26 protein-coding genes and 1 pseudogene are annotated in these 42,989 nt (G+C 58.8%); 9 read left to right on the top strand and 18 right to left on the bottom strand.

The features are described from left to right. Positions 1 to 615: 615 nt before the first annotated feature. The 8 genes from ASE26_RS30720 to ASE26_RS17825 all read right to left on the bottom strand — a co-directional run bounded on the left by ASE26_RS30720 (position 616) and on the right by ASE26_RS17825 (position 23,778). Positions 616 to 1,248 (bottom strand): hypothetical protein, encoded by a 633-nt coding sequence (locus ASE26_RS30720; RefSeq protein ID WP_156397958.1) that lies wholly within the window; start codon positions 1,246 to 1,248, stop codon positions 616 to 618. A gap of 8 nt (positions 1,249 to 1,256) precedes the next feature. Continuing rightward, a complete protein-coding gene (locus tag ASE26_RS17855) occupies positions 1,257 to 16,139 on the bottom strand; it encodes a hemagglutinin repeat-containing protein (protein ID WP_057246657.1) in 14,883 nt (4,960 codons plus the stop codon). 5 nt (positions 16,140 to 16,144) lie between these two features. Next, positions 16,145 to 16,672 (bottom strand): toxin-activating lysine-acyltransferase, encoded by a 528-nt coding sequence (locus ASE26_RS17850; RefSeq protein WP_055928896.1) that lies wholly within the window; start codon positions 16,670 to 16,672, stop codon positions 16,145 to 16,147. 5 nt (positions 16,673 to 16,677) lie between these two features. Further along, positions 16,678 to 18,369: a ShlB/FhaC/HecB family hemolysin secretion/activation protein gene (locus tag ASE26_RS17845; protein ID WP_057246656.1), complete on the bottom strand. Its 1,692-nt coding sequence runs from the start codon at positions 18,367 to 18,369 to the stop codon at positions 16,678 to 16,680. Positions 18,370 to 18,701: 332 nt separating this feature from the next. Beyond that, positions 18,702 to 19,523, bottom strand: a complete 822-nt coding sequence (locus ASE26_RS17840; RefSeq protein WP_057246655.1) for a M48 family metallopeptidase — start codon at positions 19,521 to 19,523, stop codon at positions 18,702 to 18,704. A gap of 68 nt (positions 19,524 to 19,591) precedes the next feature. Beyond that, on the bottom strand, positions 19,592 to 21,727 hold the full coding sequence (locus ASE26_RS30715) for a DNRLRE domain-containing protein (protein WP_156397957.1): 2,136 nt from the start codon (positions 21,725 to 21,727) through the stop codon (positions 19,592 to 19,594). A 32-nt stretch (positions 21,728 to 21,759) separates the two neighbouring features. Continuing rightward, positions 21,760 to 22,620, bottom strand: a complete 861-nt coding sequence (locus ASE26_RS17830) for a c-type cytochrome (protein WP_162259184.1) — start codon at positions 22,618 to 22,620, stop codon at positions 21,760 to 21,762. Positions 22,621 to 22,779: 159 nt separating this feature from the next. Beyond that, on the bottom strand, positions 22,780 to 23,778 hold the full coding sequence (locus ASE26_RS17825; RefSeq protein ID WP_057246653.1) for an alpha/beta fold hydrolase: 999 nt from the start codon (positions 23,776 to 23,778) through the stop codon (positions 22,780 to 22,782). A 388-nt stretch (positions 23,779 to 24,166) separates the two neighbouring features. Between ASE26_RS17825 and ASE26_RS30710 the strand changes: the two genes are divergently transcribed. Then, positions 24,167 to 24,790 (top strand): hypothetical protein, encoded by a 624-nt coding sequence (locus ASE26_RS30710; RefSeq protein WP_156397956.1) that lies wholly within the window; start codon positions 24,167 to 24,169, stop codon positions 24,788 to 24,790. Between the two features lie 1,586 nt (positions 24,791 to 26,376). Here ASE26_RS30710 and ASE26_RS17820 read toward each other — a convergent pair. Both ASE26_RS17820 and ASE26_RS17815 read right to left on the bottom strand, forming a co-directional pair. Beyond that, positions 26,377 to 26,793: a hypothetical protein gene (locus ASE26_RS17820; RefSeq protein ID WP_055928882.1), complete on the bottom strand. Its 417-nt coding sequence runs from the start codon at positions 26,791 to 26,793 to the stop codon at positions 26,377 to 26,379. Then, the gene (locus ASE26_RS17815) at positions 26,790 to 27,104 is read right to left on the bottom strand and encodes an autorepressor SdpR family transcription factor (RefSeq protein ID WP_057246652.1); all 315 of its coding nucleotides are present in this window, start codon (positions 27,102 to 27,104) and stop codon (positions 26,790 to 26,792) included. The genes ASE26_RS17820 and ASE26_RS17815 overlap by 4 nt, the downstream gene beginning before the upstream one ends. A gap of 1,154 nt (positions 27,105 to 28,258) precedes the next feature. On the opposite strand from ASE26_RS17815, the pseudogene ASE26_RS17810 reads away from it, so the two are divergent. From ASE26_RS17810 to ASE26_RS17800, 3 genes and pseudogenes are all read left to right on the top strand, one after another. Beyond that, positions 28,259 to 28,827: pseudogene (locus tag ASE26_RS17810) on the top strand (transposase); the annotation flags it as partial. Between the two features lie 207 nt (positions 28,828 to 29,034). Continuing rightward, positions 29,035 to 29,274: a hypothetical protein gene (locus tag ASE26_RS17805; protein WP_055928876.1), complete on the top strand. Its 240-nt coding sequence runs from the start codon at positions 29,035 to 29,037 to the stop codon at positions 29,272 to 29,274. An 858-nt stretch (positions 29,275 to 30,132) separates the two neighbouring features. Continuing rightward, positions 30,133 to 30,450: a response regulator gene (locus ASE26_RS17800; RefSeq protein WP_055928873.1), complete on the top strand. Its 318-nt coding sequence runs from the start codon at positions 30,133 to 30,135 to the stop codon at positions 30,448 to 30,450. A 241-nt stretch (positions 30,451 to 30,691) separates the two neighbouring features. On the opposite strand, the gene ASE26_RS17795 is transcribed toward ASE26_RS17800, so the two are convergent. The 6 genes from ASE26_RS17795 to ASE26_RS17770 form a co-directional block, all read right to left on the bottom strand. Further along, a complete protein-coding gene (locus tag ASE26_RS17795; protein ID WP_156397955.1) occupies positions 30,692 to 30,922 on the bottom strand; it encodes a hypothetical protein in 231 nt (76 codons plus the stop codon). A 562-nt stretch (positions 30,923 to 31,484) separates the two neighbouring features. Then, positions 31,485 to 32,669 (bottom strand): fatty acid desaturase, encoded by a 1,185-nt coding sequence (locus ASE26_RS17790; RefSeq protein ID WP_057246651.1) that lies wholly within the window; start codon positions 32,667 to 32,669, stop codon positions 31,485 to 31,487. A 26-nt stretch (positions 32,670 to 32,695) separates the two neighbouring features. Further along, positions 32,696 to 33,334: a hypothetical protein gene (locus ASE26_RS17785; protein ID WP_055928861.1), complete on the bottom strand. Its 639-nt coding sequence runs from the start codon at positions 33,332 to 33,334 to the stop codon at positions 32,696 to 32,698. Positions 33,335 to 33,683: 349 nt separating this feature from the next. Beyond that, positions 33,684 to 34,001: a hypothetical protein gene (locus tag ASE26_RS17780; RefSeq protein ID WP_055928857.1), complete on the bottom strand. Its 318-nt coding sequence runs from the start codon at positions 33,999 to 34,001 to the stop codon at positions 33,684 to 33,686. Between the two features lie 22 nt (positions 34,002 to 34,023). After that, complete coding sequence (locus tag ASE26_RS17775) at positions 34,024 to 34,290, bottom strand: hypothetical protein (protein ID WP_055928854.1); 267 nt, start codon at positions 34,288 to 34,290, stop codon at positions 34,024 to 34,026. 941 nt (positions 34,291 to 35,231) lie between these two features. Further along, positions 35,232 to 36,743: a sodium:proton antiporter gene (locus ASE26_RS17770; protein ID WP_082591399.1), complete on the bottom strand. Its 1,512-nt coding sequence runs from the start codon at positions 36,741 to 36,743 to the stop codon at positions 35,232 to 35,234. Between the two features lie 683 nt (positions 36,744 to 37,426). Here ASE26_RS17770 and ASE26_RS17765 point away from each other — a divergent pair. The 3 genes from ASE26_RS17765 to ASE26_RS17755 all read left to right on the top strand — a co-directional run bounded on the left by ASE26_RS17765 (position 37,427) and on the right by ASE26_RS17755 (position 38,786). Continuing rightward, positions 37,427 to 37,696: a hypothetical protein gene (locus ASE26_RS17765; RefSeq protein ID WP_055928848.1), complete on the top strand. Its 270-nt coding sequence runs from the start codon at positions 37,427 to 37,429 to the stop codon at positions 37,694 to 37,696. A gap of 409 nt (positions 37,697 to 38,105) precedes the next feature. Further along, entirely contained in the window at positions 38,106 to 38,414 is a 309-nt protein-coding gene (locus tag ASE26_RS17760) for a hypothetical protein (protein ID WP_055928845.1), read from the top strand. A 159-nt stretch (positions 38,415 to 38,573) separates the two neighbouring features. Beyond that, positions 38,574 to 38,786 carry a hypothetical protein gene (locus tag ASE26_RS17755; protein ID WP_055928843.1) on the top strand — a complete coding sequence of 71 codons (213 nt, stop codon included), beginning with the start codon at positions 38,574 to 38,576 and terminating at the stop codon, positions 38,784 to 38,786. Positions 38,787 to 38,861: 75 nt separating this feature from the next. Here ASE26_RS17755 and ASE26_RS17750 read toward each other — a convergent pair whose 3' ends face one another. Next, on the bottom strand, positions 38,862 to 40,001 hold the full coding sequence (locus ASE26_RS17750) for a GGDEF domain-containing protein (RefSeq protein WP_055928840.1): 1,140 nt from the start codon (positions 39,999 to 40,001) through the stop codon (positions 38,862 to 38,864). Positions 40,002 to 40,470: 469 nt separating this feature from the next. Between ASE26_RS17750 and ASE26_RS17745 the strand changes: the two genes are divergently transcribed. Further along, positions 40,471 to 40,680, top strand: a complete 210-nt coding sequence (locus ASE26_RS17745) for a cold-shock protein (RefSeq protein WP_055928837.1) — start codon at positions 40,471 to 40,473, stop codon at positions 40,678 to 40,680. Positions 40,681 to 41,422: 742 nt separating this feature from the next. Continuing rightward, positions 41,423 to 41,611: a hypothetical protein gene (locus ASE26_RS32085; RefSeq protein ID WP_156397952.1), complete on the top strand. Its 189-nt coding sequence runs from the start codon at positions 41,423 to 41,425 to the stop codon at positions 41,609 to 41,611. 220 nt (positions 41,612 to 41,831) lie between these two features. Here the strand turns inward: ASE26_RS32085 and ASE26_RS17735 are convergent, their stop codons facing one another. Continuing rightward, positions 41,832 to 42,875 (bottom strand): RNB domain-containing ribonuclease, encoded by a 1,044-nt coding sequence (locus tag ASE26_RS17735; protein ID WP_057246650.1) that lies wholly within the window; start codon positions 42,873 to 42,875, stop codon positions 41,832 to 41,834. Positions 42,876 to 42,989 lie beyond the last annotated feature (114 nt).

Below are 42,989 nucleotides of genomic sequence, written 5' to 3'. Positions count from 1 at the left end.
CTAACGGGTGGAGCGGATTCACCAGCTCGTCCAAACGCTGGCGAAACATGTCGTTGCTCTGCGGTCCAGCTGGTTTTGGTCCCATCTAACCCTCGAAAATTTGCAAGGAATTGCGCCCATTTTAGCGAAACCTTGCAAATCTCAGCGGCGTTATTTGCGCATTTCACCTTTAGATTCAGGCGCCGTTTAATTGTTCAGGGCCGACCAAATAGCTCGTACTCCTCCTCTATCGCCAGGTAAATTATTTCGAAAATACTCTTACTAATTTCACCATCTTCAGTAATCATGGCTTCTTAACCTTTACGGCCCCAGTCCTATCCCTTTACGTGAAGGCGTCGTCACACTTTAGCTAGAAGCCCACATTCTTGCAGGCACTCTGGCGTTGGCGACTGTAGACCAGTACACCAGTGATTTCATTTAGCAGCATAGCCAATTGCCGAGGTACCGGGTTATCGACGTATACCTGAGCGACTTCAAATGAGTCGAGTATCAAAGCCCTTCAAGGCCTACTATGGCGATATATTTGAGTGCACTGTCCCCGTACGGAGCGAAATGAACGACATTTTTTGGGGGGCAGCAGCCCATCAAGTTACACGTTCGAGAACCATTATTCCATCACTTATCTGGATAATCTGACAGTGTTTTTCCATGCTTAGCCAACGCTTTTTGCACAAAGTCCGGATCGAATCTCATAAGCAGATGTGCGCAATCTGCAATTTTCCAGTGATGTAAATTCGGAGTTAAAAGAATCGCTGTGAGATGTTCTTTTAACGCAGGTATGTATTCAGTAAACCCTTTGCGTTCGATTAGCCAGAAGAAATGAGAGATGTCAAATGGCAATACATTGGCAATTTCAATAATTTTGGTAATTGGTTTGAAAATTCGCTGTCGAGCCGCGTCTCCCCTTTCTGCATCAGACTGCATTGCCCAAAAGCCTACTATTGCATCCAGGATAAATCTGTAGGTTTCATCATAATTTTTTAGCCGATGTGGCATCCAATTCTCATTTTGAGGTGGACGATCACAAACAAATTTCTCCAGATAATCAAAACCTTCTTCCCGGCCCCAACTGCACAATATACGTGCCGCTGTCACCGCAAGATACTCGTCTTGCCCTTGCACAAGAGCATTTAGTTTAGGAATGCGATCTTGCGGAACATCTTGCGCATCCAAATCGGTCAAGTCGCTTGCATAACTCTCCGTCCCTGAGGGCAATGTATACAGTAGATCATTAAGCTCTTGATTCATCGTTTTCCTCAATGCTTGGCTGGCGGCGGAGTTGCCACACTAGGTTTCGGAGCAACACCATTTGGCCATTTAATGTAAGGCGCTGGAACACAAGGGGAGATCAAACACTCGCCGTCACGCGTTGCATTACCCAGATCACGCGTGGCATTTCTTAAACGTTTTTCATTGTTCTCAGTTGGATTAGCGTCATATCGTGCCTTTGCTTGATCTACTTTTTCTTGCAATTCGGCCAGCACCTTTTGTGGTGGCACAACTTTCCCACCTTGAACATCTCCCGAGTTGATATCTCGTTGCAAATCACGAGCGCTAATCTCAATTTGCTGTTTGCCAAAGTCCTTCGGCGCATCCGTTAACGTTGGGTCAGTCGTTGAAATATATGGAGTGTTCTGCGGCTTCGAACCCCGTACGTGGTCTGCAACCGATCCCGTTCCGCTCGGATTAGCGCTGATCAAATTGCCATCAGCATCGACATGTGCTTTCGGATTTCCTTTGTTATTTACTGTAGCAGTGAAGTCATGATCATTCCGCGTTACTACCTCAGGTACATCCTTTGGAGCGGTGTTGTTAACGTACTGCTGGTCATCATCGCGCCGGCGATTGTTCTCCACCCGCGCTTTCTCAGTCGCCAGCGCTGCCTCCTTAGCGGCACCACGCTCCACGATCAAAGTTTTGGTGGCTGATCCCAGTTTCCAAATTGCCTGACCACCAAGCTCAGTGAGCGGTAGGCCGACAACCATCAACCGTTGTGCTGTAGCCCAATCCTTTTCGTAAAGATAGCCTGCCTCTTCATATCGCCCCTGAGTTTTGAGCAGTGCTTGATGATACGCCGTCATACGCTCTGAATCGAGAGGCCCGACCTCGTCGCTAGTCAACGATTGGTAGGCATAAACTGGCAAACCCAAAACGCCCTTTGCAACAGTCCATGCATCATTTGCCAGATTAGCTTCCTTCCCCGCATCCTGATATCCCAACTGTTGCCCCTGACGGAAACGTTGGGCCGCGTTGGTTTGGCCCTTGCTATTCAGGTTGGCGCCAAGATACGCGGCAATCGAATTACCTGGACTATAGGCATCGAACAACGCTCGCAAGTTGATTGTTTCGTCTTTGTATTCGGCAGCTGTCGCTTGGAAGCCGACGTGCTTATTTCCAACGCTATCGGTGTAGCTCAATTTCGCTGCGCTTGCCTCTTGCTTAATAAACGCTTCTGTATTCCCGTCCCTGCCGTTGACTTGGGCCCACTTCTCATCTTCCATCGCTGCACCGTAGCGGGAAAGCGCAAGCTGAGCTTGTTCTTCAGTGAGTGTCGTTCCAGTTTTTTGCTTGATATAGTCGGCATAGCGTTTCACCCTTGCCTTATCCTGCAGGAACGCGACCTCGTTGGGATGCAATTGCCGGTTGTAGGCGTCAACCGTGCCGGCCGCCCCACCTCCATTAGCCGCAGCCAGCAACGCTTCACCGTTAGCCACATGGCCCGTTACGCCCGCAGCGGTGGCACCGGCAAGCATGCCGCCAATAACGGCACCGGTGTTCTGGTAGGAATTGATGAATGCTTTTCTAGCATCCCCTTCCAATCCAAGCTTGTCAGCTTCCGCCGTGCCCAGGCTTTGGCCAAGCCGCTGACCAAGGTTGCCGCCGACGACACCTGCTGCGCCAATCATTGCACCGCCTTGACCATTCGCCAAGCCGCCGAGCATTCCCTGTGTAGCCGAGTGCAAACCGACTCGATAAATGCCGTTGTCGCCCCATTTTTCTGCAGTAGCATCGCTTTCAGCAGCTTTCCCCGCGAGTTCAGTTGCCAGTTTTTGGTCGTTGTTCAGTGCCGCCTGCTTCGACTGCTTCTCGAACTCACGTGCTTCACGATAGGCTTCAGCCTGAAGTGAGCTGCCAATATCTCCGACAGTTTTGGCGACCGTTGGCCCCATCGCGTTTGCAGCAATCTGACCGCTGCCCTGTCCAGCCAAGCTGCCAACCAAGACGTCAACACCAGCATTCAATGCGCGGCTGTAGATACCGCCTTTCCCCCAATCAGTCTGAGTCTTCTCCGCATCGGCGAACGCCGATTTCGCAGCTGCCTTCTGCTCAGCCGTACTGTTTGGATCGTTCAGCACTTTTGCCGCGGCTGCCTGGTCACGGAGCGCCGCATTGCTTGCGCTCGTCGCGATCTCGCCGATGATTTGCTTCGAAGTCGCGAGTACGGTACCGGCTGCAGCCGACATGGCCTGCTGGTCTTTCAATACCTTCTGCAAATCTGGCAGTTTGTCGAGCGCGGTGCTGGCCTTGCTCGCGTCGCTGTTGATCCCCAGCTCCTTAACGGAATTGGTGGTCACGCCGCCAATGGTGATTTTCCCGTCGGTGACCGTGGCGTAAGTGGTGGAGCTGTCGCTGCCCTTCTCCATCACTGGCACGCCAGGCGTCACGTTGCCGCTCTTGCGGTCGCCGAATAGCTGCTGCTGGTCTTTTGGCTTGGCGGTGCCGTCGGCGTTCTTGTCGCCTTCGCCGCTTCCGCCGCCAACGCTGCCGGCCATGCTGACGTTGCTGGCCGAATAGCTCATCTTGTTTTCGATGTTGGCCGTGGTCAGCTTGTTCGCCGTCAGCTCGGAGTCGACCTTGTTGGTGCTGGCAATCGCTCCACCCTTCAGGTCCACGGTATCTGCCTTGACGTGATAGCCGCCGTCGCCTGCGAACAGGCCGGATTGCTGGCCGACCGCTGCGGAGCTGCCGTTGCTCTTCGACTGGGACAGGTTGCCGGAGGCTTCCCATGCAGTGCCGAACGATACCTGCACGCGTGCACCGGCATTGGTCTGGCTGCTTTCCTGCTTGCTGACGTCCTGCAGGCTTTCAATCGCCAGCTTGCCGCCAACGTCCGCGTTGATGGTGTTGGCGGTTGCTGTCGCACCCTTCAGAGTGGTGTCGCCCTTGCTGGCGATGTTGATCGTGTCGGCTTTAAGCTGGGTATTGTTGTTGATCGTCGCATCGCTGTTGTGGTGGCCCTTGCCCACGTTGGCAGAAGCGTAGGCATAGACACCCGTACCGCTTGCCCCCGCCTGGAAGCCCACGCCTACTTCCACCCCGGCGCTGTTGTTCTTGCCGTCGCTGTGAACTGTGCTCTGGCTGGCATCCAGGACGATGTTCTGCGCGGCGTCGAGGCTCAGTGCCTTACCGGCTGACAGCGTGGCGCCGGTGGCGTGGATATCGCCGCCGGTTGCCGTCAGGTTGACGTTGCCGCCACCGTTGACGGTGCTGCCCACCGCGGTGCTGCTGTTGTCGTTGCTTGAATTGCTGCTGCTTGCGAAACCAACACCAACCTCGCCTTTGATCAAGGTCCCGCCGCTGGTTATCGCTTTGGTGGCCTGGTAGCCCTGTGCCGCTGCGGCCATGCCCTGCATCGTTTGCACGCGGCCATCGGACTTGCGGGCGGCTTCGACGTTGTTGACCAGGTCGATCAGCGGGGAGCTGATACGCGCGAAGGCGCCGACCTTCAGGTCACTGTTGGAAGACTGGCTGCTGCCGGTATCCTGCAACGCCGTGATGTCGATCGACTTGGCGGTGATATCGACATTGTTCGCCGCCAGCACATTGCTGGAGGTCTGGGTGTACTTATTGCCCGCAGTGAGAACCACGTCGCCATTCAGGCTGCCGACGCTGGAAGCGACCTGCTTCACCTGGTCAGAGTTGTCCTTGTGCTTTTCGTTGTGGTAGCCCGAGAAGCGTTCCGTGTCAGAGATGACGACCTTGCCGATCGCCTTGTTGTCGCTCTGGTTGGCATTGTGGACCGTATCCTGCGCGCTGCTGATGGTCAGGTCGCGCGCGGCGCTGATTTCCAGCTTGCCGTCCGAGACCACGCTGGCGCCGATCAGCGCGATGTCGCCGGTCTGCGTTGCCATGGTGGTCGTGCCGCCGACCGACAGCTTGCTGCCGGTGACGGTATCGGTAGCGCCATCTCCTTTGCCCTTGTTGTTGAAGGTGCCGGCCATCATCGCGGTACGGTTGTCGAAGCTGAAGCCGGAAGATTTCGAGTCCTGCGACTTGCTTTCCGTGTTGTGGGCAACATCGAGCTTGATGCTGTCCTTCGCCACGATCATGGCATTGCCCTCGGCACTCATCTGGGTGCCTTGGCTATTGATCGAGCCGTCGGTGGCCAGGATTGTCAGGTCCTTGCCGGCATTGAGGCTGGTGGTACGCGCTTCGCTGGTTGCCTGGTTCTGGTTGCTGGTCGAGCTCTTCGAGCCGAATTGCACCGTCACCGCCGTGGTGGCTGCCCACAGGCCATCGGCCACGCCGTCGGCCTTGCTGGTGATCTTGCCAATCGTGCCGGAAGACTTCGAGTTCTTCGTGCTTTCCTTGTAGGCGTCTTTGGCGGCAGCCAGCGGATTCACCGTCACGCCAACCGAGAAGCCGGACGACTTGCTCGATGCGCTCAGGTGGTCTTCCGAGGTGTTCTGCGCGGCGGACAGGTCGACGTTCTTGCCGATCAGGGTCAGGTTTTCCTTGGCTGCGATGTCGGAAGCGACCACTTGCAGCGTTTCACCCGATTTCAGCTTGGCGCTTCCATTCAGGGCGCCAATGCTCGATTCGTGCTGCGTCACCGACTCGTTGCCGGTCTTGGTGGAGGAGCTTGACTTGCCGTAGCCTACACTCAGGTTGCCGGACGCATAGCCACCGGTCAGGCCCGACTTCTTGACCTCCATGCTGTGGGCCGACTTCGCCGTGTCTTCAACACTGAGGACGCTCAGGTTGCGCGCCGCATCGATCGCGAGATTCTGGTCGGCGATGATGCTGGAGCCCTTGACGGTCAGGTCGCGGCCGGCCACAACATTGACATTGCTGCCATCCAGGCTCGATCCGATCGCGGTCGCGGTTTCAAGCTGGTCATGGGTCGTGGTCGTCTTCTTCGACAGGAAGCCTTTGCTGGTGTGCTTGTGCGCTTCGTCCAGGCTTTGCGTTGCCTGGCCGGCAATGATGTTCACATCGCGGCCGGCGGCAAGATTCAAGGTCTGCCCTGCATTCACCACTGCTGCCTTGGCGTTGATATCCTGTCCCGCATTCAGCACCAGGTTGCCGGCACCGTTGACCTGCGAGCCCACGTCCATGCTGGCGCTCTGGCTCTGGCGGTTATCGGCATTCCAGACCACGCGCTGGCTGATCGAGGTGTTCACCGCCGACAGGTTCAGGTTGTTGCCTGCGTTCAGTTGCGTCAGGCCCGTGCCAGCGTTGCTGACCTGGGCCGCAGTCAGGTTGATATTATTGCCGGCACTGGCCAGCAACACGCCGGCAGGAGCCGATACGTACAGTCCCGCCACACGATTGATACCGGTCTGCGCGAAACTGTTCGCGCCGACGGTATTGCTCGAGCTCTGGGTGGTGCTGGTCAGGTTCAGGTCACGCCCAGCCGACAGCAGCGCTGCGTCCCGCGCCTTCAGCATGCCGCCGACGTTGTCGATATCCCTGGTCGCTTGCAGCGCCAGGGTGCCGCCACTCATGGTGCCGCCCAGATTGCGGATATTGTCGGCGCTGATGTTCACCAGGTTACGGCCGGCAACCGTGCCGCTGTTGGTGAAGTCACCGGTCAGGTTGATGTTGACTTCCCTGCCTGCCAGCAGCGCACCACTGCCATCCAGGTCACCTGGCTGCACCCGCACATACACCTGCGGCACCAGTACGCTTTGCGTGCTGCCGTCCGGCATTTGGACGTCCTGCGTTACCAGCCACACGATGTCCGATGTCAGTTGGGACACCTGTTCCGGGCTCAAGGCCACGCCCGGACGCAGGCCCCACTGCCTGGCATATGTCAGGCCGTTGTCCATCAGCGACTTGTATTCCTCGTCGTCGTTGGTGTAGTCGCCGAGGAAGCGATTGCCGGTCAGGGCCAGTACCTGTTCGCGAATCAGCTTCTGCTCATAGAAGCCGTCGCCCATGCGCTTCTGCGTGGTGGCCGGATCGACCTGCAACGCATCCAGCATGTAATCGCTGGAGAGCCAGGACTTGTAGTTGGTGAACTTCGGATCCGTTTCAATCAGGTACCTGGCCTGGCTTTCCGGATGAGTCTTGAACAGGCTGGCAGTAGGCAGGCGGAAGTTCGGCCGCATGGTACGGATCGAAATCTGCGCCGACCCGGTGGCCGTACCGGCCGTGTCAGGCGTCTTGCCGGACTTGGCAATTGCGCCGCTCAGGGATTGGACTTGTCCGTCCGTCTGCTGCGTAGTAGCCCGGCCAGTCGCCTGGTCGCTGCTTTCGGCGCTGCCGCCAACCTGGCGGCCAACGTTATCGCCGATTGCGTCGCCATGGGCCTGCTCGCTGATTGCCGCATTTCCCGAGATCTGCTTGCCGGTGTTGCCTGCAACAGTTCCTCCCTGCGCCTGCCCCGCGCTCGCATTATTGCTTTGCACATGGCTGCCGGTTTGCGAAGCCGTGCTTGCGCCGGAAGCGCTGCCAGCCTGCGTGCCCGAAACACTGCTCAGGCTGGCGGTCTTGTTCGAAGCATTGACGCTGCCACCGGCACCGGCATTGGCCTGCACTGTCGACAGGCTGCTGGCGCCAGGGCCCGAACCAGTCGAGGCGCTGCCCGCAAATTGCTCATAGCGGGTAGCCTGCATGTCAAATGTGGTGACGACACTGCCCGGATTGTAGGCGGTGACTGTTTTGCCCGGGTCGTCCGTGCCCTTGTGTTTATCACGCCAGTTCTCGGTCACGGTGCCGGCATCGGTGCTGGTACGGGTGCCATCGACCTTGGTGTTGGATGCCGTTGTGCCCTGCACATTGATGCTGCCGCCAGCCACGATCTGGCTCTTGTCGTTCAATAAGCTGTTGGCGGTCAGGCGAATGCCGCCGCCGGCGATGATCTTGCCGGGATCGCTTTGCGTGACAACGGTCTCATTGACGGTGCGGGTGTACTCGTAGCTGTTCCAATTGTCATACGTGCCGTCCGGGGTACGCAAGATCCAGACTTCGTCGCGATAGACGCTCACACCCGGCGCGCCTGGCAGGTAGCGCTGCGTCTGGCCGACGACCTGGTACTCGGTGATTCGGGTCTGGCTTACCTGCTGCACCGTGGTAGCAAAGTGCTCGTTGGTGTTGCGGATGTCGGAGGCGGAGATCGCCAGGTTTTGCGACGCTTCGATGGTGGCGCTGTTGTTCTTCACCGTTTGCGCCATGCCGGCTGCCTGCCAGTTGGTATCCACTGCGCCGCCAATGGACATGTCGCCTGCGCTGAAGATCAGCGATCCTTCGCGGTTGGTGAGGTATTGCGCGCCGATGTCCACACGCTGGCGTCCGGCGATCGTGGCCGCCGAAGTGGCGCCACCAACAGTCTCTTCCATGTTGTTGACGACCGAGGCGCCGATGGCAATGCGGTCGCCGTAGATGCGGCCGGTGCCGAAGTTGTTGACCTGGGAGGCCTGGATGTGCGTGTCGGCGCCATCAATAAGGCCGCGGTTGGTCAGCGTGCCGCCGATAGCCAGCGTGGTGGTTTCGCCGCTCAGCAGCTCTGCGCCAGCCTGGTTGTCCAGGTTGGCAGCATTGACGCTCAGGCTGCGGCCGGCTTGTACCGAAACCGGATTGGTCAGCGAACCGGTCGCCTTCAGTTGAAGGTTGCCGCCCGCCTGCAGCGTGCCCGACAGGGTGTGGTCGCCCTGCAGGTCAAGGCTGACGTCACCTCGGGAGACGACACTGCCCGCACCGGCCAGCGTGCCGGTGCGCACGCTCACGCTTTGGTCAGCGACGATCTGGCCGCCCGCGTTGCTGAGCGCCAGGCTCGGCGATGCTGCCAGGTTGGTGGTGACCTGCAGCGCGCGTCCTGCGCTGAGTTCACCCTGGTTATTGTTCAACTGGCCATCGTCGCGGATGGTCAGGTCCTGCCCGGCCCTTACCGCGCCTTGCGTGTTGTTCAGGTTGGCAGTGACGATGTCGATCGTGCCCGCCTCGATACCGGCGTTGGCGCCTTTGGTCGACGTATTGTCGATGGCGCCAGTCTTCAGCGTGAGAGCCTGGCCAACGCGCAGCAGGCCGGCGCTGTTGCCTAGCGTACCTCCGCCCAGGTCAATGTTTGCGCCTTGCACCGCCAGCACCTGGCCGGCGGTATTGTCCAGCCCGCTGGCCAGAACTTTCAGGTTGGCGCCGCTGTAAATCTGCCCCCCATAGCCGTTGCGTGGGGCATTGTTGACGGCCCCGCTGCTGGCGATATCAAGACCAGTCTGTGCACTGATCAGGCCGGCGCGGTTATCCAGCGCGCCACTATTGACCGTCATCTGCCCACCGGCTACCAGGCCGAGCGCATTGCCAGGATTGGCGGCGCCGTCGAGGTTGCTCAGGGTTTGGCCGTGGGTATCCACCTGCAGGTCGCGGCCCGACGCGATCAAACCGGTATCATTGCCCACGCTGCCGGTTGACAGCTTGGCGTCGCGTCCGGCGATCATTTTGCCCTGGGCATTTTGCAGGCTGTTGCCGGCGCCGTTAGCGCTCAGTCCCAGGTCCTGCGCCGCCTGGATCAGGCCTGCCGCATTGTTGATGCTGCCCTGGGTGCTGTTGAGCGTCAAGTTGCCTTGCATCGCCACCAGCTTGCCTTGGTCGTTGTCGACACCTGCCGCGCCGATCACCAGGTCCTGCTGCGCCGACACCAGGCCATTGCTGTTATTGACAAGCCCGGAGCTCGCCACGCTGGTCGTGCCATTGCCCACCACCTGGCCGCGCGTGTTGTCCAGGCCATTGGCGGAAACATTCAGCGAACCGGTGCCCGCATGGCCAATCTGGCCGTCAACGTTGCTCAGCGCGCCGCCCGCGCTGAGGGTGAAGTCCTGGGCATTGGCCACGATGCGACCGGCGTTGTTGCTGATTGCACCGAGGCTTTGGATACTCGCACCCTGCGCACCCGTCCCGCTCTGCTGGATCATGCCCTGGGTGTTATCCATGCGGCCGACTTGGACCTCGAGCTGCCGTGCGCTCAAAAGGCCGTTGGAGTTATCCAGCAGCTGTCCGCCATTGTTCCAGGCCTTGATGGTGAGCTGGCCAGGCGTGCTGACTTGCGCCTGGCGCGTCAATATGTTGCCACTTTGCGCGGAAAGGCTGACATTGCCGTTGGTGCTGCCCGTGGTACTTCCGCTCAGGTCCAGGCTGGAGCCGGACAAGTTCAGGCTGCCGGCAGCCAGCACCTGGCCACCAGCTTTCAATGCGCTGGAAGTGATGATGTTCAGGGCGCCGGTGGCGGCAAGCTTGCCGTCGCCCGCCATGCCCGCAGCCAGCACACTGGTGCCGCTACCTGCCAGGCTGCCCGCGTTGACCGTCAGGTCCTTGCCGGCTGCAATCGTGCCGCTGCTGTTGAGGGCGTTACCCACCGCCACGGTTTGCCAGCCGGCCGCATACATCGTGCCGCTATTATTCAACGAAGCGGCATGGGTGCTCAGGTCCTGCGCGGCGCGTACATTGCCGCTATTGGTGAAGTTCTGTACGTCCAGGCTGACATTGCCCGACTGGCTCTGGATGCCGGCGTTGGCGCCGCCGGAACTGATGACATCGGCACCGCCCAGGACCAGGTCGTTTTGCGCGGCAATCAGGCCGGCGCTGTTATCGATATTGCCGGTGCTGGTGAGCGTGACCGCGCCATTGCCGGTGATCTGGCCGCTGCTGTTACCGACGTCTGCGGCGCTGATGCCCAGCGAGCCAGTGCCCGCGTGGCCGATCAAACCGCTGGTATTGGTGAGTACACCACTGTTGACGGAGAAGTCCTGCGCATTCGCGATGATCTGGCCGCTGCTATTGTTCAGTGCACCAGTACTTTGGATACTGGCAGCCTGCAGGCCGATTCCGGTCTGCTGGATCGCGCCCTGGCTGTTGTCCAGTTGGCCTACCTTGACCTGCAGTTGCTGGCCACTGAGCTGGCCGGCGGTGTTGTCCAGCAGCTGGCTGCCATTGGCATTGGCCGTAATATTGAGCTGGCCTGGAGCGCTTACCTTGGCGCTGCGCGTCGACACATTGCCGCTGGTTGCAGTCAGGTTGACGTCGCCTTTGGTGCTGCCGGTGGTGCTGCCGTTCAGGTTCAGGTTGCCACCGCGCAGATGGACATTGCCTGCAGCCAGCGCCTGGCCCGCGGTTTGCAGTCCGTCGGTCGTGGTCACTGCCAGTGCGGCATTGCCGGTAAGCTGGCCATCGGCCGCCATGCCGGCAGCCAGCACGTTGCTGCCGGAGCCGGACAAGCTTCCGGCATTCACGCTCAGGTCCCTGGCCGCGGCGATGGCGCCGCTGGTGCTCATGCCGTTGACGACAGCAACGGCCTGCCAGCCGGCCGCGTACATCGTTCCGCTATTGTTCAACGAAGCGGCGTGGGTGTCCAGGTTCTGCCCTGCACTCACGCTGCCGCTGTTGGTGAAGTTCCGCACATCCAGGCTGACGCTGCCTGCCTGGCTCTGGATGCCAGCGTTGCTGCCGCTGGTGTTGGTCAAGTCGGCACCGGCCAGGGCGAGGTCGTTCTGCGCGGCGATCAGGCCAGCGCTATTGTCGACATTCCCGGAGCTGGCGACTGTCACAGCGCCATTGCCGGTGACCTGACCGTGGTTGTTGTCCACGCTGGCGGACGTGATCGACAGTGATTCCGTACCGGCATGGCCGATCAGGCCATTGTTGTTGGCCAGGGCAGCGCTGGTGACGGTAAAGTCTTGCGCATTCGCGACGATGCGGCCGCCGCTGTTGTTCAGTGCGCCGGCAGTTACGATGCTGGCCGCCTGCGCACCAGTGCCGGTCTGCTGGATCGAACCCTGGGAGTTATCCAGTTCGCCAACCTTGACCTGCAACTGCTGGCTGCTGAGCTGGCCGCCGGTGTTATCCAGCAGCTGGCTGTCATTGCCGTTGGCGTTGATGGTGAGCTGGCCAGGTGTGCTGACCTTGGCGTGGCTGGTTACCACGTTGCCGCTTTGCGCGGTCAGGTGAACGGCGCCAGTGGTACTGCCTGTGGTGCTGCCACCCAGGTCCACGCTTGCGCCGGCCAGGTCCACGTTGCCGGTGGCCAGTGCCTGGCCTGCCGTCTGCAAAGCGCCGGAGGTGGTCACGGACAATGCGCCGATACCGGTGAGCTGGCCATCGGCCGCCATGCCGGCGGCCAGGACATTGCCGGCTGCACCGGCCAGGCTGCCGGCATTGACCGTCAGGCCTTTTCCTGCAGCGATGGTGCCGCTGCTGGTAATACCGTTGCCGGCGGTCAGCGTCTGCGCTCCTGCCGCGTACATGCTGCCGCTGTTGTCGAGCGATGCGGCATGGGTGGCCAGGTCCTGGGCCGAACGGATACTGCCGCTATTGGTCAGCTTCTGTACGTCCAGGTTTACATTGCCGGTCTGGCTCTCGATGCCGGTTGCGGTGCTCGCCGTTCCGCTGGCAGTATTGGCCACGTCTTTGCTGGTGGCCGCCAGGTCGCCGCGGGCCGAGATCAAACCGTCGGCGTTATCCAGGTTGCCCGTGCTGGACAGCAGGAGTGTACCGTTGCTGACGATCTGGCCGCGTGTATTCTCGATGGAACTGGAATTCAGGCTCAGCTGGCCGGTGCCTGAGTGGCCGATTTCGCCGGCCGTGTTGGTCAGCGCGCCGGTGCCCAGGCTCAGGTTTGAAGCATTGGCGACCAGGCTTCCGGCGCTGTTGTTGAAGGCGCCACCGTGCAGGTCGATGGCCAGGTCGGTATTGCCGGTCTGCTGGATCGAGCCCTGCGAGTTATCGATGTTGCGCACATCAAGGTCGAGCTTCGCCGCACTCATGCGGCCAGCTGTATTGTCCAGGGTCTGGGCGCCGTTCTGGCTCGCAGCGATGACGAGCTGGCCAGGCGTGCTGACCTGGGCGCCACGGGTCAGCACATTGCCGCTTTGCGCCGTGAATCGAAGCTGCCCCGCGGTACTGCCGGTGGTGCTGCCGCTCAGGTCCAGTGCGGAGCCGTCGAGGACGATATTGCCGGTGGCCAGTAACTGGCCGGCATTCCGCAGGACGCCGGTGGTCGTGATGGCGACACTGCCGGAACCCGTCAATTGCCCGCCGGTGGCCATGCTCGCTGCGAGAACACTGGAACCGCTGCCTGCCAAGCTGGCGGCATTGATCGTCAAGTCCTTGGCCGCTGCAATCGTGCCGCTGCTGGCCAAGGTATCGCGCACGGCCAGGCGCTGCTGGCCGCCTGCGTACAGCGCGCCACTGTTGTTGACAGCAGCAGCGGCGGTATCCAGGTCCCTGGCCGCGTAAATGCCGCCGGAATTGTCCAGTGCCTGCACGTTCAGGACGATGTTGCCCGCCTGGCTCTGCAGGCCCTTGCCGGTGCCCGCACCTGCGTTCAGCAGGTCGCCGCTGGTGATGGCAAGGTTGCCGATGGCCGACACCAGGCCGTCCGCGTTGGCCAGCGCGCCGCCGGCAGCGATGCCGAGGTCCTGGGCGTTGCCCACGATGCGGCCGCTGGTGTTGTTCAAGGCCCCAGTGCTCTGGATACTGGCGAGCTGCGTACCGGTGCCGGTCTGCTGGATGGAGCCAAAGGTGTTATCCAGTTGGCCGACCTGGACCTGCAGCTGTCGGCCGCTGAGCTGGCCGCCGGTGTTGTCCAGCACTTGCGCTGCATTCGCCTTGGCAGTGATGGTCAACTGCCCGGGGGTGCTGACTTCCGCATTGCGGGTCAGGATGTTGCCGCCCTGCGCTGCAAGATTGACGTTGCCGCCGGTACTGCCGGTGCTGCTGCCGGTCAGGTCCAGGCTGGCAGCAGCGAGGTTCATGCTGCCGGTGGCCAGCAACTGGCCGGAGCTTTGCAGTGCGCCCGTTGTATTGGCGGTCAAGGCACCGATGCCGGTCAGCCTGCCGTCGGCGGCCATGCCGGCCGCCAGCACGTTGGAGCCGCTACCTGCGAAGCTGGCAGCATTGAGCGTCATGTCCCTGGCTGCGGCAATCGTGCCGCGGTTGGCCATGCCGTAGGTAAGCGACAGGGTTTGAGCGCCTGCCGCATACATCACGCCGCGGTTGTCCAGCGTGGCGGCATTGGTGTCCAGGTCTCCCGCTGCGTTGATGCTGCCGGTATTGCTGAACGCCTGGGCCTGCACCTGCACCGCGCCGGAGCCGACAATGCGGGCGCCATCGGCAAGCGCGCCCTGGATCGCGCCCTGGGCGTTGTTCTGCAGTTGGCCCTGGCTGCCCAGATTGAACGTGCCATTGCCCGCGTGAAGCAGCTGGCCGGCCGTGTTGTCGATGTCCTGCGCGCCGATGGCGAGGTTATGGGCCGCAGAATGGATCACGCCTGCCGTGTTGTCCAGCTTGCCTTGCAGTGCGATGGCCTGGTCGGTGCCGCCGGTCTGGATAATCTGGCCGCGTACATTGCTCAGGCTGTGCGCTTGCGTCGAGACGGTATTCGCCTGAACCAATGCGCCGTCGGTAGTCAGTGCCTGCGGGGTTTGCAGCTGCAGCGTATCCGAGGCCAGGATCTGGCTGCCGCGGGCATTCAGTTCGCCGCTGCTGGCTTGCAGCTGGATCGAATTGGCTTGCACGCCCGACTGGACAAGATCCAGGCTGGCGCCGCGCACGGCCAGGTCCCTGCTCGCCAGCGCCCTGCCCGCCGTCTGCACCTGCGACGTCGCTTGTACATCCAGGTCCTGCCGGCCGGTCAGGCTGCCGTCCATTTGCAACCCCGCAGCCCAGACGGCGCTGCTGTTGGCCTGGATTGCTGCGCCGGCGCCGCCGGCCTCAAGGCGCACGTCGCCCTGGGCCGCCACAGTGCCGCTGTGGGTCTGGCTGCCTTGCGAAGCCAGCAGCACATTTGCGCTGCCGTAGACGATGCCGCTCTGGTTGATCGTGCCTTGGACCTGGACTTTGAGATCGCCCCCGCTTGCCTGCAGCGTGCCGCTGTTGGCGAGCCAGCCGTCTTGCGTCAGCGTCAGCGGGCCACTGCTTGCCTGCACCACGCCGTCATTGCGGACACCCAGGCCAGCCTCGGTGCCAACCAGGGTAATCTTGCCGGCGTACATGCCGCCAAGGCTGGAAACGTCAAGCGCATAGTTCGGCACACTGGCGTCGCCGTCAATGCGCTGGCTTTGCGGCGCCGAATCCGCCCCCAGGCTGCCAGCCTGGATCGTGTTGGTACCGGTGACGACCTGCAGGCGGCTGGCCCAGATGCCGGCGTTGACCTGCGCCGCCCTGGCCAGGATGGCGGTGTAATCCGCGCCGCGGGTATCGAGCCCGGCGCCATTGATGCTGACGCTGCCGCCCTGGACGCGATAGCCCTCCAGGCTGCCCCCGTTCATCACCGCCATACCGGTGGTCAGGGTCACGCCGCTGGCGTTGATGAAACCACCACCGTTGACCGCGATGCCGGCCGGGTTGGCCACCACGACTTCCGCGCGCTGGCCCGCCACTTCGACATAGCCCTGCAAATGGCTCGGGTTGCTGGAATTGACTTCGTTCAGGATGACCCGTGCCGCACCCGTTGCCAGCCATGGATTGCCCTGCACCCAGCCGCCCAACTGCGTTTGCACATTGTTGCGGCTGTTATTCAGGATGGCGCCGGACGCGCCGACGTCGAACTGGCTGTAGGTATTGCGGCTGACGCCGGCCTGGCTCGGGGTCTGGATGTTGACCTGCGTTACACCATTGGAAGCATTCAATACCGTCGCTTGCTGGGCGCGTGCCGCCGCCGGGTCGGCCACGATGCGCGTTGCTACCGTTTGCGCGTCCACCTGCAGCGGCGCCAGCCACAGCGAAGCGGCACCAAGCAGCATGGCCCGGTGTATGGATTCGCAAGCGGCAAGCGCCGCGCGGCCCCGCTGGCCGCCCTGCTTCTTCGCGCTCCGGCTGACCCGCTCGCCGCTGGCCGACTTGCCGGAACTGGTTGCAGTCTCCGCCACGACCATCAGGCAGCCGCGGGCTTGGTTGAACACGAGACGATAGATTTGCTTGTTCATGATTTTTACTTGTTGAAGTTCTGCGGCAACGGGCGGCTGGCCCAGTAATGCGCTTGTTCTGCTTTGGTGGCGCCAGCGCCCTTGAGATGCATGACCTTGAGTCCCGTTTCGTGGCCCCGGTGGTACAGGCAGCGGAAGCTGCTCATCGGCAGGACACGGCGGATGGCCGACACCACGGCCGGGGTGTCGCCAAAGGGCGCCACGATATCCAGTACCCAGGGCCGATCGCCCTCATCCCAATCGCGCGGCTGCAAGGTCCGGTCCAGCGACTGCAGGTAGCGCAGCTCCGCTTCCGGCGTCAGGTTGGCCCAGGTCATGAGGCCAACCGGCTGCTGCCGTTCGTCGTTCTGCAGGGCCAGCACGAACTGGCCGTTTGCAATCGCAGGCATCAGCAGCCGGTGCAAGTCTTCCAGCGGGCACCGCTGATGGGTCGAAGAATGCATCCACAGCCAGACCATGGCGCCGAACAGTTCGGCCTCGCTCTTCTGGCTCGGCGCGACTTTGGGACAAATGACAATCAGGGATTTCGACATGATGGTTACAGGCTCATGGCCAGGCTGAAGCCGGCGGCATAGCCGGAAGTCTTGAAGTGCTCAGGCTTTCTCAATGGCGCACCCACGAATACCTCGTACTGCAGGTGAGGCAATTGGCCACGCAGGCCGACGACGGCACCGGTCAGGTTGGCACCGACCAGGGTCTGGGCGGACGGACCGCCGACATGGCCGGTGTCCACCCCGCCATATGCACGAAGCCCGCCGGGAACCGGCATCGAGACTTCATTGCGCAGCAACCAGCCATGCTCCGCGCTCAGAACCGACTTGCCGTCAAAGCCGCGCACCGTGAAGCGGCCACCGATCGAGAAGCGGTCTTGCGGGGACAAGGGCGTGCGGTTGAACTGGCTGCGCCATTCGCCGGTGTACTGCAGGCGCTGCCCACCCAAAGTGAAAGACTGCGAGACCGTAGAGTCCAGCAGCCACATGCGCATACGCGACGTACCTTCGCCGAAATTTTCTTCCGGCGCCGGCAGGCTGTCGAAGGCGCCGGTGCCACGGCGGAAACTGGCGCCGGCATCGAGGCTTCCGCCATCCCAGCTGCGGCGGTGATTCAAGCTCCACTCCATGCCGGAGACCACACGGCGCTGCACTTCGACTTCGGCATCGTCGATGAAATTGTTGGAAGTACGCTGGAAACCCTTCAGGCTGAGAGTGGTCTTGCCTACCGCATCGCGATGCACCACGCGCGCAAGTTTGAATTCCGTATTGCGGCTGTTACCGCTGTACAGGTAGTCCTGGGTGGCGCCGGCCACGGTCTGGTGGTAGCGGTTCTTGCTTTGCGTGAAGCCGGCCAACCAGTAACCGAACGGAACCGAATAGTGGACGATGTGACCGCGCGAACCGCGAGCGCCGGGATCGCTGCCGCCGAGGTCGTGCAACCAGGTGAAGTAGAAAAGATCGCTGATGGTCCACCAGTTATCGTAGCTGAAGGTGAGGCTGCCCTGGTACTTGCCGGTGCTGCGGGTACCGCTGTCGTCCGCGGTGGCGGACAGGCGGAACGGCATCTGCTGCTGGTGCGCGATCACCAGGTCACTGGTGCCGGGCTCGCTGCCCGGAGCGATCTGGATATCGGCTTCGGCCGTCGGTACCCGCTTGAAGTTTTCCAGCGCTTGCTCGATATCGCGCAAGTTCAGCAACTCACCGCTGGAGCTCGGAACCGTATTCCAGCGGCTGCCGCGCGCACCAGTCTCCGGCGCCCAGCGAATTTCGCCTACCCGTCCAGGCACAACCGTCAAAACCAGGGAACCGCCCTGCAGGTTTTGCGGGCCTGCCAGCACCCGGCTCGTGACAAAGCCGCGCGCAATCAACGCGTTTTGCATGCGGTCGATAACAATCTGGACACCCTGCGCCCCAACACAGTGCCCTGCGACCGGATCCGGCTGGGGCAATTGTGCGTGGCCATCGGCGTAATCGAGCAGCCAGCCAAAACGGCTTGCATCCTGTCCATCGAGCTCAATGCGTTTGATCGGGAAGCATGGACTTTCATCCGCCAACGGCAAGGCCGCAGCCGACTGGGCCGGCTGCGGCAAGTGCACGTCCGGCGCCGTCTCGCGCTGCTTGCGTTGCTGCGCTTCGCGTTCTTGCGTACGGCGCAATTGATCGGTGTCGATATCTTTACTCGCCTGTGCTTGTGCCAACTGGCTGAACACCATGCCGGCACAAGCCGCCGCGATCATACTTATTCTTGCAGGTAACATTTGTTTCTTTTATACGTTTACGGACGTGAAACTTCCAGGCGCGCGTAATGCGGCGACGCCGAGCGGTGCCTCAGGTGGATCTCTTGGACCGGTGCCTGGGATGCAGACTGCCTTTGGTGCCCGCGAAGCCTTCAGCGGGCCAGCACAGTTGCAAAATGAACTAGGTGATTTTGATTAACGCAACTTACTAGCCGGAAATATAACATGCTGCAGTTGTAAAGATTCTCACCAAAACTCTCACAATGTGTGAAATAGTTTCGTTGAAATGTCAACTTGCCAACTTGTTGACATGGATCCTGCAGGCATTCGGCTCAGCGCACTGATTGCAGCGCAAGCAGCTCGGCGTGCAATTGCTTCATCGCGGGGGTCTCGCGGCGTGCGGCAGGGATCAGGTCGATTGACGCCAAGCCGTCTTGAACCGCCTCTTGCGCCGAGGGTTGGCGCTCGGCAGCAAGCAGTATCCTTGCCTTGCGAAGATAAAGGTCAGGCAGGCCTTGGCCTCGCAATATCATGGCATCGAGGCGCTTCAGGGCATCGTCCCATGCTTTTGAATCGATATTCAGGCTAATGGACTTCTCTTCCAGCACATTCAACATCCCGAGTTTTTGCATGCCTTCATCCAGGCTGGCGAGCGCTTCCGCTGTGGAGCCCGCTTTGCCCTGCGCGTCGGCAAGATGCAGGTAGTGCTCGGGCGAGGGTTCAGCTGCCTGGTCCACGGCGATGCGGAACGCCGCCGCTGCGGCACGATATTCGCCCTGTGCGAACAAAATCTCCCCGTAAAGACTTTGGCCACGCACTATTGCGCCCGCTTCACCTTTCAACATCGACAGGAATTTTTCCGCGTAGCGCCGTGCTTCCGGCAATCGTTCCTGATTGAAGGCCTGCTCCGCCAAGTAATAATTGGCCGATCGATCCCGGGGATCGAGCTTCAGGGCCAGTAAGAAATCCTGTGTTGCGGACTTGTTATTGCCGTGCTCCATATGGAGCCGGCCACGTTGGACGAGCAGCTTCGCGCTTTTCCCCTCCCGCAGCATCGTCTTGGTGAGGTCCTGTATCTGACTGTGCAAAGACCCATGGGCCAGCGCCTGTCCAGTGTAAAAAAACAGAGCGAACAACACATGATTGAACCGCATGATGGAATCCTCCACACATGAAAATGGCGGGGACCGCTCCCCGCCAAGCTCGCGTTAATCAGTAGCGATTAATTTTGATACGTAATGCTCAAAGTCGGACGCTGGGCGACCTTCCCATATTCGCTAGAGCGGAGGTCGACGCCATCGCCACTGGTGGAGCGGATGGTCAGGCCATTATTGCTGACCGTACCGTTCAACCAGCCCTGCACGAGGGCGATGCCTGCCGCATTCAGGTTAATCGTGTGAAGCCCGTTGATACTCGGTACAAAGCTGCCGATCTCGGTCCCCTGGTTGCCGGCGAGATTGACGTTGGCCCAGGTGGCCGTGTTTTCGGCCCAGGCGGCATTTCGAGCATAAAGGCGGTATGTGCCAGCGCTCGGATTGAAAGCCTGCAACTTCACACGAACCGAAGTGACGGTGGCGGTGCTCGGGATGCCGGTCACGCTCCATTGGATCAAAGAAACCAGTTCTCCATTCGATCCATCCGCCCCATCCGCCAGGACGGTAGAGGAAGTGCCGAAGTTGGAACCGCTCGCACCACTGGCGACGTAGGTATCCTGGGTGCCGGCATATCCATTCAATCCGTCTCGCAGGTCTATCGTCACCATAGTGCCACCAGGAGCCAGCGTCGTCGCGTTGGCCACATTGGAATAGGCCGAGTTGCCGGCGCTGTTTTTGGCGCGCACCCGATAGTAGTAGCCTGTACTGGCGGCTAGCCCTGTATTGCCGTAGGACTGGATGTTGCTGCCGACCGAGACCAGCGCTGCCCAATTGACATTGTCGATCGAACGCTCGATATCAAAACCGGTTTCGTTGTTGGAATTGTCAGTCCAGGTCAAATTGATGGCGGAAGACGAAACGGCCGTTGCCGTCAAACCGGCAGGCGCTGCAGGGATGGCAGGCGGCGTGGTGCTTTTGCTGATGGTGAAATAGTCACGCACAGTGCCGTTGTTGTTCAGATATTTGATGTCCATGGTTTGGCCGGAAACATCAAGGACCATCGAACCCAACTCATTCAGCGATAAGAACATGGCGGGATGATTCAGCGTGCCGCCGCTCACCTGCCCCGACGCACCGACAACGGAATAGACCGCGCCGGAATGCGGCAGGCTGGAGGTTTTCGAATAGGCGCCGGTGCCGTCGACGCGGCCGCTGCCGCCGTTGATCTCATACGAGCTGTTGTAAGTGCTCGAGAGGCCGTAATGTCCGTCAATGAACTTCGAGCGTTCATACGAATGGCTATGCCCAGTGAGGACCAGATCGACGCCATAGTTTTCCAGAACAGGCAGGAAGTTCTGGCGCATCTCGATCAGGTTGGTCTCGGTATCCGAATTGTGCGAACCCTTGGTATAAGGCGGATGGTGCCAGATGGCGATCAGCCAGGTCGCGGTGACGTTCGCCAGGTCGGCTTTCATCCAGTTCATCATCGCGCCGGTGGTTGAACGGCTGGTTTCGTTAGAGTCGAGCACGATGACGTGGATATTGCCATGGTTGAACGAGTAATAGGCCTCGGTCCCCGAGGCGACCCCGCCGGCCTCGGCGTTTTTCGGGAAGGTGTGGATGTCGTAGTACGGGCCTGTCTGCGTCGCCGAATCGGCGCTGGTGCCGTCGTGGTTGCCGATCGTGGCCCATAGCGGCGACTGGCGCATCATCTCCGGATACATATTGAACATATTGCTCTGGTATTCGGCATCGGTACCGCTGTTGTAGGCGTTATCGCCTAGCATCATCCAGAAGTCCGTGTAGGTGCTGCCGGTGTAATTGCGGTAGGCATTGTAGACGGCTGCCTGCCCGGAGGTTCCAGTGCCCGCATCGCCGATCACCCAGATTCGAGTGGGCACCGAGGTGCCGGCTGTCGGCGAGGTTTCGAAGTAATACGTGGAGTCGCCCGCCTGCACGGCGCTGCTGGAGCCGACGTTATAGAAGTATTTCGTGTTCGGACTGAGGCCAGTCAGCTTGACGATGTGCTCGGTGGTCGATGTGGCACTGGATGCGATTGATGTCAGGTTGCCGGAACTGGTGCCATACTGGACACGGCTATCGGTCGCAACATCGGACCGCCAGCGCACAATAATGCTATCGCTGCTTGCGCTTTGAAGATAAGGCCCGCGCACCACCGTGGCAGCGAATGCAATCGATGACGAGAGCAGAACGAGGAGCGTGACGCAGGACTTCAAAAGGCGATGCAATCTTTGATGTAGCATTTGTTCCCTCCATATTCTCAGGTTGTGTCGGGTCACTTGCGGTCTTCGGAATGGGTTCTGAGCAGCGCTAGCGACTTCAGGCGCTCAGCGGAAGACCCAGGTAGGGTTTGCATCAACTCTTCATCGGGAAGCGTAGCGGCTGCCTTCAACCAAAGATCGGCGGCAGTCGGGTCAAGCTTGGCAGCGAGGGGTAGCTCCATACGTGGCCTGAGCGAAAGCACATAAAACGAAACCGCCCACAACTCATCCTCCGCCAAGGAGGAAAAACTCGGCATTGCGGTGTTTTGAACGCCCAGTTTGACGGAGGTGAAGACGGACAACGGCGACATGGGCGCCATGCGCGCAGAGTCGTGAAAATTCATTGGCTTTGAAGCCAGCGTCTGCGCCGCGCTGCCTCGGCCATCGCCCACTGCGCCATGGCAGGACGCGCAGTTCGCAGTGAAGATCTGTTTACCCTGCGCCAGGCTGGGCCAATTGCGCGGTGCAATCGCGGTGCCGGCTGCCACATAGATAGCATCACGCGCTTTCAATGCCTGCTTCTTGATGGCCTCGGGCGACGCTTTTTCCTTGATCAACTCAATGAGGCTGGCAATTTCCCCACGAATGGCAGGCTGTGACTTGATTGCTGTTACCTGGTCACTGACTTCCAGCGCGGAGCCACTGACGACGAGTTGTTCCACGTATTCATCTTCATCAATGACTTTTCCGTTCGATACGGCGAGCGCATAGTCGCGGGAGACATAATCGAGCATCTGCGCAACGAAATCGGCTGTGTATGCAGGCCGAATGCCTTCCTGGGCCGACGTGTTATTCACCACACCCACGTATAGCAGCGAGGCCGAGATCGCAATGGACGTGAGTGCGAAAGATGCAGTCGAATTTTTTTCGATCATAGACGTGTATGGAAAAAAAGCAGGAAACCGGAGACAGTACCGATACAACATGACATCTCAATTACAACACTAGCATGAGTTCAATGCCTTGCATGTGGGGCCGTCTAAAAAGGACGCACTTGTGTTGCAGCGATGAGATGGATGAAAGCCCTGGACCAGCTATTCCCGCCCCGCCAGGTCATGCATGAACTGGTTGAATTTGCCCGGCTCCTCAAAAGGGATGAAGTGACCCGAGCGCTCAAACATGACAAGGGCCTTGTGCGGCGCATCGATCTGTTCAAAGTATTTTTGCGCTACTTCCCAAGGTGCGTTGTAATCATATCGGCCAAGCAGGAAGTAGACGGGAATCTTGAACGTGCGTGCAGTGCTCGGCAGATCAAGGGCAAGCAATTCGGGCCAAAGGTTCATCAGCGATAGCGCCTCGCCTTTATCGCCCCGGGCATCGCGATACAGCGCCGCTTCCTCGGTGTGGACCCCGCCGAACATTTTCTTGTAATTCATGTCGCCATAAAACACCCCGCCGTAGCGGAGCAACCAGTTGCGTTGTGCCTTCAGGTCATTCACGCCTTGACGGTCGGCAGACGGATAGTGAACCTGCATGCGCTCCAGTTCACGAATGGCCTTGGCGTTGTTGTCCTTTCGCGCCTTGTCGAGAACATAGGCCATCGAAACCTTTTCGTTCTCCACCATATTGGCCACTTGGCCGACACCAACATAGGCATGAAAGTCTTCCGGATAATCGCGCGCCAGGAGAGTTCCAAGCACCGTTCCCCAAGAGTGGCCAAGCAAGTAGATCTTGTTGCGGCCAAAGCGTTGCTTCAGCTGGGTCACCAGCTCGTGCGCATCGGATTCAATCTGGCTGATTCGCAGTGTTGAAGCAGGCATCTTCGGGTCATATGAGAGGCCCGCTCCGCGCTGGTCCCAGTTCACAACGACAAAGTCACGCTCAAGATCGCGGTTATAGCTCCGGAACAGGAGGAGTTCGGAGAAGCCGGGACCGCCATGCAGGATCAGCAGGATAGGCTTGCTGACGTCCTGTCCGTGGATTCCGATCGATTGCTGCACACCTCCAAGCATGACCTTTTCCATTAACGCGATACCGTTTGCAGAAGTCCAGTTGGCCAACAGCAGCCCAATCAGAAGAAAAATCGCACGCATGACTCTCCCTGGAAAAGGAATCGAACCAGCGCATGCTAACGGACCCATTCTTGACCTTCAAGCGGCTATCTGACCAACGGATGAATTCGCGGGTCGACCGCTTACATTGAGGTCGAGGCATCGCGTACGCCCCTGAAGCACGCGCGATGCGCACCTCGTTCACCAAGACGACCGCGAACCCCTTTTTCGGGAGAACCGTGTTGACGTTCTTCTTCGCTCGTCAATTGCCAACATACCGCCGCTGAGAGCGACCGCAGTGTGTCCTGCAAGCGTCAGAACGCCACAACATTCCCCTCGCGAAAAAATAGAAACTTCGCAATAAATTTCCCTCGGAAACTGATTTGGGCTTGATAATTATCAAACAAATATCGATTAAAAGGGGGCTGCCATGCGATTCGTCCGCTTTTCGTTAATTCTTCCCGTGCTGTTAAGTCTTGGTGGCACAAGCTGGGCAGCTACATCAGCATTTACTACCGCAATCGCAAGTGCGGACCAAAAAATCGAAGCATCACGGACCCAGCTTGCCAAAGTGCTCGCAGGCGTCGCTCACAAAACTGCACTGACCGATGATGAACATACTTCGATCGAGCGAGAAATTATTAGGTTTTACATGGAAGTGCAGCAAGGCTGTGCCCTTCGATTGGCAGAGTTACAGACAAAGCGCATAGACGGCACTGAGCGGCAGGCAAATCTTAACGCATGGGGCGCGCTTGTTACCTTAATCGGCGGTGTGACTGCATATGCACCAGCAAAGGCTGTACTCATGGGGGTCGGGATTTCTTCAGGAAACAATTCAACTTCCGTTTTGGGCGGCGTTGCCAACAGTATTTCAAGCGAAGTCACGCTGACACAGAGCCAGATCGAGGAATTGCGCCGAGGTTACCTTGATGCAATAGGAAAGTATGAACGCATTCGGCCTGAAAACGATGGAAAAGGTACGGATCGTGGCAATGCACTGATCAGCGCTTCCGCAGCGTGCGTAGGCCTATCTCGCGCAGCACCAACACCGTAAAACAGGGAGAAAATGTGAGAACAATAGCCGCCGCCAGCATACTGTGCCCCCCTTCTTGCGTTTGGTCAGACATCAGCCATGGAAGAAGTGCCTAGGGCCCGTGACGATTTTCCGCTTTACTTACAGCCCTATGAACCTAGCTATGTCATTTAGTTGGCGATAAGCGCCTAAAGACCGATTCATGGAATGTCAGCGCCACATGGCATTTGTATAAACAACTTGCTCTGTACGCTCGCTACCACCGAGGCCCCATGTTCACCCTCTCCAACTATACCGAACCACAACGCTCGTTCGGCATTGGACTTAAGTTTGTACCGTTTGTACGTTCAACTGGAACAGAGCAGCTGATGAGGTAAAACAGTTCGCAACTCATGTGCGGCTCCGCGTGGGATTTTCTGCATCGAGCACTGCTCTACTCCGATTGTGTTCCATTTCTCCGGCATAGAAACTCACGCAAATGCACATGGCGACTGGCTATTAGTGCGCTACCGTACAGACATTACAGTACCGTCCGGTCCAGACTGGCATCATTGTGGCTGAAACTCAACCAACCAGGCTTGCCACAACCCCGCACAAAGGGGGACCTATGCGTAAATTATTCACCATATTGGTGATGGCGGCGTTGAACCTGGCGCCGGCTTACACGAATGCAAGCGTCAACATTTCCATTCAAGTAGTCCAATATCCGGTCTTGCAGCGCATTCCTGGGTACCCGGTTTACTACGCACCGCGATTGCATGCCAATTACTTCTTCTACGATGGCCTGTATTGGGTCTACGTTGACGACGCGTGGTACACCAGCCCATGGTTCGATGGGCCCTGGGACGTGGTCGCCATCGACACAGTGCCACTCTTCGTGCTGCGCATTCCCGTGCGCTATTACCGCTATCCGCCTGTGATATTCAGGAGCTGGGCGATAGATGCGCCCCCCCGTTGGGACAGGGTATGGGGCCCCGACTGGGCGCATCGACACTCCAATTGGCAGCGATGGAATCGCACGGCGGCTCCTGCCCCGGCTCCTCTGCCCCGGTATCAGCAACGCTTCACACGGGCGAACTACCCAACTGATGAGCAACGGCGAGAACTAGCCCAGCAGCATTACCGCTACAAGCCACATGACGCGCAAGCGCGCCAGACCTGGCAGAACCATGTGGGCGATCGCACGCCACGTCGGCCACCGGATCAAGCTCACATTGCACGCCAATCAGAACCACAGTACGTGCGTCCGGCCCCACGCGAGCATTCAAAACCAGACCGGCAATCACCGCCTCACGATGCTCCGGTAGCAAGGTATGAAAGACCGCCTGAGAGGGTCGAAGCGCCACTTAATGAAGCAGCCCAGCGCCGAGGTCACGCAGACGTGCGCGAGTTCGCCCGTAACACGGAGCCCAGGCACGAAGGTCGAGCAGACAAACCCAACAAGCCAGGTAAGCCAGACAAGGAAGAAGGCCACGATTCAGGCAAACACCATTAGCCCGAATCACCGACAGGGGACTGAACCGGCGCATCGGTGAGCCCGACTACCATGAACGGCCCAAGCGCCATCCCTTGGGATTTGATGCAAGTCCCGATGAGTTCAGCCAAGCCTAAGCGCCGCCTTGCCTGGCGCTGCGGTGCATCCAGGCGCAGTGCGCAGCGATGCCTGCCACAACGAAGACGCCCGGCGCCAGCAAGCAAATGGCCAGCGCGCCGGCGATCGAGATCGGTGCTAGCGCGTACGCGAGCGTATAACCCACGCCGCCCAGCACCAACACCCAGCCGCCGAAGCGGCGAAGGGTTTGCTCGCGTATCGGATCGCAGGACAGGCGCGCCAGCGGCACCAACCTTTTGGGAATCGCGTTCGCAGAGACGAGCACTACCGAGCCCATCAGCAGGCCCATCAGTCGCACGGCTGTCTCGGCGCTAACAAGGTGGCTCTGCCGGATCTGATTGAGCACCGAGGCTGCCAGCAGGAAGATCGCAGCGATCAACAATGAACGACGAATCGGATGGTCCATGATCATGATTTCTCCTTTTTTTGCCTATGGTCGGTTGTGATCGGCATCTCGGGCGTGACCTGTAACCCGAAAGTCTGTGCAAAACCCATGAGCGCCTCCTCGAGAACCGACATCTTCAGTCGGTACATGATCGTGCGTCCACTCTTCTCCGCCTCAATCAGGTCCGCTGCCACCAGCACGGCGAAGTGCGCCGACATGGTCGGCTTCGACACATTGAAGGCATCGGCCAGGGTGCCTGCGCTCATCGGTCCGGCACGCAGCATCTGCAGCACTTGGCGGCGAGTGGGATCGGCGAGCGCTTTGAAGATCGAAGTCATGATTGATTGTTAGCTAAACATCGAATTATTTCCAGGACTTTTTTGCGTGGACGGTCGACGCCCTGTCTGGACGCCACTACCATGATCGACAAGAAGATATCTTGGCGCTGCCGGCTCCTGACCGATAATCCGGCTCAATGCGCTACCAGGTCGGCGCCACGCGGCCGATCAACGGCCACGATGGCAAAAGATTCCCGACTGAAGATATCGATGATCGTCAGCAGTCGTGCCATGGCGCCCTCTCCCAATTGGTCGGATTGTGTACCCAGAAGTGGTGTATGAGATGCGAAGCTGCAAGACCTTAACCTCAAATCGAATCAACAACGACTCTGAATTCAACCGCAGCCATTTCGGCGGGCGTGCGACGAATCATCATAATCGAGCATCCCATGAAGGCAAAACAAAAAAGGCCTGCGACATAAATTCGCAAGCCTTTGATTTGTTCAATGAATTCTGGTGGGAAGTGCAAGTTTCGAACTTGCGACCCCTGCAGTGTGAAGGCCTAGTTGCGAGCCAGCAAGAGCTGTCGTGAGACACCTTTCATAGTGAGACGGCGCATCTCGTGTCTCCCAACAGATCCGAAGAATTCCCACCATACTCCGTACCGACTCCGTACTTGCCTGCAGAATTTTCTTCTGCGTCGCCACGCGCGATCGGATTGGCCGTGATTTCGAATAGTGCTAGTTTAAGGCTTTGCACTGTAGGTGTGCATTATGGGTGAGAGGGTCTACACTGTCTCTGGCCGTGATCGACTGAAGCCACGACGCGAACCATACTGGCATAGAGGGTTGCACGTTGGCTTCCGAAAAATGACGTCCGACTCTGCCGGCACCTGGCAAGTTCGCGTGCTCGAAAATGGCGAGAAGCGGGAAGTGTCGCTCGGACGGTTGGAAGAGTTTCGACCAAGCGACAGGTTTGGCCAAGCGGTGCTTGCCGCACAAGCTGTAATAGTTCAAGGGCAACCAGCTTCACCGCCCGCCCCGCCTATCACCGACGCTACTGAGGACGAGCCGGGATCAGGCCAAAAATGACTGCGCAGGAGCTTGTAACGCTTATCTACACTGGCGCGCAGCTTGTAGCCGAAATGGCTCTTGCCGTGTTTTTTTCGTCCGCCCCCTGTGCCAATATAACTTGAGGCACCTAGAGGAACGTGCTTCCACTTGTATGTCATCCTCAATATCTTCAGCCGCTATGTGGTTGGCCGGATGGTGGCCGAGCAGGAAACCGCTGAACTGGCCGAGCAGCTTATTGCCGACACGGCCGCCAAGGAATGCATCGAACCTGGAGCGCTGACCTTACACGCCGACCGAGGCAGCAGCATGCGCTCCAAGCCGGTGGCTACGTTATTGAACGACCTGGGCATCGCTAAGTCGCACAGCAGGCCTTACGTCTCCGACGACAATCCCTATTCGGAGGCGCAGTTTAAAACCATGAAGTATCAACCGGGTTTCCTGGCCCGCTTTGGTTCGCTGGCAGACGCGCGCGCTCACTGCGCCATGTTCTTCACTTGGTATAACCAGCAGCATCGGCATGATGACGCCAGAGAGTGTCCACACGGGCCGTGCCGCTGAAGTGCGTCAGCAACGACAAGCTACGCTGGCAGATGCCTCAGCGCACACCAAACCGTTTTAAACACCGTATGCCGCAGCCTCAGAAGCTTCCAGCGGCAGCCTGGATCAACCCGCCAACCATGGAGAAAAGCTGCCTGAAACCAGAGACTTAGACTCTCACCGATTCAATCAGGTGTTTCAAATTCATTGACACGCTCCGCCGGCGTCAACAGTAGGCAACCCATACAACGAAATGTTGCTAGAATGAATTTGAGGGCACAAAGCCGGGGCGCCACCCTGCAACGTCGCGGTATTACTGCTCCCGCCGCGAAGCGCCATCGTCAAAATATTAACTTGGTCTAACTCAGTGAGGCATGCAAATGGACTTGGATCCGTCTGAGCCGCTACCTGTAAAGGAACTCGCCGAGGACTTTCTGGCGCGCACCCTTCCCCCCAAAGGCTACGAAGCGCACCTGATCGTGCGTGCCAAAGATTTTTATTACTTCAAGCACCTGGACAATCTACAGGATGGCGATGAAATCGCCTTTTACGACGGCGACATGCGTGATGTCCTCCTGCCAGACGATCCGCGCGTAACGGAATTTCTGGAGAAGCTCTAAACCTGCGGCTGACTGCTTGATCGCTGAATCAATCATCTGCCGCGACCGGTCCGTTACGACGCGATGCCGCTGGCGGACGGTCGGCAGCACGCGGCTTCAGCCTGGTTCGCCGCATGCACAGTGCAGCGAATAGGCGCTTCATCTCGTCCGTATCACTGCCCTTCCGGCCATAGCATTTGTCTGGGAAAGCCACATCCGTGTTGATCACCGTCTTTCTGGCGCGTGCATTACCCGACAGGAGTCGCTGTATGACTTGCGATGGAACCCGTTCACTTATGAGATATGTCAACGCGTAGCTCCACCCGCAATCATCAGCCAGCGTCAGAGCATCATCAATAACCTGAGTTAAACCATCAAGCGACCGTCGGTCTTCAATTACCAATCTGGATCCCATTCCGCGCTCCTTATTTGTTCCCGGCTCTGGTTCGAATGGAAAATGGACTACCTGTTTGAAGATGAAAATCTAACATGCCTAACCTCATCCCGGCATTGGAGTTTCCTATGTGCAGCTAACGGCTAATGCGTTTCATCCATGAGCCGTCGCCAAGGTACAATTTCAGCCATAACGTTCAGCAATCGGTCGTGACCAAGAATCGAAGCTCTCGCAGAATCTCCATTGGAATCAAACCGGCAGCCGCGCTGCCGCAGGCGTAAACCTCGCGCAAGTCTTGTCATGGCACCACTAATGCCGAGCCGGCACCGCTATTTCGTCATTGATCGGTTGTTGCGAGAATGTCGTCCTAAATTGAAAGTATCAACTCAAATGGGAGACAGAAATGTTCAAGCATCTTCTACTTCCGACCGATGGCCCCTCTCTAGCCCATCGCGAAGGAGTCACGATGGCACAGGGAGAGAGTCATGCATCAAATCAAAGCCCGTGTGCTGCTGGTTGACGACAACAAGGACGCCGTCGACATGGTTTCCCAGTTTCTAAGTATCCTTCACATCGACAACAAGGTAGCCTATGACGGCGCTTCAGCGGTTGCCTTGCTGGCTGACTGGCCTGCGGATATCGTGTTCCTCGACATCCAAATGCCTGAAATGGATGGCTATGAAACCGCGGTTGCCATGCATGCCCTTCCCCAATGCGTTGAACTTCCCATAGTTGCATGGACCGGCTGGGATGGTCCCGGCAGTCAAGAAGCGATGGCACACGCACACATGGTATCCGCCTAACGTAGCCCGTAGCAATGGAAGAATTGCTGGCGCTGGTGTCCCACTTTGGAGGCAGAGCCTCGACACGTTAGATGTCGCATGGCGGCACCTCCCGACGCACCTCTTTCACCCGGAAGCAGCGCTACGCCCCCCCCATCCACGCATGATCGGCAACACCGGTAGGCGCAGAAAGCTGCGTTAGCGCGGAGAGCATTGACCAGCGCCGCGCCGCGCAACCTGGTCGATTCGCGCCGGAGGGATCTCAAGCAGGCAATTCGATTCCGAGCACATCGTCGATGCGTTCCTTGGCCTGGTGTAGGCCGAGCACACTCGCCGAGCGCATCGTCCAGGCGATCACCGTGACCTGATATTGCATCGACATTGGCTCACCGAACTTCCTGATGCGCAATTGGCAGTACCACTTTACGCTAGGCTTTCCCAACGTCGCCCTGACTGTCGAACATTCAATTTCGTACCCGCGATAGCGTCGCATGTCCGACTCCTTCGTGACGTCGCACCTCATTGCTGCAAAACTTCTGCCGCTCATCGAACGCCACGCTCGCACTATCGGAAACCAGCGCCCCTGCACACAGCGCGGCTGCCATGCGACTGCCACATGGGATGAATGCGTCCGTCACCCCACACGATGCGCGCCAGATCAGCGTGGCTTGGAATCGTTCCTTGGAAGCCGGAAGGCTGCGGCAACTGCCTCGCCAAGGCGTCGCTAGTCCGGCGCGATCCGGCGCAAAACATCGCATCAACGTGTGGCAGTCCCGGAGGGCGACCGGGACTTCGCACCTGAGCGTTCCTGCATTTCAGCCTGCCTGCGTTCACGCGTGCTTCGGACCTTTATCCGTTTTTCCCACCAGCCGTAGTCTGACAAGGTTTCCTTTGCCACTTCCACGCACCGCTCGTAGTCGGAGGAGAGCCGGGTGCATGGCGGGACCGGTGGTTCAATTCCCTGGGCGATGCAATAGCGTACAGCGTCCTCCAGGTCTCCTTCGTTGAGCAATTCCCGGCACGCCGTTGAGTGGAGCAATGCAAGATTCATGTCACTATCCATAACTCGCCAATTGCCGGGCAAATCGCTGCAAGGGGCGCGGACCGGAGCGCTCGGCATCCACGCACCAGTTTTGCAAGACCGTCAGGAGTTCTTCCTGCGTTGCCGGCGAACGTTCCCATAACTTCTCCAGCGCCTGCCGCGCCACATGCATGGTATTGAGTCGTGCACTGTGTACGATCACCAGTTCCAGCGCCACCTTTTGCGCTCCCGTGAGCCGGCAAGGTGCGCGCCGCAGCAAACGCTTCGTCTGGGCCAACGCCTCGTGGGGACTCAACTGCGCCAGTCCCGTGCGTTCATTCCGAAACACGTCCAGGGTCAGGACTGTCAGCTCGCGCATCAGAATCGCACGATTGCCCAGGACCAGCTTCAAGGTCGCCGGTGTCGGCACGAACTGTCCCGCGCATCGCATCAGTCGCTGTGGCGGCCGCCGTAGCGTTGCCAGGCGCAACCACCGCAACAAGCTGATATAGGCCCAGCCGATATCGAGTTCGAACCAGCGAACCGAGAATTTTGCAGAGGTTGGAAAAGTGTGATGATTGTTGTGCAGCTCTTCTCCGCCAATGAGCAGGCCAACCGGAACGATGTTGGTGGCGGCTTCCTTGCAGTCATAATTGCGATAGCCGGCATAGTGGCCCAGACCGTTGACAACGCCGGCTGCCAGGAACGGAATCCACATCATCTGGCAAGCCCATAGCGTCAGGCCTCGCGCTCCAAACAAGACGAGTTCGATCAGAAGCAGCAAGCCGACGCCTTGCCACGTGTAGCGGCCGTATATCCGTCGTTCCAGCCAGTCGGCCGGTCCACCACCGCCGTATCGATCCACCAGCCCAGGACCGCATGTCGCGTCCCGGTACAGTTCGGCCCCGCGCCACAGAACCTGGTTGATCCCGACCACCACTGGGCTGTGCGGATCCTTCTCGCTTTCACAATGGGCGTGATGGCAGCGATGCACCGCCACCCACTCGCGCGTCACCATCCCTGTCGTCAGCCATAGCCAGAAGCGGAAGCAATGGGCCACGAGCGGGCGCAATGGCAGCGAGCGATGCGTCTGGCACCGGTGCAAGTAGACCGTCACCGCGACGATCGTCACATGCGTCGTCATCAGCCCGATCAGCAGCAGCTTCCACCAGCTCAACGCGAGCAGTCCTTCGGCCAGCCATTGCAGATACTGCTCCATACCGGCGCTCCTTCGCGACCAAGGCCTTACAAGTTCGGATGTTCTGCGGCAAACGCGACCGCGTCACACAGTTGACCGTATCGATAGCCACCATAGAGGAAGTGGCCCTCGATATAGTCGATACCATGCAGTCTCATCGTGCTTTCGTCTTCGTCGCTGGGGCGATATGCGCCCATCCAGCTCGGTTGGAACGCCTCGTCGTGCGAGAAGTCAACCTTGGCGTGCTCCGCGACCGCATAGCGCAAGGCATCCTGGAACACGTCGTAGCGGTGCTGTCGGAATGCATAACGCTTCCCATCGAACGAGATCTCATATTGCGCAGCCAGGCTTTCATCGGACTCCTGGCGCGCATCTGTATTGCGCGCACTTTCCATGATCTTTCTCCCACAGCTATCCGGGATCCCATTCATTATCTGGACCTGACGCCGGGCCTTCGCCATCGCATCGGTATTGGCGTCTTCACAGGATTCGAATGCGTCCTCCGGAAAAACAATCGATCGCGTCATCTTATCCGGCCACTGAAGGCTCGTGCAATCCGCTGTCGGCGCCCTATGTTTGAGGATGGCGGTTGACGCGAACTTCAACGAACCGTCCTGACACCTGAATTCGGCACACCTCAGCAGGATTTTCCATCCCTGGAACCACGATGTTGAATGTTGGCGCATGCCGCACTCCTTCGCTCGCGTTCAGGAACAGACTCGGAAAGGAGGAAGCGACGAGCAAGCCCACCTTTCCGGCGCGGCACTGCGTGCCAGACGCAGGTAACACACCACTGCACGTCGATGAGGGACTTTGACGCGATTGCGCCGTTAGGCTGCAATGCGGAGGAAGACCGGCACACACTGGGAATGTTGGCTGGGTACCTGTTACCTACTATACGCTGACAAGCGGCATTCACCTAACAATTTCGGCCCCTGCTGCATGCTCACGCACACAGATCACCCCCCAGTCGCCATTCTCACTCACGGTCAATTAGCCGTTCGCTCCACACAGCAGCACCCGCAGGACGCGCCCTTACGACTTTGAGTGCTTCATGGCTTCTGCCTCACGAACAGCAGTGCGTTCCTCGCGCGTGCTGATCGGGTCGCCACCGTTGTCGACCATGGCGGCAGCGCGTTCCGCGTCGGCATGTGCCCCGTCGGCTTCGGCTCTCTCACCGGGATTCTCGCAAGCTGGGGGCTCCAGCATGTCGTGCACCATGGCGCGCAGCTCTTCAACCTCCGGCCGCAATCCGCGCCTTTTCCGTTGAAGAATATAGTGTTGAATTTCAGATTCCTGTTCGGCACTCAGAGGCAGGCCGCGGAAGGAGAATTCCGGTCCAGAGTCTTTCATGACGGTTCTCCTGATTGGTGACTCACACTAAGTGTACGCCTGAACCGACGCCGGCGTCGGCCGCTTGGAGATGGTCGTCGATCCACTCTCGCCCCCATGCCTTGGCGAAGGACACCGCGTCCGCCGCTGCCCTGGCCATCCAGAGCTCATGGAATGCATACTCGTCCAATGCCTGGCCAGACTCGCGTGTAATAATGACCTGCGCAACGAAGCACGCATTACCCTGTCTGATGGGTTCGCAGTCCAGGAAGAAGCCCTTATACCGGATTGCATTGGTAATGGCCATCATCTGTCTCCAGCTCAGTAACGTTGCTATCACTAGTATGGTAGTCCCAAACGGACGAAAATGCCGGGAAACGTCATGCGAACGGGGTGCCTGTCAACAACCCCCGCCAATCAAGCCCGGCGCGCATTCACTTCCCGGGGCACCCACAATCCAAACGATGCTTCATCAGGAACGCTTACCAGCAATTCTCCGGTCAGGCAGTGGCCCGGCAATGGCATGGCGCTCGCACGTTAACCACATCGGGCGGGCGAACACCTCGCTGACCAAAGGCTGCAGCAGCCCGGCCAACTGCGCCGAGTTGTAGGCAAACCGTTCACCAAACGCGGCCCTGGCAGCGAAGGCTGCCGATATTTTCGTCGCAGTGGCATGATCGATTCGACGTGACATCCTAGCAATCTACGCCCATCACGCCGAGTGCGTCGCCAACCAGTCGCTCATTTCCAACAACTTTCCGTCATGTTCAGTAACGCTCGCATCGACCCGGGCCGGGACACGACGCTTCAATACACGAGTTGGTCCCGGTGTGCCCAGTCACAGACACGCCACATCATCCGCGGGCCGTGTTCCTTGCACGCGAGCATCGACAGCTCGACGTTTGCTGAAACGTCGGCAGCCCCTCGCTGCAGGTAGCATGATATGGTCCGACATACGCTTACGGCAGCGCAGGTCGCTTACAACCTGCTGCAATATAGAATGCCAATCGCTGGAGCATTCGCAATGTGTTAGCTTGGTAAGTTCGCAGTGCGGATCCCTTTTTGAACAACGGATTGCGTTTGCTGGATGGGTCGACTGGGGCTCATTGGTGGCGACTTCCAGATCCAAGCTGCATTCCCACTCACAGGGAGGCGTATCATGAGGAACATCTATTCTGATCGAAGGTACGACGTCCAACAGTTTCGCTATCTGAACCATGCGATCGATCTGGTGCGTACCCATGGCTGGCGCTATGCTGTCGAATACTTGCGGAACCAACACATTGACGAATCGACGTTACAACGGGTGCTCTTTGGCGAATGGCGCAGCCGTCGCGCCTCGGCAAACCATTTGATCATTGCACAGCAATTGCGCGCTCGCCACCATTGAAGCGTTGAGGCAATTCGCGCGCCGCAAACGCCGAAACGCGCCCCGCATTGGCGCCGAGTTCCAACGGCCGCTAATTTCGCTGGATGTGGCTCGTACCAAGCCATTAACGGCTGCACGGTGATCCCATGGGCGAGAATCGATGCAGCCACAGTACCCAATGTCAAACTCACCAGTTCTGGTGCGAACGCCTCGGCGACGCCGTGATTCAAGGCAAACACCAGGTAGTATATTGAGCCAATCCGCCGAATGCCGAGCCAACCGACCAGGACCAGCCCGTACCGGGACACGCCGGCACCCGCCATCCCGAGCACGACCGACGCCGGGCGCACGACCAGAAACACCAATGGTACAAACCACCACAGACTGGTGAGGCTTCCGGGCGCAGGCAACATCGCGCCAATCATCATGACCATGCCGAGTTCGGCGAACCGTTCAAGCTGCTCATTGACGCCATGGACGGCCCGCGCAATGACTGCGTTGGCGTGATGCGAGTGGGTCGCGGGATCAGCGGCGTCGTGTTCGTGCGCACCGGGAACACGGGACATCGGCATCGTTCCCGCCAACGGAAAATTGCGTGCGCGCCGCAGCGCCAGGCCGGCGAAGAATACCGACAAGAAGCCAGATGCCAAGCAACTCTGGGCTGCACCAAATGAAACGGCAATCACGCCAAGCGAGAGAAATTCATCCATACCGATCGCGCTGTGGTGCCTGGTGCGTAAATGGATGACCAGCTTCCCGAGCAGTGCGCCGATCAACGTCCCCATCAACATGCCGCAGATCGTCGACCACAAGACATCCACCAACCACCAGGACCATCCCCACTCGCCCAAATCGTGTAGTCGCATTATTCCAAGTCCCAACAATACCAACGGAAACGCCGTGCCATCATTGAGCGCACCTTCCCCTGCCAGGCTAAAACGCATGGCATCATGCTCGGCCCTGGGCCTGGACTGGATCGCCGAAGCCAATACCGGGTCGGCGGGTGCCAGAATCCCTCCAAGCAAGATGGCCACGCCAGGCGGCAACCCCATGCCATAGACCCCAATGACGGCGATCACGCCCACCGTGACCGCCATTGACAGGAAGGCCAGGCGATACGGTGCGATCCATCGGCGGTCACGAATCGGCACCTCTAGCTTCAAGCCAACAGAAAACAAGGAGATCAGCAGCGCGGCCTCAGCGACCAATTCCAACGACGCCGCTTGCGCAATCGGATCCAGGTCCAAGACGCAAAAGCCATAGGGGCTGAGCAAGACGCCAAGTCCCAGGTAGATCATCGCACCACTGAGCGGCAAGCGCACCACTAGCGTTCCGATCAGCATCAGCGCAATCAGGATCAACCCGCCCAACAACACCCACGTTGCGATCGACATAGAAGGCTCCCGTCTGCCGCGCACGTGTGCGCGACCATTCACCCGCCCGCCGCCCGCCGCCCGCCGCTACGTGACTCGTGATCGTCCGATTTTGTCAGGCAGGCATCGGCCAACTTCTCGTCCCATGCAAACCATCCGAACGCCTTGCCGGCCCTTGTCGCTGAACGTCCTCGACGTCGCAGAAAACGTTGGCGCACAAGTCCGTGACTGCGCCGACACTGCCTCGAATGACTCGGCGGCATGGCATGAGCTGCCCGCGATTCTTGACAGCACATGCCGGGGAATTGTGGAAGGGCACCGCCCCCCAAGTGCCACCAGCGAAGGAGAGTGCTGCGCATCCCTTTGCCGACGAACCGCGCCTCGCACCACTATACGCTCCCTCCCACAATGCACGTCGAACATTTCAAAACAGTGAGCGCACTAACTCCGACAACGGCGTCCTTGGAGGCTTCTGGCCTTGGTGCCTCATGTCGCCCTGCTCATGCGCCGACGCTAGCGACCAGTCGTGCCACGGAAAATGGACGATGCAACCGGACCAATCCCTACGTATAATGAATTCAGGTTCTGCGCCTCCTTGGCAATAGCCCCATGTGGACGATTCCCCCCTCGCCGCGCATGATCCCCAATACATCAGTCTCGGCTAGCGCGCCGCTGACCATTTGTCTCGACGTTAGGAGGAGTCGATGGAACACATGCTGCAGTGGAAAGCTTCATATTGCCGGTCTGATGGCAGCACCGGCAGGGTCTACATGGCGCTACCCAGTGAACCGTTGTGTAGTGACCTGGTGGACACCATTCTTCAATGGGATACCGATCACATGTACTTGCAAGCGGAGGCATGTCCAGGAACCGATCGGCTTACGCAGGCCATCGCATTCCTCGAACTCAATCACATTACAAGCGTGCATGTGAGCTCGCTTGATGATGAGATCGATTCATCTTCGGACGCCTAGTTCGCTGTCATTAGCGGTGTTAAGCCAGATGCTGTCCGCGGCCAACGGGGAACGGGATTACGCACCTGGGTGCCGCGGCACCTGGCGCGAAGCCCACCAAGTGATTGTTTTCTCGGCAGACAGATCCCGATCAAGTTTCAGCGTAAGGAGGCCCCTGGCAGGATTCCCTCGCGCATAATCGCACGAAACTTGTTGCGCGCTGCCGGAGAATGGTCACCACACGGCAGCACGTGGCGACGGCAACACATCTGCGGCAGGACGTCCCACTGTTTCTGGACCAATTACCTCACAGGTTGCGCTCGGCAACGAGGAGCATAGCCGCCCGCATGAGGCAGGCGTCGCGTACTTGAAGATCGGGCAACGGCGTTTAGGCCTATACTGAAACTGCAGGATCAAATTTGGAGGTTGTATGGAACTGATCGAAGCGGAAGACGTGGCCGAATTTCAGAGGATTTTGCGCAGCAATCGCCTCATCCGTGCAGATTTTTCTCTCAGCGCTACGGACACGACGGATCCCAAGACCGACGAGGTACCAGGATTGCAGGGCGAGTTGACCGTGCGGCGCAAATCAACGGGGCAGTCCAAACAGTACCTGATCAGTGACAGCACCTCATGGCTCGACCTGTTCCGCAATGACATCCGGGGGGGCGCATTTGTTGGTCAGGATTGCCTGCAAGTGGATTATCCGGCCGGCAGTTCGCACGAGACAGACCATTGATCGCGCTCCGTCCTTTTTTTCTGCGTTCAATGAAAGCGTCCTTGCAATGCGGAGATTCATCGCCGCATTGCAAGGACGCCCCTGTGTTGTCGTCACGCATAATTCCATAGCAATGGCTGCGCGTTGTGCGATACTTCACGCAAACGGAAGGAACGGGCAATGAACAATAATTCTGAGATCGTGCGGCGTGAAGACGTCTGGTCCGCCGCCAATGTGCAATACGGTATTCTCATGAGCGCGATCGTCGGGATTGCCGGCGCTCAGCGCTATTTGCTGTCTCGCCGCATTCCCCTCCATGTCATCGAGCGCGTTCTCAGTGCACCCATCGATGCGCGTCGCACGCCGACACGGGCCAAAGTGCCTACCGAATAGCGCGCCACAGCGGGCCCCAGCGATTAAGCAGCCCCGGATCGGGCACATTCCGCCACGTTCCTGTCGGCTGTTGTATTAGTGCGGCGCCCGTCCGCGTTGCCGCTTATGACGATACATTTCTTCATCCGCTCGCACCAGGTATTCCGAGAGCGTTTCCTCGCTGTGGATATCGCAATTGATCACGCCAATGCTCAGCGACATCGTGAGCCCCCCTTTCCTGCCTGCATTGAACTGGGCGATCTTCTCCCTGATGCGCTCGACGATGGCACGCGGCGTCGCGTTGTCAAACGTGAAGGCCGCAAACTCGTCGCCGCCAACCCGCCCCACCACGTCAGCATGCCGGAACGCGCTGTTGAAGATATACGCTGCATCGCGAATCAGTTCATCGCCGGCGGCATGGCCCTGTAGGTCATTGATCAGCTTCAATCCATCCACATCCGCAAAAATCACAGCGCACGCCAGGTCCTGCCGGCGGGCGATCAACAAGCATTGCTCCGATTTCGCGAGGAATCCCCGCCGATTCTGCAAACCGGTCAACTCATCTTGCGCAGCAAGTTCACGCGCTTCGACCTTCTCATGCTCGCTCACGCGAAGTTCCTCCATGTGGCGGGTTTGCGTCGCTGCGAAGGCATGATATTGTTCCTCCACCTCTTCTTCCCGGTGTAACTGGCCCAGGAGGGTGCTGAGACGGACACCGGCCAATTCTGCGATGCGCGGAAGAAACGCGAGCGCATGCTGCTGCACCGTTAGCTCCGGCGGTACCTGCCAACGCAGCACAATGTAGCCTCCGTTCACATCATGTGAGAACGGGGCCGCCACGTGGCTTCCGTTGTCTAACGTAAATGCTTGCAATGGCAATGGATGCGTGCCGCTTCCCACCAGCTTGCGCACCTCGCTACACATGCGGTGATTCAGTTCAAGGCAACTGCCGCCGTCCGGCATATCGAGGTAGAAGCAGCTATCACCACGATCGCTGTGACTTATAAGCAAAATGGCGTCCGGCCTCAGCCCGGGTAAGCCTTCGGCAACGGAACGCAGCGCCGCCTCTACGCTGTTTGCGCACAGCAGCGCCTTGGCGATCCACAGCAGCGACAGCAACTCACCCTTGCTTGGCTGACGGGACGTGCCCGTCTTCGCTTTCGCGGCCGTCCGAACACGCTTTCGCTTTGGCAACACTGCCTCCTGCGCTTCGGACATAATTTCGCTCTTTTCCATTGCGCGTGCACTCAACGCTACATCATTGATCGCGGCATTTGACGGCCCGCTTGCTGGCCCTGAGTCAACCATTGTAAAGGTCACGCAATGGTCTCCATGCCGCTCGTCTCGTCTCAAAACCGTCACCAGGTCATTCCTTCACCTATGCAAGCCATAACATGCGTTGCCTCTGCTTAGGTTTCTAAAGTAACACGCGCTGATCCCATGTGCCGGTTGCGCTTCCTATCATCAGCAACAACATCATAGGTTTCAACTTGGCTGCCAACTATTTACAGATAGCGCTAGGTGCAGCGTGCTAAGCCTTGTATAGTGATCTCACCGCGTATGAAGCACTGCAAATATTGCTGGTCTCCGTCCTGTCTTGCCGAACCTGGTAACTCCTGTCTGATTCCCTCGCTTGTTGACCCTGCTTGTTGGCGCGCGTCGCCGGGCATGGCCCGACTCTCTACATCTACTACGAGGTTCTATCATGACTACGCAAAGCGGTATCGTTAAATGGTTCAACGAAGCCAAAGGCTTTGGCTTTATCAGCCCAGACGCGGGCGGTCCTGACCTGTTTGTCCATTTCCAGGATATCAAAGCGACGGGATTCAAATCACTGGCAGAAAATCAGCGCGTTACTTTTGAACGCGCCCCCAGCCCCAAGGGAGAAAAGGCCACCAACGTCACGCCCGCCTGAACAAGACGACCATCCTGCAGCCGAAGCGGTGTTGGCGCGAACTGCCTTCCCAGTCGTGCAGCGTAGCATAACGCATCGGGTGAACGCTAGATCAAAAGCCTCCGCAGACACGGAAACCCATGCCCTGTAGCGCTTGCCTACACGCGGCGTGCACCATCCGGGCACGCCGCGGCCGCACCGCAAGCAAGCGTGAACCATGGTCGTCGTCGATTAGCCAACGCTGTACTTCTTGGCGAAGGCCCCCGAGCGGCAGCGATGCGTGCGGCACTTATAAGTCAGGCGAATTTCGTGACTCTGGTCCTCGGTTAATTTGCGAGCGCGCGTCATGCTATGCATTCCATTCTTCCAAGGATGTGAGCATATAGATCTGCAAACGCTGCACAGCCCAGTTGCCCGTTTCACTCTGCAAGACCGCTATTGATGACCTTGGCGCCTACTTCCTTTGCGTGCGATGTGGGTACAGGAATAAGCTAGCGAACATCGGCAGTGCTGGCGAACCGCTTAAGTTGATTCTGGTCGGCGATTGAAGCGGAAAACACGTTAAAGCGGTTTCTGTCAAGGGGAACAACATGGAACTCACGAACCCCAGGACTATATTTCTGAATGATCCTAACGGATGGCACTGGTCCTTGACGTGGATGGACGCCAACGGACAGGTCGCTCATCGCGTCGAATCCGACGAGGTTTTCGCCAGTCAAGCTGAGGCAAGAATGAACTTCAAAGAACACGCGGCGCAGCTTCGATGCAAACAATACCAGGGATAAGACAACACGTCTTTCTGACAGCTATTGGTGCAGGTCAGGCTAAGCAAGGCGATGCAGCCAACTGCTTTCAGTTGCCCATGATGCGTGAAGAAGTCGAAAACTATCTAGGACTGATCTCAGAATGCGTCTGCCGCATACTCGCGCGATTCCGCAAGAACGGTCTGTAATGCGTGACCAAGGGTGAAATTGAAATTCTCAATCAAGTAAGACTCCAACAATTGGCCGATGGCGCCAGACAGACCACATAGTCGCCATCCCCAAGGCGCGTGCTTCAACGCCCCCCCCAATCTTTACCGTAAAAAGTTGGGTCCTCGCTGGCTTTGCGCCGTGCGCGTCAGCCAGGGTATGGCCTGCGTGGAGTGCCAAGCACTTCGCCTTCATTGACGCTCATTGCGATCTTTGGAGGGAAAAGTCGATGAAACCGCGCTCCACCGAAGTTGAGATCAACTGGACTTGCAATAGCTGCCCTAGTCGCAACTCGGGAATCTCTCCAACCAGGCGCCCTTCAGCGGGCGGAGTAAAGATCTTGACCCAGACCCCGTGTGCATTGACGCCGGATACAATAGCCCGAAAATGCTGGCCGATTGCGTCGTGCAACAGCAACGCGGCCTCCGATTTGCGCATTTGCCGTTCAACCTTCCGTACGGCGTCCTCCTGACCTGTGCAATGCACTGCCAGCTCAGCCAATTCGGCAAGTGAATAAGGCGGCGGACTTCCCGCCATGACCGCCTTGACCAACCGTTGGGTCACGAGGTCCGGAAAGCGACGGTTCGGCGCCGTCGAGTGCATATAATCCTGGACTGCAAGTCCGAAGTGGCCGATCGCCTGCTCACCTGCGCGCTCGACAACATATTCCCCCGAACCCATGAGTTTAATGATCTCGAGCGAGAGATCCGGAAAGCTCACCGGTGACAGTCTACGTTGTCGGGCAAGGAATCCTTCCAGCTTGCTCCCATCGGGCTGGGCAGGCAGTTCAACGCCATAGCCGTGCGCCACCTGGACGATACGCGCCCAGCGCTCCGGCGAGCGCACCACCCGCCGCAGCGAAGCGCCGCCGTGCGCCGCCAGGAAGCGCGCTGTACAGCCATTGGTGGCGATCATGAACTCCTCGATCAATTGGCGCGCGCGATTGTGTTCTTGCAAGCGGATATCCGCGATGCGGCTCCCATCAAAAACAGCCCGTGGCTGGAAGCTCTCGAACTCCAGTGCACCTTGCGCCTGGCGTTGCGACCTGAGCAGTTGCGCCAAATGGTCCTGCATCCGCAGTTGAGCCTCTAGTCCCGCTACGGCATGCACCGCGTCAGGCACCGGTGCTCGCCCTTCCAGCCATTCCGCTATCGCATCGTAGGCCAATTGCGCCTGGTTGCAAACCCTCGCTCGATAAACGCCAGAGGCGGTCAACGTGTTGGCGCTGATTGAATCTTGACCCACCGGGGATGCGGACGTTTTCCCCCTGTGTCAGACTACTTGTCGGGTAATTCAATCGGTTTGATTGGAACCTGACCAAGGGTCTGGCGCACCGCGAAATGCAGTTGCCGCCTCGGA

The organism is Duganella sp. Root198D2, from assembly GCF_001428585.1.
Classification (GTDB): Bacteria; Pseudomonadota; Gammaproteobacteria; order Burkholderiales; family Burkholderiaceae_D; genus Rugamonas.
Note: the sequence above shows the minus strand (reverse complement) of the source record. Positions and strands in the feature narration are given on the sequence as shown.

Coding starts and splice junctions, on each gene's coding strand:
- ASE26_RS30720 (WP_156397958.1), bottom strand. CDS start 1,248: ATGAATCAAGAGCTTAATGATCTACTGTATACATTGCCCTCAGGGACG.
- ASE26_RS17855 (WP_057246657.1), bottom strand. CDS start 16,139: ATGAACAAGCAAATCTATCGTCTCGTGTTCAACCAAGCCCGCGGCTGC.
- ASE26_RS17850 (WP_055928896.1), bottom strand. CDS start 16,672: ATGTCGAAATCCCTGATTGTCATTTGTCCCAAAGTCGCGCCGAGCCAG.
- ASE26_RS17845 (WP_057246656.1), bottom strand. CDS start 18,369: ATGATCGCGGCGGCTTGTGCCGGCATGGTGTTCAGCCAGTTGGCACAA.
- ASE26_RS17840 (WP_057246655.1), bottom strand. CDS start 19,523: ATGCGGTTCAATCATGTGTTGTTCGCTCTGTTTTTTTACACTGGACAG.
- ASE26_RS30715 (WP_156397957.1), bottom strand. CDS start 21,727: ATGCTACATCAAAGATTGCATCGCCTTTTGAAGTCCTGCGTCACGCTC.
- ASE26_RS17830 (WP_162259184.1), bottom strand. CDS start 22,620: ATGATCGAAAAAAATTCGACTGCATCTTTCGCACTCACGTCCATTGCG.
- ASE26_RS17825 (WP_057246653.1), bottom strand. CDS start 23,778: ATGCGTGCGATTTTTCTTCTGATTGGGCTGCTGTTGGCCAACTGGACT.
- ASE26_RS30710 (WP_156397956.1), top strand. CDS start 24,167: ATGCGATTCGTCCGCTTTTCGTTAATTCTTCCCGTGCTGTTAAGTCTT.
- ASE26_RS17820 (WP_055928882.1), bottom strand. CDS start 26,793: ATGATCATGGACCATCCGATTCGTCGTTCATTGTTGATCGCTGCGATC.
- ASE26_RS17815 (WP_057246652.1), bottom strand. CDS start 27,104: ATGACTTCGATCTTCAAAGCGCTCGCCGATCCCACTCGCCGCCAAGTG.
- ASE26_RS17805 (WP_055928876.1), top strand. CDS start 29,035: ATGGACTTGGATCCGTCTGAGCCGCTACCTGTAAAGGAACTCGCCGAG.
- ASE26_RS17800 (WP_055928873.1), top strand. CDS start 30,133: ATGCATCAAATCAAAGCCCGTGTGCTGCTGGTTGACGACAACAAGGAC.
- ASE26_RS17795 (WP_156397955.1), bottom strand. CDS start 30,922: ATGCGACGCTATCGCGGGTACGAAATTGAATGTTCGACAGTCAGGGCG.
- ASE26_RS17790 (WP_057246651.1), bottom strand. CDS start 32,669: ATGGAGCAGTATCTGCAATGGCTGGCCGAAGGACTGCTCGCGTTGAGC.
- ASE26_RS17785 (WP_055928861.1), bottom strand. CDS start 33,334: ATGCGCCAACATTCAACATCGTGGTTCCAGGGATGGAAAATCCTGCTG.
- ASE26_RS17780 (WP_055928857.1), bottom strand. CDS start 34,001: ATGAAAGACTCTGGACCGGAATTCTCCTTCCGCGGCCTGCCTCTGAGT.
- ASE26_RS17775 (WP_055928854.1), bottom strand. CDS start 34,290: ATGATGGCCATTACCAATGCAATCCGGTATAAGGGCTTCTTCCTGGAC.
- ASE26_RS17770 (WP_082591399.1), bottom strand. CDS start 36,743: ATGTCGATCGCAACGTGGGTGTTGTTGGGCGGGTTGATCCTGATTGCG.
- ASE26_RS17765 (WP_055928848.1), top strand. CDS start 37,427: ATGGAACACATGCTGCAGTGGAAAGCTTCATATTGCCGGTCTGATGGC.
- ASE26_RS17760 (WP_055928845.1), top strand. CDS start 38,106: ATGGAACTGATCGAAGCGGAAGACGTGGCCGAATTTCAGAGGATTTTG.
- ASE26_RS17755 (WP_055928843.1), top strand. CDS start 38,574: ATGAACAATAATTCTGAGATCGTGCGGCGTGAAGACGTCTGGTCCGCC.
- ASE26_RS17750 (WP_055928840.1), bottom strand. CDS start 40,001: ATGGAAAAGAGCGAAATTATGTCCGAAGCGCAGGAGGCAGTGTTGCCA.
- ASE26_RS17745 (WP_055928837.1), top strand. CDS start 40,471: ATGACTACGCAAAGCGGTATCGTTAAATGGTTCAACGAAGCCAAAGGC.
- ASE26_RS32085 (WP_156397952.1), top strand. CDS start 41,423: ATGCAAACAATACCAGGGATAAGACAACACGTCTTTCTGACAGCTATT.